Source organism: Tissierella sp. MB52-C2 (assembly GCF_030931715.1).
Classification (GTDB): domain Bacteria; phylum Bacillota; class Clostridia; order Tissierellales; family Tissierellaceae; genus Tissierella.
The window spans coordinates 57672-115342 of record NZ_CP133261.1; the positions used below are offsets into that span (position 1 = coordinate 57672).

General features: G+C 31.0%; 56 protein-coding genes and 1 pseudogene (2 of these 57 cut by a window edge). 36 read left to right on the forward strand and 21 right to left on the reverse strand.

What is annotated here, in order from left to right:
• From dapA to brnQ, 4 genes are all read left to right on the forward strand, one after another.
• Positions 1 to 661, forward strand: partial view of a 4-hydroxy-tetrahydrodipicolinate synthase gene (dapA, locus tag RBU61_RS00270; RefSeq protein WP_308877394.1) — the 3' portion only. The gene continues 212 nt to the left of window position 1, outside the view; the window shows 661 of its 873 coding nt (coding positions 213–873); the start codon falls outside the window, past its left edge; it ends in the stop codon at positions 659 to 661.
• Between the two features lie 9 nt (positions 662 to 670).
• Positions 671 to 1390: a 4-hydroxy-tetrahydrodipicolinate reductase gene (gene dapB / locus RBU61_RS00275; RefSeq protein WP_308877395.1), complete on the forward strand. Its 720-nt coding sequence runs from the start codon at positions 671 to 673 to the stop codon at positions 1388 to 1390.
• 110 nt (positions 1391 to 1500) lie between these two features.
• Positions 1501 to 2481: a biotin--[acetyl-CoA-carboxylase] ligase gene (locus RBU61_RS00280; protein WP_308877396.1), complete on the forward strand. Its 981-nt coding sequence runs from the start codon at positions 1501 to 1503 to the stop codon at positions 2479 to 2481.
• Between the two features lie 92 nt (positions 2482 to 2573).
• Positions 2574 to 3857 carry a branched-chain amino acid transport system II carrier protein gene (brnQ, locus tag RBU61_RS00285; RefSeq protein WP_308877397.1) on the forward strand — a complete coding sequence of 428 codons (1284 nt, stop codon included), beginning with the start codon at positions 2574 to 2576 and terminating at the stop codon, positions 3855 to 3857.
• 14 nt (positions 3858 to 3871) lie between these two features.
• Here the strand turns inward: brnQ and RBU61_RS00290 are convergent, their stop codons facing one another.
• Entirely contained in the window at positions 3872 to 4435 is a 564-nt protein-coding gene (locus RBU61_RS00290; RefSeq protein ID WP_308877398.1) for a biotin transporter BioY, read from the reverse strand.
• A gap of 86 nt (positions 4436 to 4521) precedes the next feature.
• On the opposite strand from RBU61_RS00290, the gene RBU61_RS19445 reads away from it, so the two are divergent.
• From RBU61_RS19445 to RBU61_RS00330, 9 genes are all read left to right on the forward strand, one after another.
• On the forward strand, positions 4522 to 4818 hold the full coding sequence (locus tag RBU61_RS19445; RefSeq protein ID WP_374212536.1) for an ABC-2 transporter permease: 297 nt from the start codon (positions 4522 to 4524) through the stop codon (positions 4816 to 4818).
• A gap of 560 nt (positions 4819 to 5378) precedes the next feature.
• Positions 5379 to 6341, forward strand: a complete 963-nt coding sequence (locus RBU61_RS00295; RefSeq protein ID WP_308877399.1) for an ATP-binding cassette domain-containing protein — start codon at positions 5379 to 5381, stop codon at positions 6339 to 6341.
• Positions 6342 to 6389: 48 nt separating this feature from the next.
• On the forward strand, positions 6390 to 6623 hold the full coding sequence (locus RBU61_RS00300) for a hypothetical protein (protein WP_308877400.1): 234 nt from the start codon (positions 6390 to 6392) through the stop codon (positions 6621 to 6623).
• 336 nt (positions 6624 to 6959) lie between these two features.
• Entirely contained in the window at positions 6960 to 7334 is a 375-nt protein-coding gene (locus RBU61_RS00305; protein WP_308877401.1) for a GntR family transcriptional regulator, read from the forward strand.
• Positions 7335 to 7336: 2 nt separating this feature from the next.
• Positions 7337 to 8182, forward strand: coding sequence for an ABC transporter ATP-binding protein (locus RBU61_RS00310; protein ID WP_308877403.1), 846 nt, complete (start codon positions 7337 to 7339; stop codon positions 8180 to 8182).
• A gap of 4 nt (positions 8183 to 8186) precedes the next feature.
• Positions 8187 to 8798 carry an ABC-2 transporter permease gene (locus tag RBU61_RS00315; protein ID WP_308877404.1) on the forward strand — a complete coding sequence of 204 codons (612 nt, stop codon included), beginning with the start codon at positions 8187 to 8189 and terminating at the stop codon, positions 8796 to 8798.
• A gap of 11 nt (positions 8799 to 8809) precedes the next feature.
• The gene (locus RBU61_RS00320) at positions 8810 to 9472 is read left to right on the forward strand and encodes an ABC-2 transporter permease (RefSeq protein WP_308877406.1); all 663 of its coding nucleotides are present in this window, start codon (positions 8810 to 8812) and stop codon (positions 9470 to 9472) included.
• A gap of 418 nt (positions 9473 to 9890) precedes the next feature.
• On the forward strand, positions 9891 to 11216 hold the full coding sequence (locus tag RBU61_RS00325; protein ID WP_308879853.1) for a tetratricopeptide repeat protein: 1326 nt from the start codon (positions 9891 to 9893) through the stop codon (positions 11214 to 11216).
• Positions 11213 to 11407 carry a hypothetical protein gene (locus RBU61_RS00330; RefSeq protein WP_308877407.1) on the forward strand — a complete coding sequence of 65 codons (195 nt, stop codon included), beginning with the start codon at positions 11213 to 11215 and terminating at the stop codon, positions 11405 to 11407. Before RBU61_RS00325 ends, RBU61_RS00330 begins: the two co-directional genes overlap by 4 nt.
• A 150-nt stretch (positions 11408 to 11557) precedes the next feature.
• Here RBU61_RS00330 and RBU61_RS00335 read toward each other — a convergent pair whose 3' ends face one another.
• The 3 genes from RBU61_RS00335 to RBU61_RS00345 all read right to left on the reverse strand — a co-directional run bounded on the left by RBU61_RS00335 (position 11558) and on the right by RBU61_RS00345 (position 14516).
• Positions 11558 to 12577, reverse strand: a complete 1020-nt coding sequence (locus RBU61_RS00335) for a lysylphosphatidylglycerol synthase transmembrane domain-containing protein (RefSeq protein ID WP_308877408.1) — start codon at positions 12575 to 12577, stop codon at positions 11558 to 11560.
• A 112-nt stretch (positions 12578 to 12689) separates the two neighbouring features.
• The gene (locus tag RBU61_RS00340; protein WP_308877409.1) at positions 12690 to 13178 is read right to left on the reverse strand and encodes a DsrE/DsrF/DrsH-like family protein; all 489 of its coding nucleotides are present in this window, start codon (positions 13176 to 13178) and stop codon (positions 12690 to 12692) included.
• Between the two features lie 24 nt (positions 13179 to 13202).
• Positions 13203 to 14516 (reverse strand): aminotransferase class V-fold PLP-dependent enzyme, encoded by a 1314-nt coding sequence (locus RBU61_RS00345; protein WP_308877410.1) that lies wholly within the window; start codon positions 14514 to 14516, stop codon positions 13203 to 13205.
• 138 nt (positions 14517 to 14654) lie between these two features.
• Here RBU61_RS00345 and RBU61_RS00350 point away from each other — a divergent pair, with 138 nt between their 5' ends.
• From RBU61_RS00350 to RBU61_RS00360, 3 genes are all read left to right on the forward strand, one after another.
• Complete coding sequence (locus RBU61_RS00350; protein ID WP_308877411.1) at positions 14655 to 15539, forward strand: DMT family transporter; 885 nt, start codon at positions 14655 to 14657, stop codon at positions 15537 to 15539.
• Between the two features lie 17 nt (positions 15540 to 15556).
• Complete coding sequence (locus tag RBU61_RS00355) at positions 15557 to 16402, forward strand: DNA-binding domain-containing protein (RefSeq protein WP_308877412.1); 846 nt, start codon at positions 15557 to 15559, stop codon at positions 16400 to 16402.
• Between the two features lie 90 nt (positions 16403 to 16492).
• Positions 16493 to 17854 carry a sodium:alanine symporter family protein gene (locus RBU61_RS00360; protein ID WP_308877413.1) on the forward strand — a complete coding sequence of 454 codons (1362 nt, stop codon included), beginning with the start codon at positions 16493 to 16495 and terminating at the stop codon, positions 17852 to 17854.
• 45 nt (positions 17855 to 17899) lie between these two features.
• Here the strand turns inward: RBU61_RS00360 and RBU61_RS00365 are convergent, their stop codons facing one another.
• On the reverse strand, positions 17900 to 18583 hold the full coding sequence (locus RBU61_RS00365; protein ID WP_308877414.1) for a hydrolase: 684 nt from the start codon (positions 18581 to 18583) through the stop codon (positions 17900 to 17902).
• Between the two features lie 153 nt (positions 18584 to 18736).
• On the opposite strand from RBU61_RS00365, the gene RBU61_RS00370 reads away from it, so the two are divergent.
• The 5 genes from RBU61_RS00370 to RBU61_RS00390 all read left to right on the forward strand — a co-directional run bounded on the left by RBU61_RS00370 (position 18737) and on the right by RBU61_RS00390 (position 24048).
• A complete protein-coding gene (locus tag RBU61_RS00370; RefSeq protein WP_308877415.1) occupies positions 18737 to 19438 on the forward strand; it encodes a DUF1538 domain-containing protein in 702 nt (233 codons plus the stop codon).
• Between the two features lie 12 nt (positions 19439 to 19450).
• Positions 19451 to 19777, forward strand: a complete 327-nt coding sequence (locus RBU61_RS00375) for a P-II family nitrogen regulator (protein WP_308877416.1) — start codon at positions 19451 to 19453, stop codon at positions 19775 to 19777.
• A gap of 22 nt (positions 19778 to 19799) precedes the next feature.
• A complete protein-coding gene (locus tag RBU61_RS00380) occupies positions 19800 to 21776 on the forward strand; it encodes a helix-turn-helix domain-containing protein (protein ID WP_308877417.1) in 1977 nt (658 codons plus the stop codon).
• Positions 21777 to 21921: 145 nt separating this feature from the next.
• Positions 21922 to 23322 carry an MATE family efflux transporter gene (locus tag RBU61_RS00385; protein WP_308877418.1) on the forward strand — a complete coding sequence of 467 codons (1401 nt, stop codon included), beginning with the start codon at positions 21922 to 21924 and terminating at the stop codon, positions 23320 to 23322.
• Positions 23323 to 23553: 231 nt separating this feature from the next.
• Positions 23554 to 24048, forward strand: coding sequence for an ECF transporter S component (locus RBU61_RS00390; RefSeq protein WP_308877419.1), 495 nt, complete (start codon positions 23554 to 23556; stop codon positions 24046 to 24048).
• 41 nt (positions 24049 to 24089) lie between these two features.
• Here RBU61_RS00390 and RBU61_RS00395 read toward each other — a convergent pair whose 3' ends face one another.
• Positions 24090 to 25460: an aldehyde dehydrogenase gene (locus tag RBU61_RS00395; protein WP_308877420.1), complete on the reverse strand. Its 1371-nt coding sequence runs from the start codon at positions 25458 to 25460 to the stop codon at positions 24090 to 24092.
• Positions 25461 to 25637: 177 nt separating this feature from the next.
• Here RBU61_RS00395 and RBU61_RS00400 point away from each other — a divergent pair, with 177 nt between their 5' ends.
• The 3 genes from RBU61_RS00400 to RBU61_RS00410 all read left to right on the forward strand — a co-directional run bounded on the left by RBU61_RS00400 (position 25638) and on the right by RBU61_RS00410 (position 29407).
• Positions 25638 to 26186, forward strand: coding sequence for an XRE family transcriptional regulator (locus tag RBU61_RS00400; protein WP_308877421.1), 549 nt, complete (start codon positions 25638 to 25640; stop codon positions 26184 to 26186).
• A 97-nt stretch (positions 26187 to 26283) separates the two neighbouring features.
• A complete protein-coding gene (locus RBU61_RS00405; RefSeq protein ID WP_308877422.1) occupies positions 26284 to 28653 on the forward strand; it encodes a formate C-acetyltransferase/glycerol dehydratase family glycyl radical enzyme in 2370 nt (789 codons plus the stop codon).
• Entirely contained in the window at positions 28640 to 29407 is a 768-nt protein-coding gene (locus tag RBU61_RS00410) for a glycyl-radical enzyme activating protein (protein WP_308877423.1), read from the forward strand. The genes RBU61_RS00405 and RBU61_RS00410 overlap by 14 nt, the downstream gene beginning before the upstream one ends.
• A gap of 72 nt (positions 29408 to 29479) precedes the next feature.
• Here the strand turns inward: RBU61_RS00410 and RBU61_RS00415 are convergent, their stop codons facing one another.
• From RBU61_RS00415 to RBU61_RS00425, 3 genes are all read right to left on the reverse strand, one after another.
• Positions 29480 to 30799, reverse strand: a complete 1320-nt coding sequence (locus RBU61_RS00415) for a helix-turn-helix domain-containing protein (RefSeq protein ID WP_308877424.1) — start codon at positions 30797 to 30799, stop codon at positions 29480 to 29482.
• Between the two features lie 77 nt (positions 30800 to 30876).
• Complete coding sequence (locus RBU61_RS00420) at positions 30877 to 32244, reverse strand: 2-hydroxyacyl-CoA dehydratase (RefSeq protein ID WP_308877425.1); 1368 nt, start codon at positions 32242 to 32244, stop codon at positions 30877 to 30879.
• 16 nt (positions 32245 to 32260) lie between these two features.
• A complete protein-coding gene (locus RBU61_RS00425; protein WP_308877426.1) occupies positions 32261 to 35158 on the reverse strand; it encodes an acyl-CoA dehydratase activase in 2898 nt (965 codons plus the stop codon).
• A 252-nt stretch (positions 35159 to 35410) separates the two neighbouring features.
• On the opposite strand from RBU61_RS00425, the gene RBU61_RS00430 reads away from it, so the two are divergent.
• The 4 genes from RBU61_RS00430 (at position 35411) to RBU61_RS00445 (ending at position 40744) form a co-directional block, all read left to right on the forward strand.
• Positions 35411 to 36103, forward strand: coding sequence for a response regulator transcription factor (locus RBU61_RS00430; protein ID WP_308877427.1), 693 nt, complete (start codon positions 35411 to 35413; stop codon positions 36101 to 36103).
• 1 nt (position 36104) lies between these two features.
• Complete coding sequence (locus RBU61_RS00435; protein WP_308877428.1) at positions 36105 to 37328, forward strand: HAMP domain-containing sensor histidine kinase; 1224 nt, start codon at positions 36105 to 36107, stop codon at positions 37326 to 37328.
• Between the two features lie 115 nt (positions 37329 to 37443).
• Entirely contained in the window at positions 37444 to 38136 is a 693-nt protein-coding gene (locus RBU61_RS00440; RefSeq protein WP_308877429.1) for an ABC transporter ATP-binding protein, read from the forward strand.
• Positions 38123 to 40744 (forward strand): ABC transporter permease, encoded by a 2622-nt coding sequence (locus RBU61_RS00445; protein ID WP_308877430.1) that lies wholly within the window; start codon positions 38123 to 38125, stop codon positions 40742 to 40744. Before RBU61_RS00440 ends, RBU61_RS00445 begins: the two co-directional genes overlap by 14 nt.
• A gap of 81 nt (positions 40745 to 40825) precedes the next feature.
• Here RBU61_RS00445 and namA read toward each other — a convergent pair whose 3' ends face one another.
• Positions 40826 to 41842 carry an NADPH dehydrogenase NamA gene (namA, locus tag RBU61_RS00450; RefSeq protein ID WP_308877431.1) on the reverse strand — a complete coding sequence of 339 codons (1017 nt, stop codon included), beginning with the start codon at positions 41840 to 41842 and terminating at the stop codon, positions 40826 to 40828.
• 209 nt (positions 41843 to 42051) lie between these two features.
• On the opposite strand from namA, the gene RBU61_RS00455 reads away from it, so the two are divergent.
• The 6 genes from RBU61_RS00455 to RBU61_RS00480 all read left to right on the forward strand — a co-directional run bounded on the left by RBU61_RS00455 (position 42052) and on the right by RBU61_RS00480 (position 46722).
• Positions 42052 to 42618, forward strand: a complete 567-nt coding sequence (locus RBU61_RS00455; protein WP_308877432.1) for an ECF transporter S component — start codon at positions 42052 to 42054, stop codon at positions 42616 to 42618.
• A gap of 2 nt (positions 42619 to 42620) precedes the next feature.
• On the forward strand, positions 42621 to 44072 hold the full coding sequence (locus RBU61_RS00460; protein WP_308877433.1) for an energy-coupling factor transporter ATPase: 1452 nt from the start codon (positions 42621 to 42623) through the stop codon (positions 44070 to 44072).
• Entirely contained in the window at positions 44065 to 44823 is a 759-nt protein-coding gene (locus RBU61_RS00465) for an energy-coupling factor transporter transmembrane component T (protein ID WP_308877434.1), read from the forward strand. Before RBU61_RS00460 ends, RBU61_RS00465 begins: the two co-directional genes overlap by 8 nt.
• Before the next feature lie 24 nt (positions 44824 to 44847).
• Positions 44848 to 45657 carry a DUF169 domain-containing protein gene (locus tag RBU61_RS00470; protein WP_308877435.1) on the forward strand — a complete coding sequence of 270 codons (810 nt, stop codon included), beginning with the start codon at positions 44848 to 44850 and terminating at the stop codon, positions 45655 to 45657.
• Positions 45658 to 45875: 218 nt separating this feature from the next.
• Entirely contained in the window at positions 45876 to 46385 is a 510-nt protein-coding gene (locus RBU61_RS00475) for a DUF6036 family nucleotidyltransferase (protein WP_308877436.1), read from the forward strand.
• A complete protein-coding gene (locus RBU61_RS00480; RefSeq protein WP_308877437.1) occupies positions 46378 to 46722 on the forward strand; it encodes a hypothetical protein in 345 nt (114 codons plus the stop codon). Before RBU61_RS00475 ends, RBU61_RS00480 begins: the two co-directional genes overlap by 8 nt.
• Before the next feature lie 70 nt (positions 46723 to 46792).
• Here the strand turns inward: RBU61_RS00480 and RBU61_RS00485 are convergent, their stop codons facing one another.
• The 3 genes and pseudogenes from RBU61_RS00485 to RBU61_RS00495 form a co-directional block, all read right to left on the reverse strand.
• Positions 46793 to 48028 carry an aminopeptidase gene (locus RBU61_RS00485; protein WP_308877438.1) on the reverse strand — a complete coding sequence of 412 codons (1236 nt, stop codon included), beginning with the start codon at positions 48026 to 48028 and terminating at the stop codon, positions 46793 to 46795.
• 130 nt (positions 48029 to 48158) lie between these two features.
• Positions 48159 to 48656 (reverse strand): histidine phosphatase family protein, encoded by a 498-nt coding sequence (locus RBU61_RS00490; RefSeq protein ID WP_308877439.1) that lies wholly within the window; start codon positions 48654 to 48656, stop codon positions 48159 to 48161.
• Between the two features lie 160 nt (positions 48657 to 48816).
• Positions 48817 to 49158 (reverse strand): annotated as a pseudogene (locus tag RBU61_RS00495) (transposase); the annotation flags it as partial.
• 392 nt (positions 49159 to 49550) lie between these two features.
• On the opposite strand from RBU61_RS00495, the gene RBU61_RS00500 reads away from it, so the two are divergent.
• The gene (locus RBU61_RS00500) at positions 49551 to 50417 is read left to right on the forward strand and encodes a leucine-rich repeat domain-containing protein (RefSeq protein WP_308877440.1); all 867 of its coding nucleotides are present in this window, start codon (positions 49551 to 49553) and stop codon (positions 50415 to 50417) included.
• A 128-nt stretch (positions 50418 to 50545) separates the two neighbouring features.
• Here RBU61_RS00500 and RBU61_RS00505 read toward each other — a convergent pair whose 3' ends face one another.
• Genes RBU61_RS00505 through RBU61_RS00515 form a run of 3 tightly spaced genes read right to left on the reverse strand, consistent with a single transcriptional unit; the run spans position 50546 to position 52337 of the window.
• Positions 50546 to 51607 (reverse strand): FAD-binding protein, encoded by a 1062-nt coding sequence (locus RBU61_RS00505; protein ID WP_308877441.1) that lies wholly within the window; start codon positions 51605 to 51607, stop codon positions 50546 to 50548.
• Between the two features lie 27 nt (positions 51608 to 51634).
• Positions 51635 to 51844: a helix-turn-helix transcriptional regulator gene (locus RBU61_RS00510; RefSeq protein ID WP_154440707.1), complete on the reverse strand. Its 210-nt coding sequence runs from the start codon at positions 51842 to 51844 to the stop codon at positions 51635 to 51637.
• Between the two features lie 10 nt (positions 51845 to 51854).
• Entirely contained in the window at positions 51855 to 52337 is a 483-nt protein-coding gene (locus RBU61_RS00515; protein WP_308877442.1) for a DUF2975 domain-containing protein, read from the reverse strand.
• Positions 52338 to 52434: 97 nt separating this feature from the next.
• Here RBU61_RS00515 and RBU61_RS00520 point away from each other — a divergent pair, with 97 nt between their 5' ends.
• Complete coding sequence (locus tag RBU61_RS00520) at positions 52435 to 52593, forward strand: hypothetical protein (RefSeq protein WP_308877444.1); 159 nt, start codon at positions 52435 to 52437, stop codon at positions 52591 to 52593.
• Between the two features lie 58 nt (positions 52594 to 52651).
• Here RBU61_RS00520 and RBU61_RS00525 read toward each other — a convergent pair whose 3' ends face one another.
• The 5 genes from RBU61_RS00525 to pdhA all read right to left on the reverse strand — a co-directional run.
• The gene (locus RBU61_RS00525) at positions 52652 to 52843 is read right to left on the reverse strand and encodes a hypothetical protein (protein WP_308877445.1); all 192 of its coding nucleotides are present in this window, start codon (positions 52841 to 52843) and stop codon (positions 52652 to 52654) included.
• Positions 52844 to 53353: 510 nt separating this feature from the next.
• Positions 53354 to 54733 (reverse strand): dihydrolipoyl dehydrogenase, encoded by a 1380-nt coding sequence (gene lpdA / locus RBU61_RS00530; protein ID WP_308877446.1) that lies wholly within the window; start codon positions 54731 to 54733, stop codon positions 53354 to 53356.
• A 17-nt stretch (positions 54734 to 54750) separates the two neighbouring features.
• Positions 54751 to 56043, reverse strand: a complete 1293-nt coding sequence (locus tag RBU61_RS00535) for a dihydrolipoamide acetyltransferase family protein (RefSeq protein ID WP_308877447.1) — start codon at positions 56041 to 56043, stop codon at positions 54751 to 54753.
• Between the two features lie 14 nt (positions 56044 to 56057).
• A complete protein-coding gene (locus RBU61_RS00540; RefSeq protein WP_308877448.1) occupies positions 56058 to 57038 on the reverse strand; it encodes an alpha-ketoacid dehydrogenase subunit beta in 981 nt (326 codons plus the stop codon).
• A gap of 1 nt (position 57039) precedes the next feature.
• Positions 57040 to 57671: the 3' portion of a pyruvate dehydrogenase (acetyl-transferring) E1 component subunit alpha gene (pdhA, locus tag RBU61_RS00545; RefSeq protein ID WP_308877449.1), read on the reverse strand. The gene runs 451 nt beyond the window's last position; only the last 632 of its 1083 coding nucleotides appear in the window; the start codon falls outside the window, past its right edge; its stop codon occupies positions 57040 to 57042.

A 57671-nucleotide genomic window follows, 5' to 3' on the forward strand; every position in this document is an offset into this window, starting at 1 on the left:
AATTATAGTAGGTACTGGATCAAACTGTACAGCTACAGCAGTGAAATATACTAAACAAGCAGAAGAATTAGGAGCAGATGGAATCTTACTTGTGACTCCATATTATAATAAATGTACAAATAAAGGCATGATAGAACATTTTACAGAGGTGGCGAAGAACACGAAACTACCAGTTATACTATATAATGTTCCTGGTAGAACAGCAGTAAATATACCACCAGATGTAATTGTAAGTATGTCCAAGGTGGAAAATGTAATAGGAGTTAAGGAAGCCAGTGGAAATGTATCACAAATATTAGAAATAAAAAGATTGGTTCCAGAAGACTTTATGATTTATTCAGGTAATGATGATCAAGTAATACCCATATATGCCTGCGGAGGCCATGGTGTAATTTCTGTAGCATCCAACGTAATTCCTAAGGAAATGCAAGAAATGTGTGAGGCTTTTATGGAAGGAAATCTGGATGAGGCTTTAAGACTTCAACTAGAATATAAGAAGTTTATAGATTTATTATTCTCAGAAGTAAATCCAATTCCAGTTAAGGCAGCTTTAGCAGAAATGAGATACATTGAAGATGAACTAAGATTACCTCTTACACCTATGGAAGAAAGCAATAAAATTAAATTAATCCAAGAGATGAAAAGATTAAATCTAAATTAGGAGGAGATTATGGATTTATTAATCAATGGAATAGAGGGGAAAATGGGAAGGACTATTAAGGAATTGGCAATGGATGATTCTTATTGGTATAATATATATGGTATATGTAGAGAAATTCCTGTACCAAAAGATAATATTAGCTTTGATATATTATTAGACTTTACCCATGAATCTGTTTTAGATAAAGTATTAAGCATTGGTCTAGACAGAAAAATCCCAATTGTAATAGGTACTACTGGATATAATGAGGAACAAATAGAAAAAATACGAAAAGCTTCAACTCTAATCCCCGTTCTTTATGCTACTAATATGTCTATGGGTATGAATCTGCTGTTTGGCTTGGTAGAACAAACAGCAAGGATATTAGGCCATAAATCTGATATTGAAGTAATAGAATCTCATCATAATAGAAAAAAGGATGCTCCTTCTGGAAGTGCAGTTACAATAGTGGAATCCATAGAAACTGGATTAGGAGAAAGAAGAAAACATCAACATGGCAGATATGGTGAATGCCCAAGGGAAAAGGGTGAGATAGGAATCCACTCCCTAAGGGCAGGAAATATAGTAGGGTTCCATGAGGCTAGTTTTATTGGAGAGCTAGAATCCATAAAAATAAGCCATGAGGCTTATGATAGAAAGGTATTTGCCAGTGGAGCATTAGAAGCGGCAAAGTTTCTTCTAGGTAAGGAACCAGGCTTATACAGTATGAGAGATGTGTTGAATTTATAAATAATGAAAAGTGAATGATGAATAGTGAATAGTTTTAAGTGAAAATTTATGGTCTTCTAACTATTCACTATTATCTATTAATTATTCACTATATTTTAGGTGGTGGTAAATTGAAGCAAAGAATTTTAAAAATGTTAAAGAACAGTGAAGACTTTATTTCAGGAGAAGAAATATCTAAGGAGTTTCATATGACCCGTGCAGCAATATGGAAATATATAAATTCCTTAAGAGAAGATGGATATAATATAGAATCTGTGCCTAGCAAGGGTTATAAAATAACATCACTACCAGATATTCTGACTCTAGGAGAAGTTGAACCTTATTTATCTACAAATTTCATAGGAAGAAATATACAATATTTTGATACTATAGATTCTACTAATAAAAGAGCTAAGGAAATAGCCTTTGATGAAAATGAAGGAACAGTCATAATCTCAGAAGAACAAACAGATGGTAAGGGAAGATTAGGTAGACATTGGATATCCCCTAAAGGAAAGGGTATATGGATGAGTATGATTTTAAAACCTAAGGTAGATCCCATGAAAGTATCAAAAATAACTTTACTAGGAGCAGCAGCTGTATATAAGGCATTGGAAGATATGAATATAAAATCTCAAATAAAATGGCCTAACGATATATTAATAGATGGAAAAAAGATCTGCGGCATACTTACTGAAATGAACTGTGAATTAAATATGATTAATTATGTCATAATGGGCATAGGAATAAATGTTAATTTTGATGAAGAGGATATACCTATGGATTTGAAAGATAAGGCTACTTCAATTAAAGTAAGCCAAAATAAAGAAATAAATAGAAAAGAATTATTAGGAAATATTCTAAATCAATTTGAAAACTTATATATAGACTTTAGGGATGAAAAAAGTATTTCCAAGACCATAGAAATATGTAGAGAAAACTCTGCTCTAATAGGTAAAGAAGTTAGAATTATTAAAAGAGAAGAAACAAGGGTAGGTAAAGCCTTAGATATAAATGAAGAAGGAGAACTAGTAGTAGAATTTGAAGATGGAGTAATTGAGAATGTTTATTCGGGAGAAATATCTGTTAGAGGACTGAATGGGTATGTTTAACAACCTTTTTTGATAGAAGCAAAAAAAGGTTGTACTGTTTTCAGATTTGTGTTACAATTTGAATAATTACAAAAATGTAGTGAGGTGTTGTTGTGAAAAAGAAAAATGATGCGCTTATTTTAGGAGCGGCGTTATTCTCCATGTTCTTCGGAGCAGGGAATTTGATATTTCCACCATTTTTAGGACTTTTGGCGGGACAAAAATGGAATTGGTCTATGTTTGGATTTTTTATTACAGGAATTGGGCTGCCACTTTTAGGAATAATTGCTTCAGCTAAAGCTGGAGGAGATGTAGACAAGCTAGGTAGAAGGGTTTCTCCATTGTTTAGTAAATTTTTAGGTATAACAGTGGTTTTAGCCATAGGACCATTATTAGCAATCCCAAGGACAGGGGCAACTGCTTTTGAAATAGGTGTTTTACCATTGATGCCTAATGGAAACCCTATTATATTCTCCATAATATATTTTGGTATAACTTTATTATTGGTTATAAAGCCAAATGATGTAATAGATAAAATAGGAAAAATTTTAACGCCAGCTTTACTGATTCTATTGACTTTAATCATAGTCAAAGGAATATTTGATCCTATGGGCATACCTGTGCCAGAAGATTTTGCAAGACCATTTTCTGAAGGGTTTATTAGTGGGTATCAAACTATGGATGCCTTAGCTTCCATATTATTTGGCGGAATTATAACTACATCCCTTATTCAAAGTGGCTATAATGACGAAAAGGAACAAATGAAGATGACTAAAAAGGCTGGTTTAATAGCAGTATTAGCTCTTACTTTAGTTTATGGCGGATTAGGATATTTAGGAGCCACCGGAGGCTCATTATTTTCAAAGGATATAGAAAAGGTAGATTTAATAATAAATATAGCAAATAACTCTTTAGAGAGCTTTGGGAAAATAGGTTTAGGAATAGCTGTATCCTTAGCCTGTTTAACTACTACCATAGGACTTACTGCTACAGTTGGACAATATTTTAATAAAATAAGTAATGGTAAATTAAAATATGAAACCATAGTAATAGGAACAACTATATTTAGTGCTCTTATGTCCATAAGGGGAGTAGAATCAATAATAGTCTTTTCAGAGCCAATACTTGTATTTATGTATCCAGTTGTAATTGTAATGATATTACTTACTATGATTCTAGGAAAAGAATTCAATAAAAATATTTATAAACACGCAATATATGCAACATTAATAGTCAGCACCTTAGAACTATTAAATAGATTTGAAATATGGAAGATTACAAATATAGTAGAACATTTACCTTTAGCTTCATGGGGGTTAGCGTGGTTAATTCCTGCAATAATAGGAGCTGTTATAGGACAGTTTTTACCAAACAAAACAGATATTCAAGTAAATTAAAAATCTGGGTTATCTTAATTTAAAGATAGCCCAGATTTTTTAAGTATTGATAGAATTTTCATAGAGACTATTGAAACTATAATAAACTTTAAAAAGTCTCCAGGTAAGAAAATAATACAACCTATATTAAGAACTGTACTAAAGGATAAACCTTTTCCCATTACTATATTTAATATATAGTACATATAAGGTAATCCTATTAAATATGTAACTATAGTTCCTATAAATGCTCCAATCCAAATATTCATTTTAGAAAAACCTTTCTTTGAATGAGAAATTAATCCTACAATATAAGACACAAATATAAAAGAAATAATAAATCCAAAACTAGGTGTCATTACAGATTGAGGTCCGCCAGTAAAGTTAGAAAATATAGGCACACCTACTAATCCCAAAAGCATATATACTATCTGTGATAAGGGGCCTAGTTTAGGGCCTAGTATAAGCCCAGATAAGATTACAAATAAGGTCTGTAATGTAATAGGTACCTCTCCTAATGGAATACTAATCATAGCTCCTACAGCAGTAAGTGCTGTAAACATGGCGACTAAAGCCATCTCTCTTACGGATATTTTCATTTCATTCCTCCATTGTCAATTGAAATTAAATTATATGTTTACAATAAGATAATATATCAAATTTCCATGATTGTCAACTGATATATATATTCTGGTTTACAATTGGTGCGGATAATGGGTTCATAGCTAATTTAATGATGTATACCTTTGTATATATGCTAACAACCATGCCCTTTAGTTATGAGATACAAACAAGATCTCATATATTATTGCAATCTTTACCTATTAAGAAAAGGGATGTGGTTGTTAGTAAGTATTTATCCATATTTCTAAATTATATAGTAGGATTTGGTGTTGCTGGAATCTATTTGTGGATAATCAATCTCTTAGGATTTATAAATGTGGATAATGTAAACATTTCTCTAATCAAAGGACATAATTAAGTCTCAAGAAAAGATTATAGACAGAAATAGACAAAAGGTGCCATGAAATATTTAAAGATTCTGGTAATATGAATGTGTTGGAAAATAAGGCTATGGTCTAGTAAATATAGAAATATGAAAATATAATTTTGTTAAACTACGACACTAGACGTCGAAAAATGTAAAAGCAAAATTGTTGACCCTAGTATTATAGTATGGTTTAATAAACTAAGAAGTAAGAATATTCGCTCAGTGTGAAAAAAATGATTTTAATAAATTTTAATTATAAAGTTAAATATTAGATTGATGATTTTTTAAGGGGGCAACAATGAAAAAATACTTATTTAATAGAATAGGAAATAACATTTGCATTTTTTTACTGATTATTATCTTGAATGTAAGTAGAGTTTTTAATTCTATGTTAAATATTAAGATTCTGGAATCGATTTTATCAGGAAATTTGCAGTTATTCTTGAAATTATCAGGTTTGATGATAGGAATGAGGATTTGAATTACTAGATTCATTTAATTTGCTGGATAGATTTTTCATAAAGATCAAAAATGCTAGTCTAGATGTAGAAATGAAAAGATATAAATTATCAAAAACCATTGGTGGAGCAACATCATCACTTATTGTACTTAATGTGTTGTCACAGATGATAAGTACTATTATCAGTGGAATTCTTGTTACAAAACAGATTATTAGTCCAGGAGCTATATTAGCCATAGGAAACTTATCAGGATTGTTTTTTACAGGAGTATTAAGTGGTATGAGTCAAAAAATTGGATTGAGTACAATAAAACCAATATTTGAAAAATTTGAAGCATTGAAAAAGACAGAGTCGTTATCTTTACCTGAACTTGATGAGATATCAAGAAATATAGAATTGGAGGATATTGGATATAGCTATAATGAAAAACAAATTTTACAGGATTTAAATATGGATTTTCAAATAGGAAGAAAATATGCAATTGTTGGAGATAGTGGTAGCGGAAAGACAACAATATTAAGAATTTTAATGGGGCAATTAAAGGATTATGAAGGAAAAATATATATAGATGGAAAAAATATGAGAGAGTTTGACATCAATAGTATAAGGAATCAAATTGCTTATATTGGCCAGAATATCTATATGTTTAATGATACAATTGAATATAATATTACATTGGACAGAAATTTTAAGATAGAAGAAATGGAAGAAGTTATTGAAAAAAGTGCATTAACAGATTTTATTTATAATTTAAAGGAAGGAGTAAAGACAAAGTTAGATGAAGGAGGCAGAAATATTTCAGGAGGGCAAAGGCAAAGAATTGCCATAGCTAGAGCCCTATTAAATGGTAAAAAGATCCTATTTATAGATGAAGGTACTTCTGCACTAGATAAATCAAATGCGTTTGAGATTGAATCTAAATTATTAGATAATCCAGAACTTACCATTATTATGATAAGTCATAATCTAGATAATCGTTTATTAGATAAATTCCACACGATTTATAGACTAGAAGACCTAAAGCTAAAATTTTTGCTTGATGAACGAGCATAGGCTATAATTTTTATCAGCATACATAATTCATTTGATGAGTATGAATATATGCTAAAGGCTTGGGAACTAACAGCTAGATATCCTAAGAGAAAGTTAAATTATAGAATAATAATAAAACTTACCAATAACTATATTGATAGAGGAAAATATCAAGATGCAATAGAATTATATCAAAAAACTCTTTTAAATATTGATAATATACCTGAAGAGTATTTAAGCTATTTATACTATAACTATGCTTTATGCTATTATAGATTAAAGGTGTATTCTCCAAAAAAATAAGTTAAGATTTTGATAGGAATATCAAAATCTTAACTTATTTTTTGTAATTTAGAATAAAACTATTTTAAATTAACTCGTTGTGCTAGTTGAAATTTACAAATAGAAAAACCCCAGCAAGATATGTTAACATATCATTAATAACACCCAAGAAATTAAGATAGGAGGATAACATATTAGGTTAAATTTCCATGATTGTCAACTGATAAATATATTATAGTTTACAATCTTAATATTATTGAAAAAATTCTTGACAGATTTATAAAATAATCATATACTGTACATGTAGCATATATACAGTATATACAAAGATAACAGTCTGTTGTAAGGAGGCATAGTATGAGAATAATAGTGTCTAATTCATCTAATGAGCCTATATATGAGCAAATAGCCGGCCAAGTTAAGGGGATGATAATAAAGGGAGAATTAGAAGAAGGGGAAGCTTTACCATCTATTCGAGGTTTAGCAAAGGATCTCCAAATATCTGTAATCACTACTAAAAGGGCATATGAGGAATTAGAAAAAGAAGGATTTATAGAGACAATGCAGGGAAAAGGCTCATTTGTGGCTATGCAAAATAAGGAGCTAATGAAAGAAAAAAAACTAAAAATTATAGAAGAAAAATTAACTGAAGTAGTAGAGGAATCTAGATTGCTAGGATTAAAGTATGACGAAGTAAAAGAAATGCTTAAAATTTTATTTGAGGAGGAGTAGATATGTTAGACATAAATAATTTATCTAAGGATTTTAAGAAATTTAAACTTGATAATATATCTTTCAAATTAGAACCAGGATATATAATGGGATTTATTGGACCAAATGGAGCAGGTAAAAGCACTACTATAAAACTGATTATGAATTTACTAAAAAAGGACTCTGGGGAAATAAAAGTATTTGGAAAAGACCATATAGAGTTTGAAAAGGAAATAAAAAATAGGGTTGGATTTGTATATGATGAATCTTATTTCTATGAAGATTTAACTATTAAGCAAATGAAAAATATAATAGCCCCTTTTTATAAAGAGTGGGATGAGAAGTTGTTTAATAAATATATAAAGGATTTTGATTTAGACCCAACACAAAAGATAAAAAAACTATCTAAGGGTATGAAGATGAAATTTTCCTTGAGTATAGCGCTATCTCACAATGCTGATTTAATCATAATGGATGAGCCTACTTCAGGACTTGACCCAGTATTTAGAAGGGAAATCTTAGATGTATTGTATAGTATTATACAAGATGAAAAGAAATCTATATTCTTTTCAACTCATATAACTACAGACCTTGAAAAAATAGCAGATTATATAACATTTATTAATAAAGGTAAGATAATATTCTCAAAATCAAAAGATGAAATATTAGAATCATATGGAATAATAAAAGGTGGAAATAATCTATTAGACAGAGATACAAGAAAAGAGTTCTTAGGTCTTAGAGAGACTAAAGTAGGCTTTGAAGGATTAGTAGAAAATCCACAAAGGCTAAAGAAATTATTTGGTAATGAGATATTAATTGAAAAGCCAACACTTGAAGATATAATGGTTTATAGTGTAAGGGGGTAGGAAGATGCTAAATTTGATTAAAAAAGATTTCTTGTTAACCTTTTCTAGCAAACTGCCTTGGATGTTTATAATATTATATGTGCCATTTATTCTATTTACAATAGGTACAGATAATAAATTTATAGGTGGTCTAATGATATATACATTTGTATATATGCTGACAACTATATCTTTTGGTTATGATACACAAGTAAAAACCCATATATTATTGCAATCCTTACCAATTAGAAAAAGAGATATAGTTATTAGCAAATATTTGTCTATATTAATAAATTATACAATTGGATTTGTTGTTACTGGGGGTTATTTGTGGATAATTAATCTCTTGGGGTTTGTAGATGTGGATATTTTCAATCTTTCTATGGTGATATCTACCTTACCTATAATATTACTGTCATTATCCATATCATTGCCTGCACTTTTTAGATTGCCGCCTAAAATAGCCAATGTTATAAATATGTTTATATATATAGGTATTATGAATTTTGTCATTATACCATTCGGTGAATATGGTAATTTATTAAATGGATTAGGATTACCAATTATAGCAGCCATAGTGTATTTTTTATCCATGGGAATATCTTTATGGCTATATGAAACAAGGGACTTTGCATAGGGGGGATAGTAATGAAACAACTTGTAATAAAGGATATACGATTACTAAAAATTATAAATCTAGTTATACTTTGCGGAGGAATATTATTTGGATATATTGGGATGAGTATTGACCATGTATATAAATCTAAACTTGTATATGGATTTGCTATGTTTATAATGGTATATATGGTTTCAATGTTTTCCACTCAATATGATGTAAAAGGAAAAACAGATATGATGTTAAATTCATTTCCAGTAGATAGATATGATATTGTAAAATCAAAATATATATCTATGGGACTATATATTTTGTTTATAACTGGAGTTGTCTTTTTATCTTCTAATATATCTAGAATTATATTTAACACCACAATAGCAGGGAATCCTGCGACTATATGGGATGTGTTATTTATATTTGGATTATCCTTGGTATTTTTCTCTATATACTTACCATTTCACTATTACAATGTAGGAAAAGCCCAAGCATTTAATCAGATTTTTTATATTATACTTATTTTATTACCAAATGTAATACGTAGATTTGGTAAAAAGGTTGAAAATACAGAGATATTTCAAGGTATAATAAACATGGATTGGAAAATTGTTATTCTTATGTTTGTTGGTGTTGGGGTAATAATGTATTTAATATCTTTACAGATTTCAAAGAATATATATAAAGGTAAAGAGTTTTAGAAAATATAAGAGATATTTAGATAAAGTCTATAGTATAGATACAAAAAATCTATACTATAGACTTTTTTATTTAATAGGAAAAGTCTGATTTACAAGGGACATAATTAAGTCTCAAGAAAAGATTATAGATAAAAATAGACAAAAGGTGTCATGAAATATTTAAAGATTTTTGTAATATCAATGTGTTGGAAAATAAGGCTATGGTTTAGTAAATATAGAAATATGAAAATATAATTTCGTTAAACTCCGATACTAGGCGTCGAAAAATGTAAGAACAAAATTGTTGACCCCAGTATTATAGTATGGTTTAATAAACTAAACAATAAAAATATTCATTCAATATATAACCTATGAATATATGATTTTAATAAATTTTAATTATAAAGTTAAATATTAGATAGGGGTGATATGTTTGGACATGGCAATCTCAGAACCGAATCCTGGGGGAATTATAAAGAGAATAAGAGAAATGTTAAATATAATCCAATCAGATACTACAGAAGGAAATAATACTAGTAAATTAATAGATTTGGTAGAGTCTGGTAAAGTTCCCCTAAAGATAGACAATGCAGAGCTAATATGTAAAGACATAAACGATATATTAGAAGAAAGAAATATGGATTTAATCATTGAGCCTGAAGATTTACTTAATCCACAAAGGTATGAGGCAAAGGAAAAGGTAGAAAATTATATCGCTAAATTGGACAAGCATAAGAATCAGGAGGATTATGTCATTGATTTAGATGATTTAGACGATCTCGAATTTCTTTTAAATGAGTATAACCTTATGGATAAAAAGATTAAAGCATACGAGATCATAGGAGATATATATTTTAATTCTAGAGATTATGATAAGGAATATGAATATATGTTAAAGGCTTGGGAGCTAACAGCCAGATATCCTAAGAGAAAGTTTAATTATAGAATAATGATAAAACTCTCCAGTAACTATATTGATAGGGGAAAATATCAAGATGCAATTACATTGTATCAAAAAGCTCTTGTAAATATTAGTGAAATACCTGAAAAATATCTAATCCATTTATATTATAACTATGCTTTAGCTTTCTTTAGATCAAAGATGTATTTTCCTGCTTTAGAAGTAATTTCAGATTTACTATGCCATACTGAGAGAAAAGATTACGATTTATGGAGAAGAGCATATAATCTGCAAGGGTTATGTCACCTTGAAATGGGAGACTATGAATCATCTCTAAATAGTTATAATAATGCACTTCAAGTCTTGACTTTTACGGGATATAGTGATCACAAATATTTAGTATATGGTAATATAGCTGAGGTTTATACAAAGCTAAAGGACGAAAATCGGGCTTATAAATACTTAGATTGGATTTTGAAAGACATGGATGAATTGGACAAAAGTTCAGATAATTATTCTGCAATCTGTAACCAATTAGCCATTTCCTATGAATACTTAGGAGAGTTTGAACAGGCAGAAAAATACTATAAAGAGTCCTTAAAATATGCAAAGAAAAACGTCCAACAGAATTATATATTCAAGAATATCATATCTTTAATAGAATTAAATACAAAAATAAAAATTGATGACATTTGTGAGATAATGGAAGAATACAATGATGATATTATATCTGGAATGAAATTTAATGATGGTAAACTAACTGTATTCAGATGTTTAAAGACATATGTGGATAATCAGGATTATAATAGGTTTGAAAAGTTGATTGATAATATAATAAAATATCAAGGAGGAGAGGGCATATGAAAAGAAAAAAATTAATAAGTGTAGCTGTATTGATGATTTTATTATTTAACTTATCCAGTGGAGCAGTTGCTGGAGTTGATTCAGGTACAACTAGACCTACAATCGCTAGCATTCCAAGTTATGAAGAAGGAGTAGAAGATTCTATAGTTAGCCCTTGTGGAGTTGACTCAGGTACAACTAGACCGCGTTAATAAAGGGTATCACAAATATTAATAATGCTTAAATTTAATTATAACTAAAACAAAAAGCTGTCTCAAGATTTAATATTGAGACAGCTTTTTCTGCAAATAAAAAGAGAAAAAGTTTGAAAACTCTTTCCCTTAAAACTAACCTTTATTGTTTTAATTAATATTTACCCTTCTGCTTCTACATATGAAATCCACCAATGTTACTAATCCAGCTATCAGAACTCTTAGATAATAATCTATAAGTCTCCATAGCATTAAAGCAAAAGCTAGGATTTTTTTAGGGAAAATTATCTTAAATAACATATAAAATCCACCTTCTGCTGCACCAGCAGTTCCAGGAGTAGGCATAAAGGATACTGCCATATAATGTAGAGATTGAATAGCAATAATATCTATAAAATGACCCATTTCAAATCCTAATGCTAAATAGATAAAATAAGTAATAGAAAAACTTATGGTTAATTGGACTACAGATATGAAGATGAGCTGTATAGTAGTCTTTTTATCTTTTTTCATTTCCTCAACACTTGCTTTATAATCTAATAAAGTATTGTTCAACTTTTCCTCAGATTTTTCTATGTTTTTTACTATTTTAAGTTTATAAAGTATTTTAAGGGATTTTCCTAAAAAAGTTTTAACAAATTTTTCATTTAATAGAAATAGAAAAATGCCCATTAAGATTACAATATTTATAAGACCTCCCACAACTATAAAAGGTAATGCAAATGGTGCCTCACTATAAAGTAAATTAAACTTTATTATAAACATAAATAATGCATAGAAGGTCATAACAAATTGATATATTAAGAACCTATTAACAAATAGTGATGATGCGGTACCTATAGGAACACCATCATTTACCATAGAATATATTTGAACAGGTTGTCCTCCAGTGGAAAATGGCGTAATAGCACTATAATATTGTCCAATCATACAAAGTTTAAGGGACGACCCATAGCTAGCATTAATTTTTAAAGTTTTCTTCATTTTATGAAGTATATAAGCTTCAAAAAACCAATATAAAACCATACATAAAAAAGCAATTAACAAAAATAAAATATTGGTGCTTTGGATTAATTCAGAAAAATTATCAAAATCATTATTACTAACAAAAATCCATATAGTAAGCCCAATAAGACCAAATAAAATTACAAAGTTCAATATCTTTTTCATTTTATTTTCACCTTCCTTTACCATAACATACTTTATATCTTCTATATAAAGTATATATTATAAAAGCAAATAATAAAAGAAAAAAATAGGCGAACTTCATCGCCATAATAAATCAAATAAATAGCTGAATATCTGTTTCTAAGGCATCAACTAAATATTCTTCTGCTGTAACTATACTGACTTCTTTAAGTAGTTCTGCCTCTCCAAAACCCATTACTTCACAGGAAAGTTTGCAGGCTTTCATATTTACACCCTTCTTCAATGCTCCATTTAAAAATGCAGTAAGGTTTGGAGTATCATTTTCCTCCATCATACCTACTAACATTTTCTTTCCCATACCGGCGAAATTCATTTTAGATAGAGGGAGATCCTCGATATGTCTTGGAGTCATATTGGCAAACATCTTTTCAGATGTAGTCTTTTCTTCTTCTGGGATAGAATTTGGATCTCTAATAAGCATTAGTCCCCAAAAAGCAAAAAACATAGTGACGTCAATATTTATTTCCTTAGCAGAGTTAGCTAAAATAAGTGCTGCTAAGGCCTTATCATAATCACCACTAAACATTAATATACTCATTTTTTTATTAGTATCTTTACCCATAAAAAAACCTCCTTTCCACTAGGATTAGTAGAAAGGAGAATTTATATACTTGTTTTTATAATAATTTATATTTCTGCTGATTTCATTTAAAAGGTAAGAAAGTAGATATATCTCATCATAATCATTATACAAACCAAAACTTATTCTTACTAACCCAGGGTCAGGTAAATTTTCATCACTCCTATATCTCATCATTTCTTCCTTAGATATTTTAAGCAATCTTTGAACGTAGGGCTGAGCACAGAAGCAGCCGTTTCTAACGGCAATTCCACCTTCACGGGCTAAAATAAGAGCCAATTCATTATGATGTAAGCCTTCCATATTAAAAGATATAATAGATACTTTTTCATCTACATTTTTATCATCATATAAAATAATTCCAGGAATATTTTGAATTAAATCTATGGCATATCTTGTTAGACTTCTTTCGTATTCTTCAATCTTTCTCATATCCAAGTCTTGTAACATTTTTATACTTGTGGAAAGGGCAACGACACCCATTACATTTGGAGTGCCTGCTTCTTCTTTCATAGGCGGGTCTAGCCATACTACATCTTCCATAGATACATATTTAACTATACCTCCCCCTAATTGTTCAGAGAAGCCGTTTTTAAAGATTTCCTTTGGAGCCACCAATGCTCCTGTACCAAATGGGGCATACATTTTATGTCCAGAAAAAGCAATAAAATCAATATGCTCTGGATCATTTATATCTCCCATTTTGAAAGGGCTATGGGGAATAAGTTGTGCTCCATCTACTAAAATTTTAGCTCCATATTTATGACAAATCTTTGCAATTTCATATATAGGATTAATATATCCTGTTACATTGGATGCACCAGTTACTGCAACTAATCCTACTTTTCCTCCATATAATTTTAATTTGAATTCTAAGTCTTCTAAGCATAATCTTCCTGAACTATCCACCTCTACATAATCAGTATTATATCTATACTTCCATGGCAATAGATTAGAATGGTGCTCCATGTATGTAGATAATACTACTTTATCTTTAAGAGTATCCTGTAATCTATAGGAAAGTTTGTTTATGCACTCTGTTGTGTTTTTTAGAAATATTACTGTATGATAGTCTCTATTACCGCCTACGAAATCAAGCACGATTTCTCTACCTTCATCGTAAAGTCTCGAGGATATTATGGACTTATACCCTGTCCCCCTATGAATGGAAGAGTAATTACAAGAAAAAGATGTTATTTCATCTATTACTGATTTAAAAGGTGGGGTTGTAGCAGCATTATCAAAATTTATATAATTAACAGAATTTCCATTTGATAGCCTTACTAAACTATCACTACCTACTACTAATCTTTTTTCCATAAAATCACCCTCATTATTTATTGTTAATATTATCTTATTAATAAAGCCAGTTTTGGTGTATGTTTAGGGAAAGAAACTAAAAACATTTTAGTGGAATAATCCTAATGTGATATAATAGGAGAAAAAGGAGATGATGATTTGGAAAAGAAAAAAACATTATATGCAGATTTATCTTTGCTTTTAGTGGCCATAATTTGGGGTTCAGGATTTGTTGTTACTAAAAATGCTCTAGACCATGTAACTCCTTACTATTTGTTATTCTTTAGATTTATTGCTGCAACTATTATTTTATCTATCGTATTTTTTAAAAAGATAAAAGAAGCTTCGAAACAAGACATTAAAGCTGGAATTATAATTGGATTATTTTTATTTGCAGCATTTGCCACTCAAACTGTTGGGCTTCAATATACTGAGGCTGGCAAACAAGCTTTTATTACAGCTACAAATGTGGTTATGGTACCATTTATTTATTGGATTATATCTAAGAAAAGACCAGATAAATTTGATTTAGCAGCTGCTTTTCTATGCTTAGTAGGTATAGGAATACTTAGTTTGAATGATGATTTAACCATGGGTTATGGAGATATATTGACGCTTTTATGTGCTGTAATGTTTGCTCTGCATATTTCTTCTACAGGATATTTTGCAAAGGAATTAGATCCATATGTAATAACTATAGTACAATTCTTAGTAGCATCAATTTTATCACTTATATTTGCTTTATTATTTGAAGGAACTAATATTGAGTTAGGATCTAATACAATTTTTCCAATATTATATTTAGCCATATTCAGTACAATGACTGCATTTTTAATACAAACTGTTGCACAAAAATATACTAGTTCAACTCATGCAGCCATAATTTTAAGCTTAGAAGCTGTATTTGGCAGTACCTTTTCCATTATATTTTTAAAAGAACCATTGACCATAAGATTTTTCATAGGATGTGTGGCAATCTTAATGTCAGTTATAACAAGTGAGACAAAATGGGAGTTTTTAAAGGCAAAGGAGATAATAGAATAATCTATTGGAGGTATAAGATGAAGATATTTGTCTTAGATAAGAATTCAAAAGATATAAATATCTTGAAAAAGATTATACGTAGTAATAATTTAGGTTTACTAGTGGGGGAATCAAACGATTTTAATGAAGGTTTAGAAGAAATAATTTTTTCTTCTCCAGATCTAGTAGTTTTAGACCATGTAGGAAATAAGACAGATGGATTTTATATTATAGATGAAATAAAGAGAAAAGGTATAAATACTAGATTTATTATGATTTCAGACTTTACATCCAAGAAAAATATAGAAAGGGCATATGAAGAAGGAGTAGAGTATGCTATATATAAACCTATAAATGATTTAGAAGTGAAAACCATAATAGAGAAAGTAAAATATAAAATTGAACTAGAAGAAAAGATAAAGAAGGTTCAAGAAATATTTAAAGATACTGATTCAAATTTGGAAGAGACAGTAGAAACAAATGATTGTGAACGAGATGTCAACCTAATACTCCTAAAGTTAGGAATTATGGGGGAAATAGGAAGCACGGAATTATTAAAGGTTGTTAAATTTTTAATCCAAAACAATATAAAATTAAACGATATATCTATACGAGAAATATGTTCTAAGTTTACATCTAATCCTAAAGTCATGGAACAAAAAATGAGAAGAGCTATAAATACAGCAATGTCCAATGTTGCAGCTTTAGGAATAGAAGACTATATGAATGAAACTTTTATGGAGTATTCAAATACTTTATTTAATTTTGAACAAACAAAACGAGAAATGGACTATTTAAGAGGGAGATCTCAAGAGAGAGGAACCATAAATATGAAGAAATTCCTATCAGGTATATGTCTACTTTGTGAAAATCAAAACAATTAGAAATATTCTGAAATTATTATTGAATATTATTGAGTTTTTTTGAAGCAACTCCTTTATAATTGGATTAATCTAATAAAAGGGGGCAAGGTAATGGATCAGTTAATGAAATTCAACAAAATTCTTAATGATTTTGTATGGGGACCGCCAATGCTTATTCTATTGGTAGGTACAGGTATTTATCTAACATTACGCACTAATTTCTTCTCAATTACTAAATTAGGTTATATTCTGAAAAACACTCTAATGAAAATGTTTTCAAAGGAAAATAAAGGTGAAGGGGAAGTAACGGCCTTTCAAGCAGTTGCTACAGCATTGGCTGCAACCGTAGGTACAGGTAATATAGCAGGTGTTGCTACTGCAATATCTATTGGTGGACCAGGAGCAATATTCTGGATGTGGATTGCAGCATTATTTGGAATGACTACAAAATTTGCAGAGGTAGTTTTAGCAGTTCAGTATAGGGAAAAGACAGAGGATGGAAGATTCGTTGGAGGTCCAATGTATTATATTACAAATGGACTTAATATGAAGTGGTTAGCTTATATATTTGCATTCTTTGGTGCAATCGCAGCTTTTGGTATAGGAAATATGGTTCAGTCAAATTCCATATCAGACTCTCTTTATACTGCATTTGGTTTTAATAAGCTTTGGGTTGGAATTGTGCTAGCCGTATTTGCAGCACTAGTAGTTATAGGTGGAATTAAGAGGATAGGATCTGTAACAGAGAAATTAGTACCTTTTATGGCGGCGTTTTATATTTTAGGTGGATTGGTAATTATAATTATAAATGCTGCTCATATTCCAGAGGCATTTGGTCTAATATTTGGTTCTGCATTTACAGGAACAGCTGCAATAGGAGGATTTGCAGGCTCAGCTCTTAAACAAGCAATGAGATATGGAGTTGCTCGTGGAGTATTTACCAATGAAGCAGGTCTTGGTAGTGCACCCATAGCTCATGCTGCTGCAACTACAGACCATCCTGTTCGTCAAGGACTATGGGGAGTATTTGAAGTATTTGTAGATACAATAATTATCTGTACAATAACTGCACTTGTAATATTAACTACAGGTGTATGGAAAGATGGAGCAACTGGTGCTGCTCTTACTACTGAAGCTTTTAGTCATGGGCTTCCAGGAACTTGGGGTGGAATTATAGTTTCCATAGGTATTTTACTATTTGCATTCTCAACTATTCTAGGATGGGAATACTATGGAGAGCGTTGTGCTGAATATTTATTTGGACCTAAGGTTAATATTATTTATAGAATCCTATGGGTACCTTTCATAGTTATAGGTGCTGTAGGTGGACTTGAACTTCTTTGGAATATAGCAGATACATTAAATGGTTTAATGGCTATTCCAAACTTAATAGGGGTTGCAGCTTTAAGTGGAGTTGTTATTAAGCTTACTAAGGAATTTTTCGCCAAGGAAAAGGCACTTAATAATAAATAATAAAGAATAAAGAATAAAATGAGCATATCGGAAGATATGCTCATTTTATTCTTTTCTCTTGTCTTCTCTATATTTATCCATAACTCCTGAAAATATCTCTGCACTTGTAGGTGGAGTATAGGTTATGGCATTGGCTCCAGCTTCTATAGTTTGAAGGATGGATTCATCTGTAGGGCCACCTGTTGCTATAATAGGAAACTCTTTTCCTAACTCTTCTCTTATTTTATTTACTAAGTAGGTTGTCTTAGCACCACCAGATATATTCAATATACTGGCTCCTGCTTGAATTTTCCCTTTATAATCATCACATTCTGATACTACTGTTGCTATAATAGGTATGTCAATTCTTTCCCTCATTTGTGCGATTACTTCATTGGCAGTAGGAGCATTTACTACTACTCCATAGGCTCCCATTAGCTCTGCTTGAAGAGCAATATTTACAGATCTTTTACCTGTAGTAAGGCCACCGCCTACTCCAACAAAAACAGGAACTGCGGCAACTTCAAGTATTGACTGAGTAATAGATAGTTGGGGAGTAAAGGGATATACTGCTATGATGGAATGGGCATTAGAGTTTTTAATTATAGCTACATCTGTAGTAAATAATAAGGATTTAATCCTTGTTCCCAATATTTTAATACCACTTGCCTTATATATGGAAGGTGGTACTTCTATTATTCTAGATCTAAGTTGTGATTTTACTTCTGGTATATATTTTTCTTTTTCCATATTACACCTCCTAATGAAATTACATAATTATATTATACCCTATAACTCTGGTTTTCCCCATTATTTTCTTTATAAACAAATTTGTTGTGATTAATATGATATAATGGGTATATGTTATAAGTCATAGAAAAAAGGACAAAGGAGTGAATTGTTATGAAGAGTTTACAAGGCCTAGGTGCCTTATGGGAAACTGCTGCTAGCATTATACCCCTGACGGCTATACTTGCCATACTTCAAATATTTGTACTAAAAAAACCATTACATAGTGTAAAAGATTTTACTATTGGGTTTTTACTATCTGTATTAGGTCTGCATTTATTTTTAAAGGGGACAACCATGAGCCTAATACCTTTAGGAGACTCTGTTGGTAGAAATTTTGTAATTATTAATAAGAAATGGATTATACTAATAATAGGGTTTGCAATAGGTTATTGTGCCACATTGGTAGAGCCTGGATTAAAGGCATTGGCATTAGAAGTAGAAGAATTATCAGCTGGAGCTATTCCTCATAAACTGCTAATACAAGGTGTTGCCATAGGATTTGGCGGTGGAATGGCAATAGGTTTACTTAAAATACTATTAAATATGCCATATATAAAAGTTTTAATACCATTATTATTAGTAGTAATATTTCTAGCATTTTTTGCCCCAGAACCTTTTGGTGCCATAGCATTTGATGCTGCATCTGCCACAACCGGACCTGTGAATATACCAATTAATATGGCCTTAGCTGTGGGATTGGCCTCAGTTATAGAAGGAGTGGATCCGTTAATCTCTGGATTTGGAATAGTAGGGCTTACATCTATAGGTTCCATGATTTCTGTAATGATATTAGGAATATTAACTAAGATTTAGGGGGGAGTTATTATGGTAGAAATAAAATGTATAGTTGCTGTTGTTGAAAGAGGAAAAGCTGATAAAATTGTAGAGGCAGCAAAAAAGGCAGGAGCCAATGGAGCTACTATATTTTATGGTAGAGGAACTGGAGAATCTGAAGTAAAGAAGTTTCTAAATATTCATGTTGAAGCATCTAAGGAAATAATATTAATATTAACAGAAATAGAAAAGCATAAAGCTATTATGGGTGCAATGGTAGATGAAGGACAACTAAAGAAACCAGGGACAGGAATTATATTTACAGTTCCAATTACTAACTTAATAGGTCTACACCATAGGGAAGAATTTGAGGAATAAATAAAAATACAGGGGAACTGATATGAGAAAAGAATATGTTGAATATATGAAGGATTTACCTATAAATATTTTTCTAGCAAATATTATGGAATATCCAATTCATTGGCAGGATTCTATTCAAGTTTTATTTGTACTTAGGGGAACCATAGATGTAGGAGTAGAAAATGAGATTTATACCCTAGGAGAAAAAGAAATAGAAATAATAAATTCAAATGAAGTTTATAGTATTAAATCTAAGGATCCCGATAATTTAGTACTAATACTTAATATCGATCCAAACTTTTTTGAAAAATATTATGATGATGCCAAGGAAGTCTTTTTTTATACTGATTCCTCAGGTGAAAAAGGTCAAGAGGATGAGAAATATTATGAACTTAGAAGGTATATCTCCATACTTGTATATGAAGCAGTGATGAAAATAGATGATTATGAAGATAAAATAGAAGAATATCTGTTGGATATGATGTATCATTTGCTTAATAATTTCCACTATCTATTCTATGAAGGAGAAGAAAGTCTTAAAGAAGATGAAGAACAGTTAGAAAGGTATCATAGAATAGTTAAATATTTAAGTAATAACTATATGAATAAAGTCAGTTTACAAGATATTGCAGATAAGGAGTTTTTAACTTCTCAGTATCTATCCTATAAGATAAAGGATATATTTGGACAGGGTTTTAATGAATACCTGAACCAAATTAGAGTAGAAGAATCTACTAAACTATTATTAGATACAGATAAAAATATTTCTGAAGTATCGGAAGAAGTAGGATTTTCACATGTAAGATATTATAATAAGCACTTTAAAAACCACTATAATTGCACACCTATGCAATATCGTAAGAAAAATAAAGTCAGTGAAGAACGTTTGGAAGATATGACTAATATTAATTATTTAGAGATTAAAGAAGCCTTTCCATTCTTAATCCATTACATGGAAGATTATGAAAGATATAATTATGATAATAAGATAATCAAAATTGATATAGACCTTAAAAAGGATACAATAGGATCATATATAAAACCAGATTTAATAGACTTAGGAGATATATATCTTCTTTTAGAAGAAGAAAATAGAAGATTATTAGAAGAAATTCAGAGGGAAATAAGATTTAAATACTGTATAGTAAATCGATTATTTTCCGAAGACATGGACATCTATAGAGATAAAAATCATAAGTTTATTAATTGGACTAGAGTTGAAATCATACTAGATTTTCTAAAGGAGAAAAATTTAATTCCAATAATCAGGACAGAAAATGTAGAAAAATATATAATAGATGATTTCGTAGAACACTTTTCTAACCTTTATGAAGAAGACGTTGGAGAATGGTTAAATATTGAAGTAGATAGTCTAGAACCATATTTTCCAAAGAAGACTATAAGTCCAATCCATGATAAACTGGCGATTGTACCCTATATTCTATATAACTACATTCATTTAAACAATAGAATAGTTTTAAATATGGTAGACGAAATATCTAAGGAAACCATTCTTTATAATGATACTTTCTTTGGAGGTAAGGGAATATTTACATCTAACTCTCTAAAGAAACCTTCATACTATGGATATATGCTATTATCCCTTTTAGGAGATACCATAATAGATAAGGGAGAAGGTTATATAGTAACAAAATCAGAATATGGATATCAGATAATGTTGTTTAATCCTATAGAAGTAGATGAAGAATTAATATATGGGGAAAGCCCCCTTGAAAAGATTAAAGAAAGAAAAATATCTTTAAATATATTAAATATGGAAAGTGATTTCCAAGTCACAAAATATGTTTTAGATAAAAGATATGGTTCAGTATATGATAAATGGATTGGATTAAATAAGCCTGAAAGGTTAGACAGTGATAATTGGGAATTATTAAAGGAATATGTTCATCCCAGTGTATCCTTCTATTATGGCAAAAAATCTAATGTATATAATACTGTAGCCAATGTAAAACCTTATGGAGTAGTATTATTTGTATTAAACAGTGTACTTAATTAATATTTTTTTGGATTATTTTAAGGTTTTGTGAAATCCGAATTTCTTCAAAACCCAAAAATAGTCCAAAATAGATACTAAAGAAGTGAATGAAAAGAAGCCTCCATTTATGTTAACATAATAGGGTAAGATAAATGGAGGTTTTATTATGGGTAAAAACAATAAATTATTTGGAGAAGAAAAGATCGGGAAATTGCTTCTTAAATTTTCTATCCCAATAATAATTTCATTCTTAGTATCGGAATTATATAATATGGTAGATACTTTATTCGTAGGCAGAAATGTAGGGGGATATGGAATAGGTGGATTGGTACTGGTATTTCCTATACAAAGAATAATAATAGCATTGGGATTGATGATAGCAGTAGGTTCATCTACAGCATTTTCTAGAGCTAATGGGGAAAATAACTTTGAAGGGTCTAGGAAGGTTGTTAAAAATGGTTTTTCTTTCTGTTGTTTACTAATGGTATCAATAACAGCTATTGTATTTATTTTCTCGGAAAAGATACTTATTGGGCTTGGTGCCAGTGAGCAGATATTACCTTATGCAAAAGAATATTTAGATATAATAATATTTGGTTCTACATTCTTAACCTTAACGACTTTTATTTCCAATATTATGATAGCCGTAGGTAATAACAAAGTTTCAATAATAAGTACCAGCATAGGAGCTATAGTAAATATAATACTTGACTATATTTTAATTGTAGAATTTAAAATGGGAGTTAAAGGTGCAGCAATTGCTACCGCAGTTTCTCAAGTTATAGGGTTTATCTATGCATACTATAATTATTCAAAGATAAAAAAAGAATATAAGATACCATCAGGTTTTGAAATAGATAAAAAAATTATAGTACCAATTGTACTGGTAGGTCTATCTGCATTTATTGTAGAGTCAGAAGATGGATTCTTAATGGCAGTACGTAATCATTTATTAGTTAGTACAGCAGGAGATACGGGAATTGTAGTATTAGGCGTTATATCTAAGGTTTATATGTTCTTATTTATAACAATGTTTGGAATAGCTTCAGCCATGCAGCCAATAGCAGCATTTAATGTGGGAGCAAAAAACTATAAAAGATTAAAAACAGTAATGCAGAAAACTACTATATATGCTTTTATTACATCTTTAATAATGTGGATAGGCTCAATGATTTTTGCACCACAATTAATATCCATATTTGTAAAAGAACCTGATATAATAGCCGAATCTGTAAAGGCATTTAGGATAGTAGTATCGGTACTTCCTATAGCTAGTATCTATTATGTGTCTATATTTTATTTCCAAGCATTGGGAAAAGCAAAGACATCAATATTTTTATCAATATCTAAACAATTGATATTAACTATACCAGTATCTATTATATTAGTAAAAGTATTTAATTTAGGAGCCATGGGAGTTTGGTTAGGATATCCAATTTCAGACCTTTTAGCAAGCATTGGTTCATATATGCTAATTAGAGAAGAAGGGCATGAATTAAATATGAAGATAGAAAAAGCAAATGCAAATGCAAAAGCAAAGGGAACGGTTCCTTTTGCATCAAATTAGAATAAAAAAGGTAGAAGCATATTAAAGTGTTTCTACCTTTTTCTTTTTCGTTTTAAAACTATATTTAAACTAAATTGATTTCAAAAAGGCCTCCTTGAAATGTTTCGATAGAAACTTTTTTTATTTATAAAAGTATTGAAAAACTGTATCGGAAGTGTTATTATATACACAAGAACACTACATAAGATAAGAAAACAATGTATCGATACAAATAGAAAGGAGAGCAGGAAAATGAAAGATATTAACACTAAAATAATAACTAGAATGGCTGTTTTAATGGCATTAACTACAGTAATGACTATGGTAATCCATATTCCTACAATAGGTACAAATGGATATCTAAACTTAGGAGACATGGTGGTATTTTTAGCAGCTTTAACTCTAGGAAAAAAAGGTGGATTTTTAGTAGGAGGTTTAGGTTCTGGATTAGCAGATATATTGTTGGGATATAGTCACTATGCTCCTATTACCTTCATAGTAAAAGGACTAGAAGGATATATAGCTGGAAAAATACTTGAAACTAAATTAGGTCAAGATAAACCAATCATAGCTACAGTAATAGGTGGAGTATGGATGGCCTTTGGATATTATTTTGCAGAAATATTTATGTATGGAGCAAAGGCGGCATTAGCCTCTATACCAGGAAATCTAATGCAAGGCTTACTTGGAGCTGTTGCAGCAGTAGTCTTATTTGGAGCATTAAAGAAAACAAAAGTAGTAGGTTAATATATAAAATCAAAAAACCACTGATAAAGTGGTTTTTTTGATTATAAAAACTTCTTAGCTAATTTTAAATTACTTTCTTTATATGGTGGATATAATAAATTGCTATCAACTGTCCCCATAGACTTAAATATACTTTTTTCATGGGAAAATGTATCAAAGGTATATTTGGAATGATACCTTCCCATACCACTAAATCCAACTCCACCAAAAGGAAGATTAGTATTAGCAACATGGGTTATTAAATGATTTATACAGCCACCGCCAAACCGAAGATTTTGTAAAATATAATCTTCCATAGATTTATTTTTTGTAAAAAGATATAAGGCTAATGGATAAGGGTTTTCTCTAACAATATCTATAACTTCTGAAATATTTTTATATGTCATTATAGGAAGAATAGGACCAAAGATTTCTTCCCCCATAATTGGATGACTTATATCTATACCGTCTATCAATGTAGGAGATATAAATCTGTTTTCTTTATTATAATCTCCCCCAACTAATATATTAGTTTCCTGTAGTAAACCCACTAGTCTATTAAATCTTTTTTCATTGATTATCTTTCCTAAATCCTTAGATTTTTCAGGACTATCACCGTAATATTTTTTAATATAAAATTTCATTCTTTCGATTAATACGTCTTTTTTAGACTGGTGTATTAGCAAATAATCAGGAGCTACACAGGTTTGACCTGCATTATAAAACTTCGCCCAAGTAATCCTCTTAGCAGCTAAATCTATATCTGCGTCATCGTGAACTATGGTAGGAGATTTTCCACCTAGTTCAAGTGTTACAGGGGTTAAGTGTTTTGCAGATAATTCCAGTATTTTTTTACCTACATTTATACTGCCTGTGAAGAATATATGGTCAAATCTATAATTCTCTATTAAAGGTGTCACCACTTCAGAACCTGCACCTTCTACTACACTAATATAACTATCCTCAAAAGTATTACTAATAATCTTTGAAATCACTTTTTCAGTTTCCCTTGATTGGTTCGATGGTTTTAATATTACGCAGTTACCAGCGGCAATAGCTCCAATTAAAGGTGAAATAGCCAATTGGAATGGATAATTCCATGGGCTAATTATAAGGACTACACCTTTAGGTTCGGGATAAAGAAAACTAGTGGCTGGTTGTAGATATATAGGTGTAGAAACTTTTTTAGATTTCATCCAAGTTTTTAGGTTTTTTATGGCATGATTTAATTCTTGATATACTACTCCAATTTCAGCTGTATAGGATTCAAAAGTAGGTTTACCCAAATCTATAGATAAGGCATTTATTATATCTTCTTCATTTCTCTTTATTTCATCTCTAAGTTTTTTAAGTTGATTTATTCTAAATTCATAGCTTCGAGTCTCACCCTTATGGAAGTATTCTTGTTTAGAATTATATGGATTTTCTATCATAGGATCAATCCTTTCTACGGTTTTCTGATAGTTTTATTGTATCACAAAAATGTAGAAATATAATTGAAACTTATTATTTAAAATTATTTAATAAAACGAAATCAGAAAATTATTGAAATGCTTTTCCCTATAACTTATAATTGAAAGTATAATTATTAATAGAAAGGTTTTTAGAATATGAAAGATCCATCATCTAATATTTCTGCAACTTTAAAAAAGGTGCGGTTTGAAAGAGGTTTAACATTAGAAGATACATCTAATTTAACAGGTGTAAGTAAGGCTATGCTAGGACAGATTGAAAGAGGAGAGTCAAATCCAACTATATCAACACTGTGGAAAATATCCACTGGTTTAAGGGTCTCTTTTTCAGAGTTATTAAGCAGCGAAATAAATGATTATGAGCCAATGAACTTAGAGGAACTAGAACCAGTATATGAATCAAATGGTAAAATGATGTTATATGATGTATTTCCATTTAATCCTATATCAGGATTTGAATATTTTTATATTAAGCTACTTCCTGGAGCAAAACATATATCTACACCTCATGAAAACTCCATAAATGAATATATTATTGTCACAAAAGGAACTCTTAAATTAACTGTAGATAAAAATACATTTGAGCTTAAGGCACCTTCCGCATTATCATTTAAAGCTAATATAGAACATTCATATAGTAATCCATATGATGAAGAAGTTATATTTCAAAATATAGTCAAGTATTGAATTTATTCAGAAGGCTTTGAATTCTTCTGAATAAATTTTTAATATTTAGTATGTTATAACGCATAATAAATGTAAAAACATAAAGGGGGATAAAAATATGATTACAGAAAGAATAGAAGCAGCAAGAAAGAATTATATAAACTCTAAACCAGCTATTTCTTATGAAAGGGCAAGAATTTGGACTGAATCTCATAAAAAAACTGAAGGTGAATCAGTACCCATAAGAAGGGCCAAGGCTTTCAGAGATACCTGTGAGGAAATAGATGTAAATATTTTTGAAGGAGAACTCATAGTAGGAGCCATAGGTGAGTTTAGAAAATGTGGTATTTTAACACCTGAATTTTCTTGGACTTGGGTAGATAGGGAAATGGATAGCTTCCATAAAAGAGTACAGGATCCATATATTATGACAGATGAACAAAGAGAATATGTAAGAAAAGAGATATTTCCTTATTGGAAGGGAAAATCCTTAGAGGAATCATTTTTGGCTCAATTACCTAAGAAAACTGCAAAAGTTGTGGTAGATACAGGTATTGTAGATAATGATTCTAAGTGGAGACAGGCAGTTGGTGAAGTAACTCCAGATTATGAGGATGTTTTATTTAAAAGGGGCTTTAGTGGAATAATTAAAGATGCAGAAGAAAACATATTAAATTTATCAGATACTTCTCCACAAGATTTAAAGAAAAAAGACTTCTATGAATCTATTATCATTACATCAGAGGGAATTGTCACCCTTGCTAAAAGATATTCTAAAAAAGCAAAAGAAATGGCAATGAAGGAAAATAATGACTTGAGGAAAATTGAACTTTTGAATATTAGTGAAATATGCAATAATATACCAGAAAATCCTCCAACAAACTTTTATGAAGCTATCCAGTTTATTTGGTTTACACAAATTGGCGGGATATTATCTGAAAATCCATTGGCACTTAATGTTGGAAGATTTGATCAGTTTATGTATCCTTATTATAAATCTGATATAGACAAGGGAACAATGACTCAAGATGAAATTCAAGAGTTAATTGAAGCTTATTGGATTAAGCTTTCCGAATGGGTTTGGACAATTTCAGCTAATACGGCAGAGTTTTTTGCAGGATATAATCAATTCCAAAACTTAACAGTTGGTGGTAAGACTAGAGAAGGTAGAGATGCCACTAATGATCTATCTTATATGTGTCTGAAGGCAACTGAAAGAGTGAAGACCCATCAGCCTGGACTTAGTGTTAGAATTCATCAAGATCCGCCAAGTGAATTTTTAGAAGCAGTAACTTATTTAGTAAGTAAGGGCACTGGTTTTCCTGCTATTCATAGTGATAGTGCAGGTTATCAAATGCTTATTAATGCCGGTTATGAACCAGAAGATGCAAGGGACTGGAATAACTGTGGATGTGTAGTTCCACATTTTAGAAAAACAGGAGAATGGACATCGGCAGTTAATATTAACTTTACTGCTGCTTTAGAGTTTGCTTTAAATGAAGGTAGAAGTAGAATAACAAATGAAAAGATAGGTTTAGATGAAAAAGATCCAAGAACATTTGAAATCTATGAAGAAGTAGAAAAGGCTTTTTATAGGCAGTTTGATAATTTGATTAAACATTCAATTATTGCAACTATATTGGCACAAAAGCTTCACAAAGAAATGGTTCCAAGACCATTCCTATCATCTTGTATAGAGGAATGTATAATACAAGGAAAGGATTTAGTTGATGCAGGAGCAAAGTATAATTTAGGGCCAGTTCTTACGGGAATAGGTCTTGCAGTTACTTCTAATTCCTTAGCTGTCATAAAGAAACTAGTATTTGAGGATAGGGTCACGACTATGGAAACTATTATAGATGCCATTAATGCTGACTGGGAAGGATACAATGATTTGAGAAATCTAGCTCTAGGAGTTCCTAAGTATGGTAATGATATGGACTATGTAGACGATATAGCTATTAAAATTGCTAATTATTATTATAAAGAAGTGCATAAATATAAAGATATAGATGGTAATCATTTTAACACAGCCTTCATGGGAATTTCAAATTACTTGCCAACAGGAAAGGTAGTTGGAGCAACACCCTGTGGAAGAAAAGCTAAAGAGCCACTATCAGAAGGGGTGTCACCATTTGCGGGAAGCGATGTATCTACTCCCTTAGCAGCTATGCGTTCTGCTGCAAAGCTTAATCAAGATGTTCACTCTGGAGGCACATTACTTAATTTAAGGTTAAATGAAGAGTTAGTAAATACAAAGAGGGGTCAGAGAAATTTAGGTGCAATGATTCAATCCTTCTTCTCTCTTGGAGCATTTCATGTTCAATTTAACACCATATCTACTGAAATGTTGCGTAAAGCTCAAAAAAATCCAGAGGATTATAAGGACTTATTAGTTAGAGTTGCTGGATATAGTACACAATTTGTTAATTTATCAAAATCTATGCAAGATGCAATAATAGCGAGAACTGCTCATGAAAAGTATTAAAGGATACCTCATGGAACCACAGAATTTTTCTGTAAATGATGGAGATGGAATTAGGACGGTGATTTTCTTTGCAGGTTGTCTCCTTAGATGTAAATGGTGTGCTAATCCAGAAAGTCAAATAAATCTAGAGAAAGTTACAAAAGAAGATAATCTAATTTATCATTATAGTAGTGAGGAAATATTAAATATTATAGAAAAACAGAGGATTTTCTATAGATTTTCAGATGGGGGAGTTACCTTTTCTGGGGGAGAAGCAACTTTACAGCAAGATATATTGAGACAACTAGTATATAAACTTTATGATAAGGGCATAGATTTGGCAATTGAAACTTCTGGATATCTTAATTTTTATGAGGTAAAGGATATATTTGAGAAATTAAATTTAATATTTATAGATATTAAACATATGGATAATGAAAAACACAAGTATTTTACGGGAGTGAGTAACGAAGAAATACTTAAAAATATAAAGCTATTAAATACATTAAATATCCCCATAGTAGTACGTATACCTGTAATAGATGGAGTAAACTCCGACCAAAAAAATATAAAAGAGACTGCTAAATTTGTTAAAGAAAATATCAAGAAACCTAAGATAGAACTTCTACCATATCATTCCTTGGGAGATATGAAATACGAAACTCTTGGAAGAGAAAAACCATCAAGAGATTTTAAGACCCCATCAGAGGTATCTTTGATGGAACTGGAAAAGATAATAGAAAATGAAGAAGTTCAAGTAGTTAGTTATAGGTAGAAAATAAGGTAATACCATAATAAGATATTTATAATACTAAAACTCGACACCTATAAGTGTCGAGTTTTAGTATTATAAATCATGAAAGCACTTATCCTTACTTTCCCATATCCAGATAAGCATCTTCCTGTTTTGCATTGCAAGATTCTTAAGTTCCTCTTTTCCATTTAACCAGGCAATAAAAATCATTTGAATGGAATAGATTACATAAGGAATTGCAAGCTTTTCGGCTTCTGTCAATTTACAGATATTATCATATCCGGTAATTATTCCCTTCAGTATTTCATCCCATTTTTCAAACCTATCAGCAATTGTAGTAGCTTCAGCTAAGATTCCTGTTGCACAGTAACAAGGATCAAAGATTCTTACATTTCTCTCGCTGATTTCAAAATCAATAAAGCCACTTACTTCACCATTATGAAATATAATATTTGATGGATTGGGATCACGATGAATTATATGTCTTGGTAATTCATTATAAAGCTTACTAAAGTTTTTAGTAAAGTCCTCATAAAATTCATCAGGTAATGGACATTCCCATTGTTCCATAGTTATCTTTGTTTGGGGTAATGCCCAGCCTAATACAGTTTTTAGGAGATTACTGTCATGGACTTCTAAATTTTTATCTTGTTTTTGAAGAATTTTGTGTAGATTACCAATGGCCTCACCATATTTTTTTCCGGTTCCAATTCTATTGCCTGCATAGCGTTCTTCAAGTGTCAGAAATTTACCTTTGATAGCATTGGTAAGACAGAAGTATCTATCATTCTCAATAACAAAATCCTCATCTTTAATGGTTCTAATAGGAGTTGCTGCAAGGACTCCAGATTTTTCTAGTTCCTTTGAAATGGCCATATGTGTTTTTAAACCTGAGATATTTTTTCCTGTTTTTAAGATATATTTTCCATTAATTAACCATGTATTATCAGATTTAACTGTACCTACAACAAAGGTATCTTCTATTTCTAGATTTGAATCCAAATTCCAATTTGACAATATCTGTTTTATTTCTCTCTGTGTTAGCATAATTTTTGCCTCCCTAATTAAATTTACTGCTATTGGCCTTTTAGCAGTGTTTAGTTTCAAAAACTTTGAAGGAGAGCAGCCAAATTCACGCTTGAATGCTTTGAAAAATCCTGCATAGGTATCAAAGCCATATAGGAGAGCTATATCTACTATTTTTCCGCCATTTTGAATCTCATGGATTCCATGGTAGAGTCTACGCTTAGTAATGAAGGCAGATACAGGCATCCCTACATAGCTGGAAAAAATACGACAGAAATGGTATATTGAAAATCCTGAAATCTCTGCAAGCTCTGATAATGAAAGTTCAGATTTTAAATTTTCTTCAATATAGTCAATTGATTTTTGAAGCAATTGAGTAGTGGTCATGGTTATTCTCCTCCCTGCCCTAGGGTAGTATAAGTTTAACATAGGGATAGAGCAAAAATATTTCCTGTGTTGCCATATTAACTTCCTGCTTTCAATTGTTTTCTTATTTTATAGCCTTTAACCTCTGAAGCTTTTTCTTCTATACTAGATGATCCATGTTTCTTAGTAGTGTTGTTCAATTGCTGATTTTCTTTAGCAACGGATAACATTAATTTAATTCTATTTTCTTGATTAACCTTAGTAGCCCCTGGGTCATAGTCGATAGGAACTATATTTGCATTAGGATAGATATCTCTAATTTTACGTATCATTCCTTTTCCTACTATATGATTAGGTAAGCATCCGAAAGGTTGAGTACATACAATATTTTCATATCCCATTTTAACCAAATCAACCATTTCAGCTGTTAATACCCAGCCTTCTCCCATTTTACAACCTTCATTTATTATATCAGCACCTAAAGATTTTAAATGTTCAAATGAAGAGGGAGGAGTAAAATTACTATGTTTTTTGACTGCTTGGATAATCATATTTTCGTACATTTTAAGGTACTTCATTATTAATGATGCACTTGTTCTTTTAATCTTACTTCCACCATAGATATCAACATCTACCATAGAATTATCTACAGTATACATTGCAAACCCCATAATACCAGGAACCATGATCTCACAATCTTCACTCATGAGAAAATCTTCTAGATGGTTATTGCCTAACTTTGAGTATTTTACGTAAATTTCCCCAACAATCCCTACTTTTATTTTTTTCTCGTTGAAAACTGGAATATTTCCAAAGGATTTCACTATTCTCTCTAAGTTTCTATTTATTTCATTTATTTTATATCCTTTGTCATGTTCAAACTGTTTTCCCAAATGATTAATCCAAAACTCTACCAAATCCTCGCTGCTGCCTTTAGAGATTTCATAGGGTTTAACCTGGTTTTTTAAAAGCATCAACATATCACCATAGGTTAAAGCTACTAATAATTTGTTAATCAAAGGTAAAGTAAGTTTAAATCCACTATTATTTTCAATCCCCTTAACATTGAATGAGATAACGCGGATATTATTATATCCAGCCTTATTCAAAGCTTTTCTAAGTAAATGTATATAATTGGAAGCCCTGCACCCTCCGCCTGTTTGGCTAATAATGAGGGCTACCTTATCTAAATCATATTTACCACTATTTAGGGCATCTATCATTTGACCAATAACAAGTAATGCAGGGTAGCAGATGTCATTATGAACATATTTTAATCCTTCGTTTACTACAGAAGGGCCTTCATTTTTAAGTATTTCTACTTTGTATCCATACTGTTCAAATACATTTTTAAAAAGGGAAAAATGGATTGAAGACATATCTGGAATTAAAATAGTATAATCTTTTTTCATCTCTTTAGTAAATACGACATTTGAATCCTTTATGTTAGTATGATCTGTTGTCATATTACCATGACTCCTTTCATTGGTTGAGAGCTTCCATCAGACTGCGAAGTCTAATTTTTACAGCTCCAAGATTTGTTATTTCGTCTATCTTTATTTGAGTATAAATCTTTCCTTCATTTTCTAATATCTCACTAACTTCATCTGTAGAGACGGCATCTAAACCGCATCCAAAAGAAACTAACTGTACTAAATTCATATTATCTTTATCTCCAATATATTTAGCTGCAGCATATAGTCTAGCATGATAGGTCCATTGATTTAGAACTGAAGTTGGAAATTTGGGTGTATTTCCGCTAATAACATCCTCTGATATAACTACAGCACCTAATTGACATATCAATTTATCTATTCCATTGTTTATTTCAGGATCTACATGGTAAGGACGACCTGCCAGAACTATAATAGGTAGATTATTTTTATTTGCATAATCTATATAATGTTTACCCATGGTTCGAATCTTTTCTAAATAAGAATAGTATTCTTCATAGGCTTTGTTAGAAGCCAGCTTCACCTCTTCTAAAGTAATATCCTTAAAACTTTTGCCTAAAATTCCATGGATTTTCTTTATAAAATCTTTAGGTCTGTGAAGACCAATATAATCATAGATAAAGTCAATATTTTTAATCTGTGGAATATTTGCGGCGATCACTTCAGGATAGTATGCAACTACAGGGCAGTTATAATGGTTATCTCCTAATCCTTCATCTAAATTATAACTCATGCATGGATAGAAAATATTGTTAATCCCATCATCTATTAGAGATTCAATATGTCCATGAACAAGTTTTGCTGGATAACAAATGGTATCAGAAGGAATAGTATGTTGACCTTTTATGTATAAATCCCTATTGGATTTAGGAGAAATAAATACTTCAAATTCTAATTCTGTAAAGAATTTATGCCAAAAAGGTAATAATTCATACATATTTAATACCATGGGTATTCCTATTTTGCCTCGTTTTCCTTTAATCGGCTGATAGTTATTTAAGAGCTTTAATTTATAGTCATATATACTTAATTGTTTTTTTCCTTCTTTCTTAGCTAAAGGTTTCTCACATCGATTGCCGCTAATGAACTTTCTGTCATCATCAAATGTATTAATAGTCAATCTGCAATTATTGCTACAAAGTCCACAGATAGTACCTTGTACTTTATGGGAGAAGGATTTCAGTTTATCTTTTGTTAGAATAGTGGAGGTATCTTTAGTATTGGATTTTGCATAAAGGGCTGCACCATAGGCTCCCATTAAACCTGCAATATTTGGTCGAATAACTTCCTGTCCTAATTCCATTTCAAAAGCACGAAGTACAGCATTGTTCAAGAATGTACCACCTTGAACCACAATATTTTTACCCAAGCCCTCTTTAGATGTAACTCGAATAACTTTATACAATGCATTCTTAACTACTGAAGCCGATAAACCTGCTGATATATCTTCAATGGTAGCTCCATCTTTTTGAGCTTGCTTGACAGAAGAATTCATAAAAACTGTGCAACGTGATCCTAGGTCTACAGGGTTTGAAGCAAAGTTTCCTAGGTTTGCAAAATCTTCAATGCTATAATTCAAGGCTCCGGCAAAGGTTTGCAAAAATGAACCACAGCCAGAGGAACAAGCTTCATTCAAAAATATATTATCAATAACACCACTTTTTATCTTAAAGCATTTAATATCTTGTCCACCTATATCTATTATAAAGTCCACATTAGGCCTAAATTTCTTAGCGCCAGTAAAATGTGCAATAGTTTCTACAATACCATAGTCTATTTGAAAGGCATTTTTTAGTATTTCTTCACCATATCCAGTTACCGTACTAGACTTTATGATGATATTTGGAAATTTGTTATAAAAATCCTGTAGAAAGTCCTTTACAATAGACACGGGGTTTCCTTTGTTGAGAAGATAAACTGAATTTAGGATATTTTCATCATCATCGATAAATACCATCTTTATTGTAGTAGAACCTGCATCGATACCAAGATATGCATTTCCATTGTATTCATTAGGATTTGAATATATTACCTTTTCCTCATTGTGTCTAGAAATAAAATTATTATATTTTTCTACACTATGAAATAATGGAGAAGTGTGAGCGAAATCGGCATCATCATTTTGATTTTCAATCATAGCTATAGTAGATTCTAGATTTACCTTTTGGGATTCAGACATAAAGGCAGCACCTAGGGCAACAAAATATAAGGAGTATTCTGGACAAATACCTTTTGCATCAAGAGTTTTATCAAAACTTTTTCTAAGCTCTGATAAAAAGGTAAGTGGCCCTCCGAGATATACAACATTACCTAATATTTCTCTACCTTGTGCTAATCCTGCTATGGTCTGATTTACAACAGCGTAAAAGATACTGGCAGCAACATCATTTTTCTTAGCTCCTTGATTTAAGAGGGGTTGAACATCTGATTTCGCAAATACACCACATCTTGAGGCAATTGTATACAATTTATCATAAGATTTAGCTAAATCATTCATTTGGCTAGGAGTAATGTTAAGTAAAGTAGCCATTTGGTCAATAAATGCCCCTGTACCACCGGCACAGGAGCCATTCATACGAACTTCTAATCCATTGGTTAAGAATAGTATTTTTGCATCTTCTCCTCCTAATTCAATAACAACATCTGCTTTGGGTATCAATTTTCCCACCGCTATACGTGTTGCATATACTTCTTGAACAAAGGGAATTTTACATCTATCAGCAAACCCCATACCAGCAGAACCAGAGATAGAGAGATTAACATATTCATCACATTGACATTCTTCCATAATTCTTTCAAGCAATTCTTTAGTCTTTTTAGTAATCTGAGAATAATGACGCTCATAGGAACTAAAAACTATATTGTCATATTCATCCAGTACAATACATTTTAATGTTGTAGAACCTACATCAATACCAATTCTCATTTTTATCGTCCCTTCATTTCTATATAATTAACTTTATTATACTATATCACAGTTTTATTATTATTCAATATTCTGATAAAATTTAACAAACACCCCTAAAAGTAAAATTCATCATATTATATTACATTACATCACTATATTTTATTAGATTAGTTAATGATATAATTATAATTCAAAAAATCAATAAATTTAAAGTTAATTAGAAAGCTATTAATATTTTGTTATAATATTAGTAATGAAAGAGGTGTTTATATGATTAAGATACTTTTAGTAGAAGATGATGCTACTTTGGCCATGGGAATAGAATATACTTTAAAAAATGAAGGATATATAGCAGATGTGGCAAATACATTTTCTAAAGGAAAAGAACTAGCAGATAAAATAGACTATGATTTAATAATATTGGATATTGGATTACCAGATGGAAATGGATTTGAACTATGTAAATATATAAGAAAAGATAAAACAACACCAATTATATTTCTGACAGCTCAAGATGAAGAAGTGAATATAGTAATGGGATTAGATATAGGTGGAGATGATTATATAACTAAGCCATTTAGGATAAAGGAGTTGATCTCTAGAATCAAAGCAGTCCTTAGAAGGGTATCTAGTGTTACTCAAAGGGATATTCTAGTATCTGGAGATATTAGGTTGAATTTAATAGAATATAAGGCATATATCAAAGGGGAATTAGTTCAATTAACCCCCTCAGAATATAAGCTGTTAAATATTCTAATGAATAATTCCCATCAAGTATTATCTAGGACAAAGATATTAGAAAATCTGTGGGATGTAGATGGAGAGTTTGTAGATGATAATTCATTATCGGTATATATAAGAAGACTCCGAGAAAAGATAGAGGAAAATTCATCTGAGCCTCTATATATAAAAACCATAAGAGGTGTGGGATATATATGGGATAGAGATGTAAGGGGAGAATAGAATGCTTAGAAATGAAGAGTTCAAATCTATAATATCAAAACTTATATTGCTGCAGATAATATTTGCTATAGTAGGTTATCTAGTTGTAAATAATTCTATAGGTAATATAAATAAAAAGATAATAGAAAGGGATGTGGCTTTAGTTGGAAATATAATAAAGAATCATCCAGAATTAAAGGATGAAATAATTCCCTATATAACTAAGGAAGTTTCTAAAGAAAATATAGTAATTGGACAGGAAATATTAAAATCATACGGCTATTATGAGGAGCTAAATAAATCCTTCCAACCAATATTGAAAGGTAATAAGCTACAAATATTTATATCCTTAATAATTCTCTCTTTTATAATTCCTCTAGGTCTTATGCTTAAGGGAGAATATAAAAAGATATATAAAAAAGTGCAAGATATATATACTGCATCAGAAAAAGTAGTAGAGGGGGATTTTGGAATTTATTTAGCTGAGGAAGGAGAAGGAGATTTTAATATACTAAACCATCAATTTAATCAAATGGCGGGTAGACTAGAAAACAGTTTGAGCGTATTGAAAAGGGAAAAAATATTTCTAAGAAATATGATATCAGATATCTCTCATCAGCTTAAGACACCATTATCTTCTTTAATAGTAATAAATGATCTTCTATTAGAAGATGAAAATATGGATTTAAGTATAAGGCAAAATTTCTTAGAAAAGGAAAAATCTCAATTAGATAGGATGGAATGGCTTACAATCAATTTATTGAAGGTAGCTAGAATAGAAGCAGGAGCAATCGAGTTTAAGAAGGAAAAGGCCCTATTAAAAGATATACTTAATATAGCTTTATCTGCATTGAACCATAGATTAGAAAATCAGGTCTTAGAAATAGAAGAAGATGAAAATGCAATTTTCTATGGAGATAAAGATTGGACAGGAGAAGCTTTAATAAATATAATAAAGAACGCTATAGAGCATAGTAGGGGAAAGGTTAATATTAGTTTAGAAGAGACACCTCTATTTAGTAGCATTATTGTAAGGGATAACGGTGAAGGTATAGATGAGAAACACTTACCACATATTTTTGAGAGATTCTATAAAGTAAGCTCTGAAGTTAAGCCAGAGAGTATAGGTATAGGGCTAAATCTAGCAAAACTAATCGTGGAATCTCAAGATGGAACTATTTCTGTAAAGAGCAAGAAAAATGAAGGAACAGAATTTACAATGACTTTTCTAAAGGGAGTAGTTTAACACGAATAGGAAAGTTCTACTTTTGCTTTCTTACTAAATTGTAATCTTAATATTCACTGAAATGTAAGGTTTACATTATATAATATAGTTAGAAAAATGAATAGGAGGAAAATAGATGGATGTAGTAAAGGTTGTAGACCTATGTAAATCCTATGGTACAGGAAATACTAAAGTAGAGGCTTTAAAAAAAGTTAATCTAACTATAAAACAAGGTGAATTTGTGGCAGTAGTAGGGGCTAGTGGCTCTGGAAAATCTACGTTATTACATTTGCTGGGAGGAGTAGACAGACCAACAAGTGGTAAAGTCTATGTAGATGGTGTAGATATATATAATCTTTCAGAAAAGAAATTAGCCATATTTAGAAGAAGAAAGGTAGGATTTATTTTTCAATTCTATAATCTAGTGCCAGTTCTTACTGCAGAAGAAAATATGCTTTTACCGTTGCTTTTAGATACAAAAAATGTAAATAAAGATCATTTTGAAGAACTAATAAATATTCTTGGATTACAAGAAAGAAGACATCATCTTCCAAATGAACTTTCAGGTGGACAGCAACAGAGAGTTTCCATAGGTAGGGCATTGTCCTATAGTCCTTCCATAGTTTTAGCAGATGAACCTACAGGAAACCTAGACACTAAAAATAGTAAAGAAATCATAGATTTACTTAAAATTTCCGTAAGAAAATATAACCAAACATTAATCCTTATAACTCATGATTTAAACATTGCATCACAGGCTGATAGGATAATAACCATAGAAGATGGATCTATCGTAAAAGACGAGGTGGTAAATAGTGAAATCTTATAAAGAAATCACCTATAGATATTTAAAGGGACAGAAAAATAGGACACTACTTACTATACTTGGAATTATTTTATCTGTAGCACTAATATCTGCCATAGGTACTATAATAGTATCTGCTAGAGGTGCATTGATTACAGATGCCATAAGGGAAAATGGTTCTTATCATGCTAAGTTTAATGAGATGGATAAGGATGGTATAAATAAGTTGACTAATCATGTGGGAGTATCAGAGGTAGGGATTGGAAAACTTGAAGGTTCCGCTGCTGTGAAAGAAACTACCGAAGAAGAACGAGAGGATTATGGATTATATCTTCCCTATAGATATATAGAAATAGAGGGATATGAGAAAAAAACTATAGAAATGTTACCATTTGATTTGAAAGAAGGAAGATTCCCAGAGAATTCAGATGAGATAGCAATAGAGTACTGGATGACTAATTACTTTGACAAAGAGGTAAAACTAGGAGATAAAATAAAATTAACAATTGGAAATAGGATAATTGGAAATGATGAAAAAACTAAAGATGGAAAAATAATTAGCAAAGAAACCTTTGAGAAAACTGGAGAAAAGGAATATACAGTTGTAGGATTTATAAAACCTCAATATATTTGGAAGGGAAACTTAGTTACTAAAGGTGTTATTGGATTAGATAATAAGATAGAAGAAGGAAACTATAATGCCTATATAAAAATTCCCAATATAAAAGATGCATATGAAAAAATAACATCAATTGCAAAGGATTTGGGAAAGACAGAAAAGGACTTTGAATATAACTATAGGGTACTAAGGTTATATGCTGAGAGTATGAGTCAGACCTTTGATAAATCAATGGTAGTTCTTTTGGCCTTTGTAGTAGGATTGATTATAGTGTCTACTATAGCAGTTATATACAATGCTTTTAATATTTCTGTATTAGAGAGAATAGCTCAATTTGGACTCTTGAGATCAGTGGGAGCTACTCCAAATCAGATTAGAGGAATAGTACTTAAGGAAGCTATGATACTTAGTATAATAGGAATCCCTATTGGATTATTTTCAGGAGTATTCGCTATGAGAGTAGTTTTATATATCATTAGCTTGCTGAAGTCAGATATCCCACTTTTTAAAGATATGAAAATAACCATATCAGGAACTGTATTTTTAATTAGTACCATAACGGGGTTACTAACAGTATTTTTGTCTGCCATAGGACCAGCAAAGCGAGCAGGAAAAGTATCGGCATTGGAAGCTGTTAGGAATACAGGAAGTTTTAAAAAAGAAAACTTTAAAAAGGTAAGGAATTCTGTTTTTATAAGAAAAGTCTTAGGAGTAGAGGGAGAAATTGCCTATAAGAATCTAAGAAGAAATCGAAAGAGATTTATAATCACTGTATTTTCTATGGTTATAAGTATATCCTTATTCATTACATTTTCTAGTTTCTCAAATTTTATGTTTAAGATGGGAGTTGTAGAAAGTAGCGATATGGGAGATTTTGTGATCTTTGGAAATATGGATGACAAAGAAGAGGAAATCTATAGAGAATTAAAAGGAATAGAGGATATAGAAAGAATATACAAGGTAAATCAATCTTACGGTCAGGTATTGATTGAAGAAAATAAAATCAGCAAAAAAATGATAGAAATGTCTCCTTATTTACTTGATAAAAAGAAAGGAAATTTAAATAGAATAGATAATGTTCAAGTAACTACTATTGGAGATGAAAACTTTGAAATGTTAAAGGGGCTATTAAAAGAAGGGACTATAGATATAAAAGAATTAAATAAGGAAAATGGAGTATTGGTAATAAACAATACTTATGCATATAATCAAAAGACTGATAGAAATTCTTTGATAGAAGGTTATCGATTAAAGGCAGGAGATAAAATACAGTATTCACCTTATTATGGAGATAAGCGAGAAGATGAAACAGCATATAAAGAATTAACGGTAGCAGGTGTATTGGATAAGGGAATATTAGGCATGGAATATAATATGAATGGTAGTATAAATATTATAGCTACGGAATCAGTATTAAATAATTTACTAACTATAGAGGAGGCTCCTAATACTAAAATTCTAGAATCCGATTTAAGAATGTCCATTGAGATCAAAGATGACGGAAAAATCGAAAATATAAGATATTATTTAGATGAACTAGAGGCAGCAACGCCAGGGTTTAGTTATATAGATTATGCGGATGTTGCTAAGGAAACTAGAATAGCAAGTATAATAGTGAGTATATTTTTATATGGTTTTGTAGCCATAATTACTCTAATCAGTTCAATAAATATAATAAATACCATAAGTACAAATATTATATTAAGAACTAAGGAAATTGCTATGATTAAAGCTGTGGGTATGACACAATCTGGGATTAAGAGAATGGTAGCCTTTGAAAGTCTTTTCTATGGTATATATGCAGCGATATTTGGGGGAGTTATAGGGACAGGGCTGGCGTATATATTATTTAATATATTGATGAATATTAGAGAGTTTCAGTGGATTATACCATGGAAGAATATAATCATTGCTTGTATAGGGGCTACAATTATAGCCTTATTGTCAGGAGCATATCCCCTTAAGAGAATAAATGATAAAATTATAGTAGAGAGCATGAAAGCAGAAAATTGATTAAAAAGAGATAGGGTATTGTTCAATTTGAACAGTACCCTATTTTTAAAGGAAGTAAAAAACTGTATTAATATTTCTAGTTTAAAAATACCCTCTTTCATATTGTCTGGGATATTTTATATCTAAATTATTATCATAGGCCATATTCAGCACAAAATATGGATCACGAAGAAGTCCCCTGCCAATGGCTACTAAATCAGCTCTATTATTATAAAGGATTTCTTCTATTTGGTCGAATTCCTTAATAAGTCCTACTGCAATTGTAGGTATATTACATTCTTTTCTTATAATATCTGAATGGGACACTTGATATCCTGGAAATATGTCAAATTTAACACTAACAAGTCCACCAGTACTTACATGAACCATGTCTATGCTTTCTTTAACTTCATTGATTATCTTAACTATTTCGTATTTGTCAATTCCACCATCAATATAATCATCCGCAGATACCCTAAGAAGAATAGGCTTTTCTTTAGGCCATACTTCTTTGACAGATTCTAATATTTCCTTTAAGAATCTAGTTCTATTTTCTACGCTGCCACCATATTCGTCAGTTCTCTTATTTGTAATAGGAGATAAGAATTCATGTATTAAATATCCATGGGCTCCATGAATCTCTATAGAATCAAAATTAGCCTCATTGGCACGCCTTGCAGCATCTCTAAAGGCTAAAATTATTTCCTTGATTTCTTCCTTTGATAATTCACGAGGGACCCTATATTTTTCACTAAAGGGAATGGCTGAAGGTGCTACTATATACTCATCATTGGACTCACACTTTCTTCCTGCGTGGGCTAATTGTATGGCTATTTTACTGCCGTAAGATTTTACACCATCTACTAGTGATTTTAACCCCTCTATATGTTTATCACTCCAAATACCTAGATCATTACTAGTTATTCTGCCATTGGGAACTACACCAGTAGCTTCAACAATAATTAATCCTACACCACCTATGGCTCTAGATGTATAATGAACTCTATGGAAGTCCTTAACCATGCCATCTTCATCAGAAGAATATATACACATTGGCGGCATTACTATTCGGTTTTTTACTTCCATATCTTTAACTTTATATGATGTTAAACTTTTCAAATATATCACCATCCTCAATGATATATTTACCCATTTAATACTAAATTTAAAATAAGTATTTAATATATCTATCATCAAATAAAGAGGTATTAAAATTTATTATAGGATGCTTGTCTAATTGACTCAATTAATATAAAAATGTTATACTACCCTAGGGGTAGCTATAGAGGGACGTGAACGAAATGAAAATACTAAATAGGAGGTATATTGTGAGTAAAAGTTTGAGTTTAAAAGAGATAGTCGTTATGGCAATGATAGCTGCATTATTAGGAGTAGTTTTTACTGTAATAGATAGTGTTTATCAGCCAATCAGTGCATTGTTAGGACCTTTAGGTGGAACGTTCATTTATGGAATTTATTTAATTTCTGCTCTTTTGTCTATGTATATTATGAGAAAACCCGGCGCAGGTCTTGTTGGTTCACTTTTTACAGGACTGATTAACTTGCTTATGGGAAGTCCATATGGCATTCATATAATTGTAGCCTCAACACTACAAGGTGTAGGTGTAGAAGCTGCTATGGCATTATCAGGATATAAGAAATATAATTTCTTACAAATGTCCATAGGAGCAGTATTGGCAATGATTTTTGTAACTATAAGAGATTATTTCATTTTTGGATTTGCTTCATATGAAAATCTAGTACCTGTAATGTTGTTAGTTAGGGTCATAAGCTCTATAATTTTTGGAGCAGGATTAACTATAGCCATAGGTAAGGGATTAAAATCTACAGGTGCATTAAATGGATTTAAAATTGCAGCAAGGAGTGACTCTTAAAAGTGCTCCATATAAGAAATTTAAGCCTTGCCTTTCCAGAGAAAGGCAAGGTTTTTGATAATCTAAACTTTAGTATTAAAAAAAATAGAATTACACTTTTAAGTGGAGACAGCGGTTGTGGAAAAAGTTCCTTATTGATGTGCATCGCTAGGGTTATACCAAGAACCATAGAGGGAACTATTACTGGAGAAATCATATATAATGGACTTAATATTGAAGAGAAAGGGGTAGAGGCTATTTCAGGAAACATAGGATATATGTTTCAAGACCCTGACAGTCAATTATGTACATTTACAGTAGAGGATGAGATTGCCTTTGGTTTAGAAAATATCAATATAAATCCTGATGAAATGGACGGAATTATTGACAATGTATTAGAGCTTACTGGAATAAAACATTTGAGGAAAAGAAAATTAAATGAACTATCTGGAGGAGAAAAGCAGAAGGTGGCGCTTTCTTCAATTTTAGCCATCGATCCAGAATTGATATTGATGGACGAGCCTACTGCAAACTTAGACCCAGTATCCACTCAAGAGACTATAGAGCTTATAAGAAAACTAAGAAAAGATATGGGAAAGACCATATTGATAGTAGAACATAAAGTAAAAGAATTTCAAGATATTATTGATGAGGTTATACATTTAGATGAAAAGGGAGCATCAATAATAGATAAGGATATATTTTTGGAGTCTTATGCAAAAAAGTCGAAACTTCCTGAAAGAAATAAAAGAGAGAACAGTGAAGAATCTATCCTTGAGGTATCTAAAATATCCTTTTCTTATAATAATAGCATAAGAGTATTAGATGATATAAGTATATGTCTTTATAAAAATGAGATTGCAGCAATAGTAGGACCCAATGGCGCAGGAAAGTCTACTTTGACAAAGATACTTATGGGGCTTATTAGACCGGAGAAGGGACAGATACTCATAAATGGAGTAGATATTAATAAAATGACACCATTGGATATAGGCGGAAATATGGGATTGATATTTCAAAACCCAGAGCATCAATTTATTAAGATGACAGTGGAAAAAGAGATGGCATTAAGCTTGGAATTGAGAGGAGAAAATCAAAAGGATATAGATTCTAAAGTAAAGCACTACTTAGAACTATTTGAGCTTTCAGAACATAAGGACATGAACCCCTTTTCTCTTAGTCAGGGACAAAAGAGAAGACTTAGTACAGCCTGTATGCTTATAAACGGACAGCCTATCTTAATTCTTGATGAGCCTACTTATGGGCAGGATAGAGAAAATCTACAGAAACTCCTTAAGCTGTTATATGAAATAAATAATAAAGGTATATCCATTTTAATGATTACCCATGACATGGAATTGGTAGAAAGTAGTTGCGACAGATATATATTTTTATCACGGGGGAAAATTAGAGATTCTGGAAGGGTCTTAGGAGGATTTGAAAAGAATTTAGAAATGGAGAAAAACTATGATTAAGGATAATTATTTTATAGATAAGATGAATCCCTTTTTAAAGATTATAATACTTATAATCATTACCTTAATAGGTTCCTTGGATTTTATGCCCTTTGCTTCAACTGTACTTATAGTAAGCGGGTTTATTATAGCAAGTTTATTCAGCAGCTTGAGCTTTAAGGAGTTGGCAAATTCAGTTAAAACCTTTATTATCATGTCTGTAGGATTTATGACTGTAATAAGTATTACCAGACTTCTTAGTCAGCAGGATCTGCAGCTGCTTACTGTAATCGGTTTAGGATTTAGGATAATCCTTATTAGTGTGTATTCTTCTATATTTGTAAAAACAACTGATCCTTCAGAGTTTGTTATGGTTCTTATTAAATACTTTAAAATATCAGCTAGATTTGGATATGCATTTTTGACCGCATATAGATTTTTACCTACCTTCAAGCAAGAAATGGAGATAATAAAACATGCTCATCAGGTTAGGGGAGTTAGTGAAAGCAAAAACCCTTTGGTCAAAATATGGGAATCCCAGAGATATATTATACCTATGATGGCAACAGCTGTAAGAAAAGGAATAAGGATTTCTATGGCAATGGAGACACGTGCCTTTGGGAAAAGTGAGACTAGAACATATTATAGAAAAGTTATTATGAATAGGAAAGAGATAATTATTTCAGCTATGTATATCATTTATATAATGGCTATAGTACTATTACTATATTTCAATGGACTTACAAAATTTAATCTTATTTATGTGGATTAAAAAATTTTAGAGAGGATGATAGAATTGCCTTTTAAACACGAAAAATTATCCTATGGATTTCCGCAGGATCCTTTTGATACTGGTATGATAAGAGAATTATGTGAAGATTTAAATTGTGCTTTGGATTTAAGCAGAAAGCCTGTAGGAATAAAACTTTGCTTTACGGAAGAAGAATATAATAATATAGACTGGGTAGAGCCTAATGGATCATTTGCATATTGTGTGGCAGTTGAAAAAGCTACAAGAGGGAGAAAGCTTAAAGTAAGACTTGAGCATTTAAACTGTGATGGGGGTACAACAGCATTATATTTAGAGGAATCTACAAGTCGTATAGAATCAGGAGCAGAATATTTTTCCTATAATTTGTATCAAACTCCTGCAGCAGCAAGACGTGTAAGGGAAGGGGTTCCGGGATTATACAGAACTGGAGCAAAAACTTATGGCTTAATTGTTGGACCATTAGAAGAATTTGAGATAACTCCAGACATTATAATAATGCTGGTAAATCCCTACCAATGCATGAGAATTCAACAAGGATATGTATATCATGAAGGTAACAGGATAGAGAACAGCGGTGCATCGATGCAAGCAATATGCGCTGAGGCTACGGTTTATCCATATTTGACAGGAAAATTGAATACAACTCCACTTTGTCCTAGTACTAGGTTTTTAGCAAAATGGAAAGATGAGGAAATGGCTGTTGGAATCCCATACGAAAAGTTTAAAAATATAGTAGAGGGAGTAATAGCAACTATAAACACGACAGATATTCAGAGAAAAAAAGAACAAATAGTAAAAAGGTTTGCAGAAAAAAACAAAAATATTACTTTTTAGAATATGAATTAAATAAAATGATAAAAGAAAAGCATGGGATATCCCATGCTTTTAAAATGCCCAATTACCATGAATATAATATACTAATTGCAACTGCACAGTATTTTATATATTTTTTTAATAGTGAATAGAGAATTATAAAACTATATATGATATAATATATTAAAATAATGATTTACATAATATATATTAATTGATGTAATAAATGGGAGATAAATATGAACTTGAAAGAAGAATTAGAAGAGCGAATTTTTGACATGGAAAAGGTTGCACAGGTTTTTAATATTGAACCCTTTGATATATATTTCCTAGGAGGATCTGCGTGTATACTAGGAGATTATACTGAAAGAGCCACTAGAGACTTTGATTTCATAGATTTAGATTATCCTTCTAAATTAGGTCGAGTTTTTGTACTATTAAGAGATTTTGATATGTTAGAATATGAAAGTACATTGATATCACCTAAATTTAGAGAAAGAGCTAAAAGGTTGGATAAATTTACATATTTAAATATTTATTTGCTATCAGTGGAAGATATAATTGTGAGTAAAATCATTAGGCTGGAGGAAAAAGATTTAGAGGATATTGATATACTTATTAATATGGCTAATAAGGAATTAATAAATCAAATAATATTCGAGGTTTTGTCTAGAAATGATTTATATGAATCAAAAAAAGAACAATTTGAAAGACAATTAGTACAGTTTAGGGAGAAATATAATGTATAGGATAGTATGTGAAAGCTATGAGAACTATAAAAATGATTTTTTACCATATGATAGTGATAACTATCGTTATAAGATTACTATACCATTGGAATTGATACTGGACTTATCTTTGTATGAACAAGAAAAAAATCATAATACCCTAAGATATCAAAAATTAGAAAATCTTATATATCTTTTAAAAAATAATATCAGTGAATATCCTAACTATAAATCATTCTTATGGAGCTTAGAATCCAGAGGAATATATGGTAAGAACTATGGTGTGATTTCTCAGGAAGAATTTAGTGAATTGACTAAAATTATAAATATGTTTCTAAAATTATCCTATTGGGATTAATTTATAGCAAGCCAAAGTGAAATAATAAAGGATAAGCAAATTTGCTTATCCTTTGTCTTATAGATTTATTTTAAAATGCCCAATTACCATTTTCAAATACTTGTAATTTTTCTCCATCTGTAGTTTCACCTATAATTGACATATCTTCTGAACCAATCATAAAGTCTACGTGAGTAAGGGAGTTATTTACTCCATGTTTTTCTAATTCTTCATCTGTCATATTTTCTCCACCAACTATATTAGTAGGATAAGCTTTACCAAAGGCAAAGTGACAAGATGCGTTTTCATCAAATAGTGTATTCATAAAGACTATATTTGATTTAGAAATAGGGGAACTAAAAGGAACTAAAGCTACTTCTCCAAGGTGTTTTGCACCTTCATCTATATCAAATAAATCCTTTAATACATCACGACCAACTTTAGCATCATAATCTATAACCATTCCATCTTTAAAAGTAAGTTTAAAATCATCTATTAATTTTCCACCATAATTTAGAGGTTTTGTGCTGTATACTACGCCATTCACTCCTGTTTTTAGTGGCATAGTAAATACTTCTTCAGTAGGAATATTAGGTGCAAAATAAATATCTTTGGAGTCAATAGCTCCGCCACCTGCCCATATATGTCCTTCTGGCAATTCTACTATTAAATCTGTTCCATTAGATGATTGATAGTGTAAAGATTTTAATTTTTTATTGTTTAAGAAATCAACCTTTTCTTTTAAATTAGACATATGACCTTCCCAAGCTTCAACAGGGTTTTCTAAGTTCATACGAGTAGCATCAAATATGGCAGCCCATAGTTTTTCAACTGCTTCTTCTTCACCTACATTAGGGAATACTCTTTTTGCCCATGATTTAGTAGGAATAGATACTACACACCAAGGGTTTATATCATTCATAGTATATTTTCTAAATTCTTTTAAGGCAATAGATGAAGATTTATTGCTTGCAGATATTTTCTTTGGATCAATTTCTTTAAGCAGCTCTGGATCTTGGGCTGAAATTGAAAGGAAACCTGCACCCTTCTCGGCATAATCTTCCATTCCATCAGCATACCATTTTGGGAAATTTTCAAATATCTCCATAGGAGCATTTTCAAACTTTAATTTCGTAAGGACTTCATCATTCCAATTTACATGAACTTCACTGGCACCAAGTTCATATGCATTTTTAGCAAGAAGTCTGACAAATCCAATACCTTCAATAGGGGCATTGATTACTAGGGGTTGACCTTTTTGAATATTGATACCTACTTTAACACATAATTTTGCATAATCATTTAATAAAGCTTCATGACTTTTCAAAATATCACCTCTTTTATGTATTTACCTATAGTTTATAGGAGATTCAATGATTTGTAAATATATGGTTTATCAATCTGTAAAAAATAAATCCCAATGAAATTATATATCCATTGGGAATTAGATTAAATCTTTACTTTTCATCAATTTTTACAAGTTCACGGGTTTGTAAATACCACGTTAGCTCAGCCTTAGGTTCTCCTCCTTCATCAGGAAGTTTGAAGCAGGCTGCAGTTCCTTTTTTAAAACGAAGGAAAGTTCCTGAAAGTTCTTGGCTCCAAAGTGAAAGGAAAGGTTGTTGGCCGACTATAATTGCAGCAGTGTCAGGTTCAATATCAGTAACAAGGTCTCTAAGTAAACGAACACTACCTCCAGTTCCAAGAAAATCTAAGTATATTGGATCTTCTAAATCTAGCTCTTCTGATAACATTTCAGCTGTTTCTCTTGCTCTTAGCTTTGGACTAGAATAAATCTGTATATTTTTATGATTACTTAGCATTGTTTTAAATCCAGATACACTTTTCTTTAGTAACTTTTTTCCTCTAAGTGAAAGGGACCTTAAATCATCATCTGTAGATTTTTCCTTATCTTCTGCCATTCCGTGTCTGTAGAGTATAAGATATTTGCTCATATGAGACTCTCCTTTTTAAATGAATTTGGTTATTAAGAATATTACCCATTCTTGGTGAAAAAAACCATGAAAAATTTGAGGGCACTGAAAAACATTAGTTATTTTTCTAGATTCTTAATCTAGGTAATGAAATTAAAAGCTTATAATATTAAAATTTAATTTACTTTATTAATGTAATTATTCTTTTTAAGTTTACTACAAATATCGTTAGCACTCCTTGTAATTCCATACCAATTAGACCTGAAGATGATGCTACATCATATCCATGTCTATGTTTTAATTCACTATTTTTAGCTTCTATTTTATATCATTCTTTTGCTCTCTCCGTAAAATACTCTGTTTTTTGAAAATCCATTTACTCTTGATGGGTTACAGATTGTATAAATACAGAATATGATTTTGTTTTTGCACCTTCTTTATAGCATCCATATTTATACGAACAACATTTACACTTTTCTATGTCAAAATAATATGTATTGACTTGACTTGTTGATATACCTTTAATTCTATTTTACTAGAACTTTTTCAGTGTCCTCCAGATATGATGGTCTTTTTTTATAGAAAGATATTATAATACTAAATTAAGTATAAAAAGATTCTATTTAACTAGTACATAGATACATGTTATACTCTAAAATATTAATAGCTTTATAAGGATAATAATTTAATTATTTGGGGATAATTAGATTTATTTATGCACACATATATTACCGAGTGAACGCCGTATGCGGTGAAAGTCGCACGTACGGTGTGGACTTACCGAAATCCCTGGGATAGGTAAGGAATGGCGAAAAAGAAATAGTAAATATACCAGATGAAAATCTTAGAAAGGCAATTAAAGAATCTCTTGGTAAGAAACAAGAGGATAAAATCACAAAGACAGATATGGAGTCTTTGAAGGAACTAGATACCGACTCATTACCAATGATAAGTGGAACTAATAGGGGAATTAAAGATCTAACAGGACTTGAATATGCCATAAACTTAGAGTCTATAGATTTAAGTGAAAATAGTATTAGTGATTTATCACCTATCAAAGATTTAACTAAACTTAAATATATTGAAGTAGATAGAAATGATATATCTGATTTAACACCATTATCAAATCTGAAAGAACTTGAGCATCTTAATATTTATAATAATGCTGGTATTAAAGATGTAAAACCAATATCCCATTCAACAAAGTTAAAATGGATTGATATGCATTTTTGTAATAGAAAAACAGAACCTGTAAATGTTGAAGAGTTAGGCACTCTAGTTAATTTAGAGTTTTTAAGTATCGATGATAATTTTGTTGAAGATATAAGTTTTGTTAAGAATCTATCTAAACTATCAAGTTTTAGCTGTAATAATAATCATGTGCTAGATTTAACTGAGGTAGATGATTTAGCTGCTAGGGCTTATAATGACTGGTCTGGTGATTATTTTGTTAATATGTACGGTCAATCCCTTAAGGAACCAGTAGAAGTCAAAGTATCAAGTGAAGGTACAACTTTTGAAATGGATGATCCTGTAACAGGAAATAAAAAATATAAGGAGAGGGTAGAAAAAGAAGAAGGTGTACAAGTTCCAGTAATACAAGCTCTCGAAGATGTTGATTTTTTAGAAGTAAGATATAACCATGATAATAATAAAATAGAGCTTATTATATCTGAGAATGATACAGATGAAGTAAGGGAATTAGAGTACGAAATTTCTGCTGAATATGGAATGTATAATTTAAAAATAATATTCAATATTACTCAGGAAGCTAAAAAATAGTCAACAGAGACGTAGGGATAGGCTTTTTATTCCAAAAGAACATCTCACAGGTAGAAATACTTGTGGGATGTTCTTTATTTGGTTCTTTACGCATTCTTTGTAAAGATTTTGATTTTATGTAAAAAACATTACTTTATACTAAATAAGCCTGATTTTATGGCTAGTCGTCTAATGTAAGGATTATACATAGCTGGAGATTTTAAATTTTTAGCCATTAGATTAAATTTAATATTATTTGCTTTATTTTCATACCTATTTAGAAATCCGTCAATACCTTTTTCAAGGCTTTCAGCTAGATATAGAGAAGTTTTCAGTGCATAGCTGATTCCTTCTGCAGAACTAGGACTAATGGCCCCAGCAGCTTCTCCAATAAGGGCTATATTATCCGCTCCAAGATAAAACTGTGATATTTTTTTTGGTCTGTAAATATATGCACTTTCTCTATTTATACTATTACTAAAATCAAAACCTAGATTTTTTAATTTTGCTTTTAATAGATTGTACTTTTCTGCAGTATTATTTCTAGGTCTAAGGGCAGCTCCTAGTAATAGATAATTATTCTTTGGTATTATCCAAGAGTAGAAATCCGTTATTTCTTCATCGAATATGGCTGTAAAATTATGTGCAGGGCCAGGAGATTTATGACATTCTTGAATTGCTATATATCTTTCAGGCATATGAATATTTTTACTTATTAAATTTCTTATTCTTGAAGAAGCACCGTCTGCACCTATGATAATCTTTGTTTTTGCTGAGATTTCTTGTTGATTATGGATATATTTAATTTCATAGCCTTCTGATATTTCATTAAACCCTTTGAAACATGAGTCAAATATTTTATCAACACTAGATGGAATCATGGAAATTAACCATCTATCGAACTTTTCTCTATCCATATTGAAATAGAATTTTTGATATAAGTTATCTAAATTGTTATTCATATCAATAGTCCTTACAGCAAAAAGCTGAGGATCAGCTAATATATCTTTAGGTATTCCTAAACCTAATTTTACAAGCATCTTTTGAGCATCTGGTGCTAATAGACCTCCACAACATTTATGGGAGATTTTTTTGGAATTTTCATTTTCTAAATTCCTTTTATCTATTAATAAAACTTTATATTTATTTCCTATTAATCGTGCAAGGTTTGCCCCAGCAGGACCTGAACCTATAATAGCAATATCATACATAAATTCACCTTCTAGATTTTTAGATTTTTAAATATCACTTTTATATTCAAGAATATCTCCGGGCTGACATTCTAAGGCCTTGCATATGGCCTCTAAAGTTGATAATCTAATGGCTTTTGCTTTTCCATTCTTCAATATGGAAATATTAGCCATTGTTATTCCAACTTTCTCTGAAAGTTCTGTTACACTCATTTTTCTTTTAGCTAACATTACATCAATATTAATTATAATTGCCATGTTATTCACCTCATATGGTTAAATCGTTAATTGACTTCATTTCTACGGCCTCGTTTAAAAGTTTTTGAAGAACTGCTGAAAACACTGCAATTACCATAGAAGCAAAGCTAATCACTAGGCCTAATACTATAATTCCCGGAGCATCATCTATCTCTGCCATAAGATAAAAGAAGGGAATATTCATTGCATATAATACACTAATTGCAATTGCACAGTATTTTATATTTTTTAAGGCTTTTACAGATAGCTCTGAGAAAGCCTTATTTTTGTCAATATAGTTTAAAAGTTCAAAGGCTTGATATAGAGCAAAATAAAAAGGTACAGCTGTAGCATATAAATTGGCCGAAATTAAGTATTTTATATAAGTCATATCTGGATATAGACTTGCTGCATAGTTCCCTATTTTTGGTATCAAGAATATACATACAAGGAAAATAGGAACCCCTATAAGGATAACAGCGATTCTCAAAAAGAGTGTCGATCCCTTTTTCATAAAAACACCTCCATGAAATACTAATAAATAGATTATAAGTAATTATTTATCGAATGTCAATAAATAATTATTGGGAATAAATAGAAATGTATTGAATTTGGATACATATTTATTCGATCTACAAGATAAATATGATATGATAGAGCTAGAAATAGCTTATCTTGAAAATATAGATGAAAGAATAAGGGTTGTTGGTGATGTAAGAGTTACTGGAATAAAGGACTATTGGAGGACATTGGATTACGCTATAAGTTAAAAGCTATAACACAAGGTAAAACCTTGTATTATAGCTTTTTTACAATATAATTTTATTCTCATTTTAAATTAAAAAAACTTCTTGAAATCTTAAATACTAAGAGATTAATAATAAGGACTATAGGAAGACCTAAAAGTAACAATTGTATCCAATTAAGTTTTAAATTAAAAATTAAATAAAAAATTATAGGTAATTTAATTAATGCTGTTACAATCTTTTCCTTACCCGACATATCCTTCCATATATTCATTTTTTACCTCCATTAAACTATAATTTATAACATTAATCATAATTAATAACTCTTAAATTCTTTGTATCTTATATAGCACCTTTTCTTTAGAACTCAAGAATATTTTTATTCTCAAGAATAATTTTTAATTTTAAAAGTTTTCTGTTTAATATTTGCCTATAGTTTATAACGTATACAGTAGTTTGTAAACATGTTCATAAATAAAAAACTCCCAGAACGGTACTAGTGTTGTATTAATGTAAAATTTAAGCTTTGACAAAATGGATGTCATACCCATACCATCCATTTTATTCATGTTATGCTATATATTATATATTTACGATCAATTACTTCTGTTATTTTATTAAAAACCGTTTTATTATATTGATCCATAAAGAAGAACCTCCCGTGTTAAATTGTTTTCTAGTTAAAACCAATTTAACACAGGAGGTTCTTTATTCATTGTATAAATTTTTCCATAGCAATCTGTAATTATCTTTTTAATGCAACACTAGTACTCCAAAGGGAGTTTTAAAAATGAATTGGTTTATCTATGGCACCAAAGGCTGCTTCCATCATTGCTTCTGATAAGGTAGGATGAGGGTGGATTCCTTCCTTAATATCGTAGACTGTTCCTTCAAGTTTCATAATCATTACTGCTTCTGCAATCATATCTGTAGCATGACTTGCCATAATATGTGTGCCTAAGACTTCACCATATTTTTTATCTGCTATTATCTTTATAAATCCTACATTTTCTCCTTCAGCTAAGGCTTTACCATTGGCTGATAAAGGGAACTTACTGACTATGACGTCATATCCTTTTTCCTTAGCCTCTTCTTCTGTAAGCCCTACACTAGCTAACTCAGGGAATGTATATATACATTGAGGTACTATATTATAATCTACTTTAGATTTCATTCCCATAATATTTTCAGCGGCAATCACTCCCTCATGGGAAGCTACATGGGCTAAGGCATATTTACCATTTAAGTCTCCTATGGCATATACTCCATCTACACTAGTTTCCATTCTTTCGTTTGTTTCTACAAAACCCTTGGAATCTAGCTTTAGATTTAGACTTTCTAATCCCTTCAATTGTGGCTTCAATCCTAAGGATACAAGATATTTGTCTCCTTTAAATAACTTTTCCTTACCTTTGTGTTCAATTAAAACTCCATCATTTGATATAGACTTTAACTTAGTATTGGTCAATATATTCATACCTGATTTTTTAAGCTGTCTTTCAAGGGTAGTGGCCATTTCTGATTCTGTAGAACTCAATATTCTACTGGATCTTTGAATTAGAGTTACCTTAGAGCCTAGAGAATTAAAAAGTGTTGCAAACTCCACTGCTATGACTCCACCGCCAACTACTATTAATTCCTCTGGAATTTCTTTTAAACTTAATGCACCTTTGCTATTTATAACTCTACCAGATTCCACCATATGATCTAATCCATCTATGGAAGGAAAGTTTTCCTTTGCTCCAGTGGCTATAATAAGGCTCTTTCCCCAAAGAGTAGTATCATTTACTTTAATTTCATTTTTATTTAAAACAGTTCCCATACCTTCATAAATATCAATTTTATTCTTTTTCATAAGGGATTCTATACCAGATACTAGCTGGTTAACTACTTTATCTTTCCTGTTTATTAAAGAATTCCAATCTACCTTTATATTATCTACATCAATACCTACTATGCCAAATTCTTCTCCTCTTAAAATATCCTTATAGAGTTTAGCAGTTCTAAGCATTGTCTTAGTAGGTATACAACCCCAATTCAGACAAACACCACCTAATCTTTCTTTTTCTATTAAAGCGACCTTTGCCCCAAGCTGGGCTGCCCTTATGGCAGCCACATAACCTCCCGGGCCTCCGCCTAAAACAAGAATATCGTATTTACTCATATAATCACCTTCTCTTTCTATGACATTAGTAAAAGTATTTCTGGGTTAGATAATAATTGAGTTAGCATATTTAGGAAACGAGCACCACTGGCACCGTCAATTATTCTATGGTCATAGGATAGAGATAAAGGCAGCATATGGGCAATTACTATTTCATCATCCTTTACAATAGGTTTCTTTACAATACGACCTATACCAAGGATTGCTGATTCAGGGTAGTTAATAATTGGGATACCAAATAGTCCACCGATTGAACCATAATTAGTTACAGTAAAAGTACTTCCCTTTAATTCATGGAGCTCTGCCTTATTTTCCTTGGCTCTATTACTTAAATCTTCTACTTCTTTAGCAATTTCTACAATACTTTTTTCATCTGCATCTTGAAGCACTGGTACCATAAGCCCTCTATCAGTATCTGTTGCTATACCAATATGATAGAAATGCTTTAGGACTAATTCCTGATTTTCTTCATCGAAGGATGAGTTAAATTCAGGGAATTCTTTCAGTACTCTTATGACAGCCTTAATAATAAATGGTAAATAAGTTAGATTAATATCTTCAGCTTTAAACCTATCCTTGTGCCTATTTCTAAACTCTACTAATTTAGAAACATCTATTTCATCCATTGCAGTTGTATGAGGTATAGTAAATCTAGATTTTGACATTTGCTCTGCAATAGTCTTTCTAATTCTTGTAAGTGGAATTCTTTCCAATTTCTCATTATTATCATAATTTACTTTTACTGGTTCAGTCTTAGGTTCTTCTACCCTAGCCGGTTTAGTGTCTTCCTTAGAATTTAAAATATCTTCCTTCATTACTCTTCCATTTGGACCTGTTCCTTCTATGATTTGAATATCTACTCCTAAATCTTTAGCCATTTTTCTAGCTACAGGAGTAGCTAATACTTTTTTCTTATGAGCTGTTTCTTTTAGCATATTTTGACCTTCAGTACTAGATGGAATCACTTCTGAGGAAGCTATGACTTCTCCTACAACTCCTGCAGTTTCTTCTTCTACGACTTCTTCTTTTTCAGATAGTTCATTTAGTTCTTGTTCATTTTCTAAAGAGCCATCAGAAGTATCTATTACAATAAAAATTTGCTCTACTTCAATAGTATCTCCTTCTTCAAACTTCAATTCTAATACTTTACCTGATCTTGCAGAAGGGATTTCTGTAGTGACCTTATCTGTTTCTACCTCAGCTACAGATTGCCCTTCCTCTATATCTTCACCTTCATGGACTAACCATTTCATAAGAGTACCTTCTCTTATACCTTCACCTATATCTGGGAAACGAAATTCAAATTTCATAATATACCTCCTAACTAAAACTTAACTAAATCTTCAATTGTTTTTGCTATTCTTTCAGGAGATGGAATATAATGTTTTTCTCCCCTTGGAAGAGGGAAAGTAGTATCAAATCCTGTTACACGAGTAGGAGGAGCTTCTAAATATAAGAATGCCTTTTCATTTAGAATAGCTACAATCTCTGCTCCTGTACCTAAAGTCTTTGGAGCTTCGTGGACTACTATGGCTCTTCCAGTTTTCTTAACTGATTGAACAAAAGTCTCTCTGTCCATTGGAGCGATGGTTCTTAGATCTATTATTTCTGGATGGATTCCTTTGGCTTTTACCATTTGGGCAGCTTTCTGCACATCTCTAACCATTGCACCCCAAGTTATAATAGTTACATCTTCTCCTTCTTCCACAACCTTTGCTTTACCAATAGGAAGTGTATAAGCGTCTTCTGGAATATCTTGTTTAAAGGCTCTATATATTCTCTTTGGTTCTAGAAATAAAACTGGGTCAGGATCTCTAATTGCTGCTATAAGAAGTCCCTTTGCATCATAAGGGGTAGAGGGAATAACGACTTTGAGCCCTGGTATATGAGCATAAAGTGCTTCCGTACTTTCAGAGTGATGTTCCAATGCCCTAATACCTCCACCGTAAGGAGCACGAATTACCATAGGCAAAGTATATCTACCTCTACTACGGTTTCTCATTCTAGCAACATGAGATATTATTTGGTTAAAGGCAGGATAGGAGAAGCCCATAAACTGCATTTCTACAACTGGTTTTAGTCCATTAACTGCCATACCCACTGCTGTACCTACTATGGCAGATTCTGCAAGGGGAGAGTCAAAGGCTCTCATCTTTCCAAACTTCTCTTGCAATCCAACAGTGGCTCTAAAAACTCCACCTTCAAGACCTACGTCTTCACCATAAACTACTACAGTTTCATCACTTTCCATTTCATTCATTAAAGCTTGATTAACAGCTTGAACTATATTTAATGTGTTAGCCATATTATTTACCTCCTTCTAAAAAAGACTTGTATTCCAACAATTGTTCCTCTAATTGTGGAGGCAGTGTTTCATAGTGATACTTAAATATATCATCAATTTCAGTATCAGATTTATTTTCAATTGATTCGAAAGTAGACATTACTTCATTTTCTAATTCTTTTTTAATCTTTTCTTCCCATTCCTCTGTTAATATATTCTTATTTAATAAATATTTTTTAAATCTTAATAATGGGTCTTTATGTTTCCATTCTTCTACTTCAGAATCTTCCCTATACAAAGTAGGATCATCAGAAGTAGTATGAGCACCTAATCTATAGGTGAAGGCTTCTATGAGTGTAGGACCTTCACCATTTCTAGCTCTATCTATGGCTTCTTTTGTAGCAGAATACATGGCAAATATATCATTGCCATCTACTACAATACCTGGCATACCATAAGCAATAGCTTTTTGAGCTAAGGTTTTACTCTTAGTCTGTTTTTCCCTAGCAACTGAAATAGCGTATTGATTATTTTGGATTATAAATACTACTGGAGCATTAAAAACTGCGGCAAAGTTTAAAGCCTCATGGAAATCTCCGTGGGAAGTACCACCATCTCCAATATAAGTTACTACTGCATTTTTCTCTCCTTTAA

Coding starts and splice junctions, on each gene's coding strand:
- RBU61_RS00400 (WP_308877421.1), top strand. CDS start 25,638: ATGAAAGATCCATCATCTAATATTTCTGCAACTTTAAAAAAGGTGCGG.
- RBU61_RS00370 (WP_308877415.1), top strand. CDS start 18,737: ATGAAGAGTTTACAAGGCCTAGGTGCCTTATGGGAAACTGCTGCTAGC.
- RBU61_RS00305 (WP_308877401.1), top strand. CDS start 6,960: ATGAGAATAATAGTGTCTAATTCATCTAATGAGCCTATATATGAGCAA.
- RBU61_RS00390 (WP_308877419.1), top strand. CDS start 23,554: ATGAAAGATATTAACACTAAAATAATAACTAGAATGGCTGTTTTAATG.
- RBU61_RS00360 (WP_308877413.1), top strand. CDS start 16,493: ATGGATCAGTTAATGAAATTCAACAAAATTCTTAATGATTTTGTATGG.
- RBU61_RS00345 (WP_308877410.1), bottom strand. CDS start 14,516: ATGGAAAAAAGATTAGTAGTAGGTAGTGATAGTTTAGTAAGGCTATCA.
- RBU61_RS00395 (WP_308877420.1), bottom strand. CDS start 25,460: ATGATAGAAAATCCATATAATTCTAAACAAGAATACTTCCATAAGGGT.
- RBU61_RS00515 (WP_308877442.1), bottom strand. CDS start 52,337: ATGAAAAAGGGATCGACACTCTTTTTGAGAATCGCTGTTATCCTTATA.
- RBU61_RS00420 (WP_308877425.1), bottom strand. CDS start 32,244: ATGACAACAGATCATACTAACATAAAGGATTCAAATGTCGTATTTACT.
- lpdA (WP_308877446.1), bottom strand. CDS start 54,733: ATGAGTAAATACGATATTCTTGTTTTAGGCGGAGGCCCGGGAGGTTAT.
- RBU61_RS00405 (WP_308877422.1), top strand. CDS start 26,284: ATGATTACAGAAAGAATAGAAGCAGCAAGAAAGAATTATATAAACTCT.
- RBU61_RS00475 (WP_308877436.1), top strand. CDS start 45,876: ATGAACTTGAAAGAAGAATTAGAAGAGCGAATTTTTGACATGGAAAAG.
- RBU61_RS00480 (WP_308877437.1), top strand. CDS start 46,378: ATGTATAGGATAGTATGTGAAAGCTATGAGAACTATAAAAATGATTTT.
- RBU61_RS00435 (WP_308877428.1), top strand. CDS start 36,105: ATGCTTAGAAATGAAGAGTTCAAATCTATAATATCAAAACTTATATTG.
- RBU61_RS00410 (WP_308877423.1), top strand. CDS start 28,640: ATGAAAAGTATTAAAGGATACCTCATGGAACCACAGAATTTTTCTGTA.
- RBU61_RS00525 (WP_308877445.1), bottom strand. CDS start 52,843: ATGAATATATGGAAGGATATGTCGGGTAAGGAAAAGATTGTAACAGCA.
- RBU61_RS00465 (WP_308877434.1), top strand. CDS start 44,065: ATGATTAAGGATAATTATTTTATAGATAAGATGAATCCCTTTTTAAAG.
- RBU61_RS00365 (WP_308877414.1), bottom strand. CDS start 18,583: ATGGAAAAAGAAAAATATATACCAGAAGTAAAATCACAACTTAGATCT.
- RBU61_RS00325 (WP_308879853.1), top strand. CDS start 9,891: ATGGCAATCTCAGAACCGAATCCTGGGGGAATTATAAAGAGAATAAGA.
- RBU61_RS00290 (WP_308877398.1), bottom strand. CDS start 4,435: ATGAAAATATCCGTAAGAGAGATGGCTTTAGTCGCCATGTTTACAGCA.
- RBU61_RS00295 (WP_308877399.1), top strand. CDS start 5,379: ATGAAAAGATATAAATTATCAAAAACCATTGGTGGAGCAACATCATCA.
- RBU61_RS00385 (WP_308877418.1), top strand. CDS start 21,922: ATGGGTAAAAACAATAAATTATTTGGAGAAGAAAAGATCGGGAAATTG.
- RBU61_RS00430 (WP_308877427.1), top strand. CDS start 35,411: ATGATTAAGATACTTTTAGTAGAAGATGATGCTACTTTGGCCATGGGA.
- RBU61_RS00505 (WP_308877441.1), bottom strand. CDS start 51,607: ATGTATGATATTGCTATTATAGGTTCAGGTCCTGCTGGGGCAAACCTT.
- RBU61_RS00355 (WP_308877412.1), top strand. CDS start 15,557: ATGAAGATATTTGTCTTAGATAAGAATTCAAAAGATATAAATATCTTG.
- RBU61_RS00300 (WP_308877400.1), top strand. CDS start 6,390: ATGCTAAAGGCTTGGGAACTAACAGCTAGATATCCTAAGAGAAAGTTA.
- RBU61_RS00320 (WP_308877406.1), top strand. CDS start 8,810: ATGAAACAACTTGTAATAAAGGATATACGATTACTAAAAATTATAAAT.
- RBU61_RS00440 (WP_308877429.1), top strand. CDS start 37,444: ATGGATGTAGTAAAGGTTGTAGACCTATGTAAATCCTATGGTACAGGA.
- RBU61_RS00535 (WP_308877447.1), bottom strand. CDS start 56,043: ATGAAATTTGAATTTCGTTTCCCAGATATAGGTGAAGGTATAAGAGAA.
- RBU61_RS00330 (WP_308877407.1), top strand. CDS start 11,213: ATGAAAAGAAAAAAATTAATAAGTGTAGCTGTATTGATGATTTTATTA.
- RBU61_RS00425 (WP_308877426.1), bottom strand. CDS start 35,158: ATGAGAATTGGTATTGATGTAGGTTCTACAACATTAAAATGTATTGTA.
- RBU61_RS00540 (WP_308877448.1), bottom strand. CDS start 57,038: ATGGCTAACACATTAAATATAGTTCAAGCTGTTAATCAAGCTTTAATG.
- RBU61_RS00490 (WP_308877439.1), bottom strand. CDS start 48,656: ATGAGCAAATATCTTATACTCTACAGACACGGAATGGCAGAAGATAAG.
- RBU61_RS00340 (WP_308877409.1), bottom strand. CDS start 13,178: ATGGGTAAAGATACTAATAAAAAAATGAGTATATTAATGTTTAGTGGT.
- RBU61_RS00415 (WP_308877424.1), bottom strand. CDS start 30,799: ATGACCACTACTCAATTGCTTCAAAAATCAATTGACTATATTGAAGAA.
- RBU61_RS00335 (WP_308877408.1), bottom strand. CDS start 12,577: ATGAAAAAGATATTGAACTTTGTAATTTTATTTGGTCTTATTGGGCTT.
- RBU61_RS00380 (WP_308877417.1), top strand. CDS start 19,800: ATGAGAAAAGAATATGTTGAATATATGAAGGATTTACCTATAAATATT.
- RBU61_RS00510 (WP_154440707.1), bottom strand. CDS start 51,844: ATGGCAATTATAATTAATATTGATGTAATGTTAGCTAAAAGAAAAATG.
- dapB (WP_308877395.1), top strand. CDS start 671: ATGGATTTATTAATCAATGGAATAGAGGGGAAAATGGGAAGGACTATT.
- RBU61_RS00310 (WP_308877403.1), top strand. CDS start 7,337: ATGTTAGACATAAATAATTTATCTAAGGATTTTAAGAAATTTAAACTT.
- RBU61_RS00375 (WP_308877416.1), top strand. CDS start 19,451: ATGGTAGAAATAAAATGTATAGTTGCTGTTGTTGAAAGAGGAAAAGCT.
- RBU61_RS00315 (WP_308877404.1), top strand. CDS start 8,187: ATGCTAAATTTGATTAAAAAAGATTTCTTGTTAACCTTTTCTAGCAAA.